General features: G+C 37.1%; 45 protein-coding genes and 1 pseudogene (1 of these 46 cut by a window edge). 43 read left to right on the top strand and 3 right to left on the bottom strand.

What is annotated here, in order from left to right:
- The first annotated feature begins 59 nt into the window (after nt 1-59).
- The 3 genes from DXB83_RS07060 to DXB83_RS07050 all read left to right on the top strand — a co-directional run bounded on the left by DXB83_RS07060 (nt 60) and on the right by DXB83_RS07050 (nt 5674).
- Nucleotides 60-263, top strand: coding sequence for a plantaricin C family lantibiotic (locus tag DXB83_RS07060; protein WP_055056069.1), 204 nt, complete (start codon nt 60-62; stop codon nt 261-263).
- Between the two features lie 100 nt (nt 264-363).
- The gene (locus tag DXB83_RS07055; RefSeq protein WP_117738813.1) at nt 364-3501 is read left to right on the top strand and encodes a type 2 lanthipeptide synthetase LanM family protein; all 3138 of its coding nucleotides are present in this window, start codon (nt 364-366) and stop codon (nt 3499-3501) included.
- 70 nt (nt 3502-3571) lie between these two features.
- Nucleotides 3572-5674, top strand: a complete 2103-nt coding sequence (locus tag DXB83_RS07050) for a peptidase domain-containing ABC transporter (protein ID WP_117689880.1) — start codon at nt 3572-3574, stop codon at nt 5672-5674.
- A 39-nt stretch (nt 5675-5713) separates the two neighbouring features.
- On the opposite strand, the gene DXB83_RS07045 is transcribed toward DXB83_RS07050, so the two are convergent.
- Both DXB83_RS07045 and DXB83_RS07040 read right to left on the bottom strand, forming a co-directional pair.
- Nucleotides 5714-7108 (bottom strand): sensor histidine kinase, encoded by a 1395-nt coding sequence (locus DXB83_RS07045; RefSeq protein ID WP_117689881.1) that lies wholly within the window; start codon nt 7106-7108, stop codon nt 5714-5716.
- Entirely contained in the window at nt 7108-7800 is a 693-nt protein-coding gene (locus tag DXB83_RS07040; RefSeq protein WP_055056065.1) for a response regulator transcription factor, read from the bottom strand. Before DXB83_RS07040 ends, DXB83_RS07045 begins: the two co-directional genes overlap by 1 nt.
- Before the next feature lie 163 nt (nt 7801-7963).
- Between DXB83_RS07040 and DXB83_RS07035 the strand changes: the two genes are divergently transcribed.
- The 36 genes and pseudogenes from DXB83_RS07035 (at nt 7964) to DXB83_RS06855 (ending at nt 41847) form a co-directional block, all read left to right on the top strand.
- The gene (locus DXB83_RS07035) at nt 7964-8887 is read left to right on the top strand and encodes an ABC transporter ATP-binding protein (protein ID WP_055056064.1); all 924 of its coding nucleotides are present in this window, start codon (nt 7964-7966) and stop codon (nt 8885-8887) included.
- Complete coding sequence (locus DXB83_RS07030) at nt 8880-9665, top strand: ABC transporter permease (protein WP_117689883.1); 786 nt, start codon at nt 8880-8882, stop codon at nt 9663-9665. Before DXB83_RS07035 ends, DXB83_RS07030 begins: the two co-directional genes overlap by 8 nt.
- Before the next feature lie 2 nt (nt 9666-9667).
- Nucleotides 9668-10450, top strand: coding sequence for an ABC transporter permease (locus DXB83_RS07025; RefSeq protein WP_117689884.1), 783 nt, complete (start codon nt 9668-9670; stop codon nt 10448-10450).
- 27 nt (nt 10451-10477) lie between these two features.
- Complete coding sequence (locus tag DXB83_RS07020; protein ID WP_117467776.1) at nt 10478-10903, top strand: hypothetical protein; 426 nt, start codon at nt 10478-10480, stop codon at nt 10901-10903.
- A gap of 233 nt (nt 10904-11136) precedes the next feature.
- Nucleotides 11137-11799: a DUF6973 domain-containing protein gene (locus DXB83_RS07015; RefSeq protein ID WP_117689885.1), complete on the top strand. Its 663-nt coding sequence runs from the start codon at nt 11137-11139 to the stop codon at nt 11797-11799.
- A gap of 135 nt (nt 11800-11934) precedes the next feature.
- Nucleotides 11935-12309 carry a helix-turn-helix domain-containing protein gene (locus DXB83_RS07010; RefSeq protein WP_055056059.1) on the top strand — a complete coding sequence of 125 codons (375 nt, stop codon included), beginning with the start codon at nt 11935-11937 and terminating at the stop codon, nt 12307-12309.
- The gene (locus DXB83_RS07005; RefSeq protein WP_026648513.1) at nt 12310-13038 is read left to right on the top strand and encodes a LytR/AlgR family response regulator transcription factor; all 729 of its coding nucleotides are present in this window, start codon (nt 12310-12312) and stop codon (nt 13036-13038) included.
- Nucleotides 13025-14335: a sensor histidine kinase gene (locus DXB83_RS07000; RefSeq protein ID WP_117689886.1), complete on the top strand. Its 1311-nt coding sequence runs from the start codon at nt 13025-13027 to the stop codon at nt 14333-14335. The genes DXB83_RS07005 and DXB83_RS07000 overlap by 14 nt, the downstream gene beginning before the upstream one ends.
- 98 nt (nt 14336-14433) lie before the next feature.
- Nucleotides 14434-14847, top strand: coding sequence for a hypothetical protein (locus tag DXB83_RS06995; protein WP_026648511.1), 414 nt, complete (start codon nt 14434-14436; stop codon nt 14845-14847).
- A gap of 141 nt (nt 14848-14988) precedes the next feature.
- Nucleotides 14989-15138: a cyclic lactone autoinducer peptide gene (locus tag DXB83_RS06990; protein ID WP_081019423.1), complete on the top strand. Its 150-nt coding sequence runs from the start codon at nt 14989-14991 to the stop codon at nt 15136-15138.
- A 4-nt stretch (nt 15139-15142) separates the two neighbouring features.
- Nucleotides 15143-15724 carry an accessory gene regulator ArgB-like protein gene (locus tag DXB83_RS06985; protein ID WP_117689887.1) on the top strand — a complete coding sequence of 194 codons (582 nt, stop codon included), beginning with the start codon at nt 15143-15145 and terminating at the stop codon, nt 15722-15724.
- 223 nt (nt 15725-15947) lie between these two features.
- Nucleotides 15948-16190: a hypothetical protein gene (locus tag DXB83_RS06980; RefSeq protein ID WP_055056056.1), complete on the top strand. Its 243-nt coding sequence runs from the start codon at nt 15948-15950 to the stop codon at nt 16188-16190.
- A 502-nt stretch (nt 16191-16692) separates the two neighbouring features.
- Nucleotides 16693-17388, top strand: coding sequence for a VanR-ABDEGLN family response regulator transcription factor (gene vanR, locus DXB83_RS06975; RefSeq protein WP_055056055.1), 696 nt, complete (start codon nt 16693-16695; stop codon nt 17386-17388).
- Between the two features lie 11 nt (nt 17389-17399).
- Nucleotides 17400-17906 carry a VanZ family protein gene (locus tag DXB83_RS06970; RefSeq protein WP_055056054.1) on the top strand — a complete coding sequence of 169 codons (507 nt, stop codon included), beginning with the start codon at nt 17400-17402 and terminating at the stop codon, nt 17904-17906.
- Nucleotides 17907-17920: 14 nt separating this feature from the next.
- A complete protein-coding gene (locus DXB83_RS06965) occupies nt 17921-18985 on the top strand; it encodes a sensor histidine kinase (protein ID WP_117689888.1) in 1065 nt (354 codons plus the stop codon).
- Between the two features lie 131 nt (nt 18986-19116).
- Nucleotides 19117-20004: an ABC transporter ATP-binding protein gene (locus tag DXB83_RS06960; protein ID WP_055056052.1), complete on the top strand. Its 888-nt coding sequence runs from the start codon at nt 19117-19119 to the stop codon at nt 20002-20004.
- Nucleotide 20005: 1 nt separating this feature from the next.
- Nucleotides 20006-21244 carry an ABC transporter permease subunit gene (locus DXB83_RS06955; protein ID WP_055056051.1) on the top strand — a complete coding sequence of 413 codons (1239 nt, stop codon included), beginning with the start codon at nt 20006-20008 and terminating at the stop codon, nt 21242-21244.
- 143 nt (nt 21245-21387) lie between these two features.
- On the top strand, nt 21388-22941 hold the full coding sequence (locus tag DXB83_RS06950) for a radical SAM protein (protein ID WP_227159163.1): 1554 nt from the start codon (nt 21388-21390) through the stop codon (nt 22939-22941).
- Between the two features lie 63 nt (nt 22942-23004).
- Nucleotides 23005-23205, top strand: coding sequence for an Apre_1838 family putative sactipeptide bacteriocin (locus DXB83_RS06945; protein WP_081019422.1), 201 nt, complete (start codon nt 23005-23007; stop codon nt 23203-23205).
- 64 nt (nt 23206-23269) lie between these two features.
- Complete coding sequence (locus tag DXB83_RS06940; RefSeq protein ID WP_055056049.1) at nt 23270-25045, top strand: ABC transporter ATP-binding protein; 1776 nt, start codon at nt 23270-23272, stop codon at nt 25043-25045.
- A gap of 493 nt (nt 25046-25538) precedes the next feature.
- Nucleotides 25539-25868, top strand: a complete 330-nt coding sequence (locus tag DXB83_RS06935; RefSeq protein ID WP_055056048.1) for a winged helix-turn-helix domain-containing protein — start codon at nt 25539-25541, stop codon at nt 25866-25868.
- Between the two features lie 187 nt (nt 25869-26055).
- Nucleotides 26056-26664, top strand: coding sequence for a hypothetical protein (locus DXB83_RS06930; protein ID WP_117689889.1), 609 nt, complete (start codon nt 26056-26058; stop codon nt 26662-26664).
- Between the two features lie 365 nt (nt 26665-27029).
- The gene (locus DXB83_RS06925; protein WP_026648508.1) at nt 27030-27662 is read left to right on the top strand and encodes a PBECR4 domain-containing protein; all 633 of its coding nucleotides are present in this window, start codon (nt 27030-27032) and stop codon (nt 27660-27662) included.
- A 553-nt stretch (nt 27663-28215) separates the two neighbouring features.
- Complete coding sequence (locus tag DXB83_RS06915; RefSeq protein WP_117689892.1) at nt 28216-28572, top strand: helix-turn-helix domain-containing protein; 357 nt, start codon at nt 28216-28218, stop codon at nt 28570-28572.
- Between the two features lie 26 nt (nt 28573-28598).
- Nucleotides 28599-29054 carry a sporulation initiation factor Spo0A C-terminal domain-containing protein gene (locus tag DXB83_RS06910; RefSeq protein ID WP_117689893.1) on the top strand — a complete coding sequence of 152 codons (456 nt, stop codon included), beginning with the start codon at nt 28599-28601 and terminating at the stop codon, nt 29052-29054.
- A gap of 635 nt (nt 29055-29689) precedes the next feature.
- Complete coding sequence (locus DXB83_RS06905; RefSeq protein WP_158555572.1) at nt 29690-30235, top strand: recombinase family protein; 546 nt, start codon at nt 29690-29692, stop codon at nt 30233-30235.
- Complete coding sequence (locus tag DXB83_RS06900; RefSeq protein ID WP_072448128.1) at nt 30235-30489, top strand: DUF6870 family protein; 255 nt, start codon at nt 30235-30237, stop codon at nt 30487-30489. The genes DXB83_RS06905 and DXB83_RS06900 overlap by 1 nt, the downstream gene beginning before the upstream one ends.
- 150 nt (nt 30490-30639) lie before the next feature.
- Entirely contained in the window at nt 30640-32307 is a 1668-nt protein-coding gene (locus DXB83_RS06895; protein WP_158555571.1) for a recombinase family protein, read from the top strand.
- A complete protein-coding gene (locus DXB83_RS06890; RefSeq protein WP_118697382.1) occupies nt 32300-33991 on the top strand; it encodes a recombinase family protein in 1692 nt (563 codons plus the stop codon). The genes DXB83_RS06895 and DXB83_RS06890 overlap by 8 nt, the downstream gene beginning before the upstream one ends.
- The gene (locus tag DXB83_RS06885) at nt 33981-35555 is read left to right on the top strand and encodes a recombinase family protein (RefSeq protein WP_117689897.1); all 1575 of its coding nucleotides are present in this window, start codon (nt 33981-33983) and stop codon (nt 35553-35555) included. Before DXB83_RS06890 ends, DXB83_RS06885 begins: the two co-directional genes overlap by 11 nt.
- A 134-nt stretch (nt 35556-35689) precedes the next feature.
- Nucleotides 35690-36160: a hypothetical protein gene (locus DXB83_RS06880; protein ID WP_117467675.1), complete on the top strand. Its 471-nt coding sequence runs from the start codon at nt 35690-35692 to the stop codon at nt 36158-36160.
- A 173-nt stretch (nt 36161-36333) separates the two neighbouring features.
- Complete coding sequence (locus DXB83_RS06875) at nt 36334-36900, top strand: hypothetical protein (RefSeq protein ID WP_147399371.1); 567 nt, start codon at nt 36334-36336, stop codon at nt 36898-36900.
- The gene (locus tag DXB83_RS17370; RefSeq protein WP_117689899.1) at nt 36872-37450 is read left to right on the top strand and encodes a DUF4314 domain-containing protein; all 579 of its coding nucleotides are present in this window, start codon (nt 36872-36874) and stop codon (nt 37448-37450) included. The genes DXB83_RS06875 and DXB83_RS17370 overlap by 29 nt, the downstream gene beginning before the upstream one ends.
- Nucleotides 37451-37546: 96 nt before the next feature.
- A complete protein-coding gene (locus DXB83_RS06865; protein WP_055172460.1) occupies nt 37547-38821 on the top strand; it encodes an RES domain-containing protein in 1275 nt (424 codons plus the stop codon).
- 99 nt (nt 38822-38920) lie between these two features.
- Nucleotides 38921-39454: pseudogene (locus DXB83_RS06860) on the top strand (ABC transporter ATP-binding protein); the annotation flags it as partial.
- Between the two features lie 14 nt (nt 39455-39468).
- On the top strand, nt 39469-41847 hold the full coding sequence (locus DXB83_RS06855; RefSeq protein WP_118697381.1) for an ABC transporter permease: 2379 nt from the start codon (nt 39469-39471) through the stop codon (nt 41845-41847).
- A gap of 224 nt (nt 41848-42071) precedes the next feature.
- Here the strand turns inward: DXB83_RS06855 and DXB83_RS06845 are convergent, their stop codons facing one another.
- Nucleotides 42072-43112 (bottom strand): DUF6076 domain-containing protein, encoded by a 1041-nt coding sequence (locus tag DXB83_RS06845; protein WP_008816376.1) that lies wholly within the window; start codon nt 43110-43112, stop codon nt 42072-42074.
- 302 nt (nt 43113-43414) lie between these two features.
- Between DXB83_RS06845 and DXB83_RS06840 the strand changes: the two genes are divergently transcribed.
- The 4 genes from DXB83_RS06840 to mobQ form a co-directional block, all read left to right on the top strand.
- Nucleotides 43415-43639 (top strand): helix-turn-helix domain-containing protein, encoded by a 225-nt coding sequence (locus DXB83_RS06840; protein WP_005362423.1) that lies wholly within the window; start codon nt 43415-43417, stop codon nt 43637-43639.
- Between the two features lie 147 nt (nt 43640-43786).
- Nucleotides 43787-43990: a hypothetical protein gene (locus DXB83_RS06835; protein ID WP_004614949.1), complete on the top strand. Its 204-nt coding sequence runs from the start codon at nt 43787-43789 to the stop codon at nt 43988-43990.
- A 286-nt stretch (nt 43991-44276) separates the two neighbouring features.
- Entirely contained in the window at nt 44277-44594 is a 318-nt protein-coding gene (locus DXB83_RS06830) for a DUF3847 domain-containing protein (RefSeq protein WP_008816380.1), read from the top strand.
- Between the two features lie 2 nt (nt 44595-44596).
- Nucleotides 44597-45432, top strand: the 5' portion of a protein-coding gene (gene mobQ / locus DXB83_RS06825; protein WP_074104019.1) for a MobQ family relaxase. The gene runs 637 nt beyond the window's last position; the window shows 836 of its 1473 coding nt (coding positions 1-836); it begins with the start codon at nt 44597-44599; the stop codon falls past the right edge of the window.

Genomic DNA, 45432 nt, shown 5'->3' with positions numbered 1-45432 from the left:
TAAAGACCTTGGAGAGGGTCTCTAAAAACTACTACTATATAATACGAGGAGAAATAATTATGAGTGAAATGAGAAATCCTATTACAAGAGAAGAAAACTTTAGCAATCCAGCTGGTAACGTTATGATGGAGCTGCAGGAAGCAGATTTAAACAAATTTGTAGCAGGAGCTGGTGAAACCAGAAATTCCGGCGGAGTTTTATGTACAAGTACAGCAGAATGCTATTTTGGTACTTTGCTGAAACCTTGCTGCCCTAAGAAATAAACACAGGTGTTGATAAAGAGGGTAAGCGTTAATTGAAGTTTGTGCAGTACAGATACGAATTGTGAGTTGAAATGGAAAGCAGAATGGGGTGTTTAAGAACATGAATACTGAGAGAGCATCATATTTTACAGAAAGAAGTTATACAACATCAGAAGCAGAAAATAAAAAAGATATATTTGAATATTGGAAAAAGATTTTAGGAGAAGATACATTAAGAGTTGCTGAGAAATGTTATGGTATTGATTTAGTAAAAGTTTTAAATTCTGAAAATTATGTATGTGAAAACAATCACGTGATGTCAGAAATGGAAAAGGTAAAAATAGAATTATTTGAAAAACCAATCAATTATAACTATTCCGGATTCAAAGGAGAAAAATTGGCATTTGATAATTTTTTTATACCTTTAATCAATTACGGAATAGACATATTAAAAAATGGAACAAGTCTTTTTTTGACGGATTCTATTATAGATACATACGCAAATACCTTATTAGAGAGATTAGGGAAGATCAGTCTTGGAATATTAATGTTTGAAATGTATCTTTGTAAGAAGACGGGAAAACTGAATGGAAGAAATTCAGAGGAAGAATACGATTATTATAATAATAATTTTTTAAGTAAGAAATCGTATAAACAGGAGCTTTTCAATATATATCCATGTTTACTACGTTCAGTTACAGAAACCGTAGAAAACTTATCTTCTTATTATGTACTTTTATTAGAAAGACTTAATAAAGATAAAAATGAAATTGCGAATAAATTTTGTGGAGGTTTAGAATTTAAAAATGTAGTTGAAATAAGTTCTAATATCTCGGATTCTCATAAAAAAGGGAATGGGGTAAGTATTCTTAAGTTGGATAATGGCACTAAAATTGTGTATAAACCACGTTCATTAAAAATTGAAAAAGTGTATTTCGATTTTCTGGGAAAGATAAATGCTGGTTGTAAATATGAGATGTATGAACCAAAAATATTAGATTGTCAGGAGTATGGTTGGGAGGAATTTGTATATTATAAAAGTTGTAAAACAGAGGATGAAATCAGACGGTATTTTTATAGATTTGGAATATTGATTTTCGGTAGTTATATTCTTAATACAAATGATTTACATGAAGAAAATGTGATTGCCGCAGGAGAATATCCAATTATTATAGATGCAGAAACTATACTAGATAACCGTAGAAGAGGGAGAACAAATTCTGCAAAGGAGGAAATAAATTATATCCTTCATGAGTCAGTATTATACTCAGGTTTATTGCCACACTATAGGTTTTCAAATTTGGGCCAAGGCGTAGATATGAGTGCAATTAAAGGTAGTGAGGGAAAGGAATATCCTATAGTTATTCCTAAAATAGCGGATTTATGTACTTCAAATATGAGATTTGTATATGAACATCCTACAACTGGAGTAAATCAAAATCTTGTTAAATTAGATGGAGAAAATGTATCAGCATTTCATTATCTAAAAGAAATAAATGCAGGATTTGAAGATGCGTATAAATATGTTTTGGAGAACAAAGAAAAGTTTCTTGAATATGCCGATATGTTTGGTAATTTAAATATTCGCCATTTAGTTCAGGATACCCAAAGATATTCTATGTTATTACACACATCTTTTCATCCGGATTTTATGCAAGATGGAAGAGATAGACAAATGTTTTTGTGTAGTTTATTTAAACAGTATGAAGCTACACAAGGAGATAAAGGTGTTGTGAAATGTGAGATAAAAGACATGTTAAACATGGACATTCCATATTTTTATCTCAATACATCAGGTAAATCTCTTTTCGGATCAGAAGGTGAGAAAATCGAAGACTATTTTGAATATACCAGTTTGGAACACTTAAAGAAAAAGATAGTATTGTTAGATGAAGATGATTTAAAAAGGCAATTAATGTTCATGAATATTATTCTGACAGAGATAAACGAATTTCAGGTTGAGGATAAAAAGATAGAGCTTCAACAAATGAAAATGATTCCGCACAGAGAAAAAAATAAGGCTCATCTGTTAAAAGCTGTTCAGAAATTGGCTGATTCTCTTATAAAAACTGCTGTTTTTAATAAAGATAGAACAGAAGTTAATTGGATTGGTGTTACTCTAATAGGAAATGAAGATGACTGCTCATGGGATATAAGACCACTTGGTACCTATTTATATGAAGGAATGTCTGGGCTAGCAATTTTCTTTAACGCATTGTATACTGTTGATCCCCAAAAGGAGTACCTTATTATATGCAATGCGATTGAAAAGGAATTATTTACATACACAGATGAGATGTGTGAACGAAATGAGGGAATAGAAAATGAAAGCAGTGGCGCCTTTGGTGGAGAAGCGTCTATAATGTACACTTATGAGGTACTGTATAAAATTACAAATAAAGAAAAATATTTGGATTATGCAAAAAAGCACTATAAAATATTAAAGAAAGCGATTACCAGAGATAACAGTTTTGATCTTGTCTATGGTAATGCAGGCGCAGTTATTACATTGATCAATATGTATCAGCTAACCGGAAATAAAGAGTATATCGCTTCGGCAGAAATAGCAGGAGATATAATAGTAAATGCTCAGGAAAAGGAAGGCTCTATTAAAGGCGGATGGAATGGAGATGGAAGAACTTCGCCGTTAGCGGGATTTTCACATGGAGCATCTGGAATAGTTTTAGCACTGGCAAAACTATGGCAGGTGACTCAGAAAGAGGAGTATTTATTATCACTGCTCGATGGCATTAAATTTGAAAATTCTTTATTTGTGAAAGAAAAAGGAAATTGGAAAGACGAAAGGGTATATGCAGGAGAAAAAGCATCTGATGGAGGAAGTTTTACCGTTGCTTGGTGTCATGGCGCTGCAGGCATATTGCTTAGCCGATCTAAAGTAAATGTCATATTGAATGGGCGGTATTCGGATTTGATAGAAAATGATATAAAAGTAGCAGTGAATACAATATTAAAAGAGGGAATTTTAGGAAACAATTGTCTATGTCATGGTAATTTAGGTAATACAGAAATTTTATTTGAATATTTAAAAGACCATTCAGATAAAAAGATAGAAAAATATTATGTAGATATTCGTGATATTATTGCTGAGAATGTATGTAATGGTGTATTTGATTGCGATAATGCGTATCTATATGGATATAAATTGCAAGGATTTATGACAGGACTATGTGGCATGGGATATTCTTTGCTGCGAGATATAAAAAAAGATTTACCTTGTGTAATTGCTCTGGAAGTCTAAAATGATAGTATTGGAAATAATAGAATTTATTATTTCCAATACTAATTTATTATACTAGGGAGGTGTATTTATGCACAAAAAAAGTGTGCCATTGATTCGCCAGATGGGGACAACAGACTGTGGTATAGCAGCATTGACAATGATCTTCCAATATTATAAATATAAGATAGATATTAGTGAATTAAAAGCTACAACAAGTATTGGAAGAAATGGTATGTCTTTAGCAAAAATGAAAGAAATTACGGAAGAACATAATTTTTCATTCAAGGCGTATGGAAACTACGAAACCGAAGAAAATTTGATAAAATGTTTACCGATTATCATGTGTTCAAAAGAAAATCATTATGTTGTAGTTGCGGAGAAAAAATATGGGAAATATATACTTTTAGATCCTTTAAAAGGAAAAGAAAAGGTTGATTATTCATCTATTAAAAAGAATTTTTTAGATGTACTTGTATGTGTTCGACCAACAGAAAAGAATTATAAACGTGAGAAACGTGAGTCTTTTCTTATACCTATAAATAAAAGCAAATTATTTCTGGCAAGTATTCTAACGTTGGTTACACAGGGAATTATATTGATTCCACCGCTCATTATAAAAAAAATAGTCAATGAAATAACGTATGATACATTAGGCTTCAATTTTGTAAAATATGCGTTACTGATATTATCAGTGGCATTAAGTTATTTACTTGCAAATTTAGCTAAAAAAAGGGTAATACTTATTTTACAGAATAATATATACAAAGATACTATATTTTTAATGCTGAATAAAATATTTGATATTGATTTAAGTTATTTTGAAAGCCATTCATCAGGAGATATTGAAAATCGCTTTAATAGTGTCAGTGATATATACGAATTTATATCAACAGCTCTAATTTCAACAGTGATAGATGTGGTTACTGCTGTTTTTTGCGGAATAATGATGATAACACAGTCAATACCATTGTTTGCAGTTATAATAGTAATGACTGTTATACAGATAACAATAGTAATGATTTTAAATCAAAAAGCTAGAATAAAGGTTAAAAATTATATTGCAGATCAGAGTGCATTACAGGCACGAATGGTAGAAACTTTGACTAATATCCAGCAAATAAGGTGCATGAGAATAGAGAATATGCTGAGTGATAGTCTGAAACAGGATTATAAGCATTTAATTAAGAGATTACGTGAGCGTGTACAAATAAGTGATATTATGGAGTCGGTGGTGGGGGCTTTTTCAATAGCTTCTTCATTGATACTTTACGTTATAGGAGGATACTTGGTTTGTGATAATAGGTTGGAATTAGGAACGTTAATAGCCTTTGTCACACTTGCCGGATATTTTACAGGTCCATTTCAAACTCTATCTTTGGTGGTACCTCAAATTAATGTTTTAAAGGAAACAATGATTCGTTTAAAAGAGTTAATGAATTATAAATCTAACCGTAAAAATGGTACTCAGCATATTAATTCATTTGAGTCTATGGAAATGCAGCAAGTAACATTTTCTTACTATGGAAGCACGAAGCCAGATGTAGAGAATGTTAGTATGATGCTAAAAAAGGGGGAGAAGATAGCATTTGTAGGAAGTTCAGGAAGTGGAAAGACTACAATTACAAAATTATTATTGAACGTCTTTTCTCATTATCAAGGACAAATTTTAGTAAACGGGGAAGATATAAAACAAATATGCAAAGAGGATATAGATCGGATATTTGCCATAGTTACTCAGGTTCCAATGGCAATGAATGGAACAATTAGAGAAAACGTGGATATTACAAATACGTTGACAGATGAGGAAATATATCATTATTTAGATTTAGTAGAACTGAAAGATGATATAGAAAAATTCCCATTGGGACTTAATACATTTGTGGGAGAAAATGGACAGAACATTTCAGGAGGACAAAAACAGCGTATTGCTATAGCAAGAGCATTGGCACTGAAACCGGAAGTTATTATTTTTGATGAAGCCACAAGCAACTTAGATCCTCTTACAGAACGAAGAATATGTAATAATTTGAAACAACTACATATTACCCAGATTGTAGTTACACATAGACTGAATGCCATACAAGATGCTGATACAATATACGTAGTTGAAAAAGGAAAAATAATTGAATCCGGAACACATGTGGAACTACTTCAGTTAAAGGGCGCATATTATGATAGTGTAAATAATTAAGAACAGGTGAAAGTCAGATAATGGCTTTCACCTGTTCTTTTAAGAGATCTTTTCTTCATACGGATCAATATGTTCAATAGGTATCTCTAATATGACCTTTAAGCCATGAGGAAGTATATTTTCATATTTGATATTTCCGTTATGGGCGGTTAATATTTGGTAAACCAATTTTAGACCAAATCCATGAACAGACTCCCCATTTGAATTGTACATATTATTAGGAAAAATACCACTATTCATTTTTTCTATTTGTGTAGAAGTCATACCGCCACCATTATCAATGACGGAAATAATACAGGTATCATTTTCTTTTAAAATTTCAACTGTTATTTCACAACCATGAGGATTATGATTAATACAATTTTGAATTAGATTGCTTAGCATTCTTGAAAAAAGTTCCGTATCTCCTTTGATCAATACTGGAATCGTATCAGATGATGAATGAAAGTCAAAAGAATATTTGTTGTCTATTGGTCCATTCATAAAGCCAATGATTACTTGGCGGGCAATTTCCACAGGAGAAAAACTGGTTTTTATTAAAGGCTGCATAGAGTATTCTAGTCTTGAAGTTAAATTTAAATCTGCGATTAGGCTACGGAGTTTTTCGCTTTGTTTACGAATTATACTTGCTTGTAGTTGTACAGGTTGCGAAGCATCTTCATTTTTTTCGATTTCAGAAGCATATCCCAAAATAATAGAAAGAGGTGTCCGGACATCATGCGAAACACCATTAATCCATTCGGCACGCGCCTGTTCTTTTTGTAGAAGATGTTTTCCAGCCTTATTTAGTTCAGCATTTATACTTGAAAGTTCACCTGTTTCTGAAAGGGTAATGGGTTTTCCCTGAGCAATAGAGTCAATACCGTCAATGATTGGCACTATAGATTTTTCTATTTTATGTGTATTACGCCAGAATAATATAAATATCAGTAATATATTAAAACAAATCATTAAAAAGATACCGACTATTAGGCTGTGAATATAATTAATATCTATTGAAAAATTGTATTTTGTTATACTATTAGGTTCGCACCCGATAACCAATAAGCCGGCAGAATGTTCTTGGATAAAAACAGGATATTCTTGTAAGTACCACCGACTAAACTTGGCTATTTGTAAATTTGAATAGGTTCTTGGCAATTCTTCGGGTAAAAATTTTTCCCAAATGACATTTCCTTGTTCGTTTAAAATCATCGCCCAGGCACTTTTATTTTTTAGAATATTTTCTATATAATCAGTAGAAGAAATTGTTCCATCTACATTGAGCGTGATATTTTTGCTAATGGTTTGGACGGGTATATCTGGATCAGTAGAATTATTCCATGCCATGAGTAAAGTCCCACATATTAAAATAATATTTAGTACAAAAAATAAAATCAATATAATAAGGGTGGAAAGAAGATATTTTTTAAAAAAACGCTTGGCAAGCTTCATTATTTTACTCCTTTCACTAGCAATTTATATCCTAGCCCCTTAACTGTTAGCAGTGAAACAGGAGAAGAAGGATTTTTTTCGATTTTTTCTCGAAGATGCCGAATGTGTGTCATGAGGGTAGTTTCATACCCTTGCCACATTTCACCACAAGCAGTTTGGCAAAGAGTTCCTATTGTTACAATGTGATTGGCATTATCTACAAGTTTTAATAATATATTGTATTCTTTAGCAGTCAAAGGAATAATTTTATTTTCACGATGTATTTCTGCCTTATCAATATCTATAAAAGAATTTTCTAATTCTATAATTCGTTTCTCTGTAGGATAACTTCTTTTTAAAATAGCTTGAACACGTAACAATAGTTCTTTAGGCAAAAATGGTTTGATTAAATAATCATCTGCTCCCAATTCAAAACCAGAAAAACGATCTTCGGCTGCATCTTTGGCGGTCAGCATAAGAACCGGAAGTTTACTGAGGGCTCTGATTTCTTGCAATACCTCAAATCCGTCCATACCAGGTAACATAACATCAAGAATAACCATGTCAGGTAGAGTTTCTCTTATTATTTGTAAAGCCATTTCTCCAGATGTTGCGGTCATTATTTTTGTATAGCCTGCTCTTTCAAATATTGTTTTAATAAGGGTGAGTAGTTCTTGTTCATCATCAACGATAAGTATAAATTTATCATACATATATTTTTATCTCCTAAAATTTTATAGTTTAAATTATTATACATCTTGTGGAAAAAGAAGTATAGAGAAAGAGGAAAATCTCAAGGTTACCTCAAGGTTACTTCAAGGAAATCTCAATGTAGTTGGTATATAATTACAGTATAAAAAAAGGAGGTATAAAAAAATGAGTGAATATATTATTCAAACCAATAATTTAACAAAACAGTATGGAGAGCAAAAGAGTGTTTCTGCAATGAACTTGCATGTGAAAAAAGGAAGAATTTATGGACTGTTGGGACGTAATGGAGCAGGAAAAACGACTACAATGAAAATGCTGTTAGGATTAACAAAACCGACATCGGGAAACATAAAAATATTTGGGAAAAGTATGGAAACCAATAGTAAAGATATTTTACCGCATATAGGTAGTTTAATAGAATCACCAGGATTTTATCCTAATTTGACTGGGACTGAAAATCTTCGTATTTTTGCGGAGCTTAGAGGATTAAATAAAAGTAAGTGTGTAAGAGATGCTTTGGAAGTTGTCGGTTTGCCCTATCGTGATAAAAAGTTATTTGCGGAATATTCACTTGGGATGAAACAACGACTGGCCATTGCATTGGCAGTTATGCACAATCCCAATTTGCTGATATTAGATGAGCCTATTAATGGTTTGGATCCTATAGGTATTGCAGAGGTACGTTCGTTTATTAGAGAGTTATGTGATGTTCAGGGAAAAACTATTTTGATTTCTAGTCACATATTATCAGAGATAGAATTACTGGCAGATGATATAGGGATTATTGATAAGGGAATTTTACTTGAAGAAGAAAGTATGAAAGAATTGGCGAAAAAAAATAGTCGCTATGTCAATTTTATGGTATCGGATAGCCAGCGCGCAGCGGAAATTTTAAGAAAAGAATTTGAATGTGATGATTTTCAAATATGTGATAAAAATAGACTTCAATTATATAATACAACAATCCCTAGATCAGAAATTACTTATGTTTTTGTAAAGCAAGGATTGGAAATTACAGAAGTTCATTTATGCGAAGAAACATTGGAAGATTATTTTAAAAGGGTGACCGGAGGTGAAGGAATTGCTTAAATTAGTTAAGGTTGAATTTCAAAAACTGAAAAGAAAAAAGTTTATTCTTTTAGTAACTTTAGCTGCATTTATGTTTCCGCTTCCATTGGCTTATTTAATGACAACACCAGCTATGATGGAGCAATATATTGATAAAGCGGACGCATTTGACGGACTATTTAATATGGTATTGGGGTATGGAATCCAATTTTTATTACCCTGTATTATCGGAGTAGTAGCTGCTATGTTGTTTTTTATTGAACGTGATAATGATACATTTAAAAATATTAAAACAATCCCACTATCCAGTACGCAAGTAGTTACAGCAAAAATTATAGTGCTATTTATTATAGGCGTTGTATTTTGCATAGCATCAACGGTAGCAACAGTTCTGGTTGGTATGTTTACGTTAGATGTATACGGTTTAGGATACAAAATATTTCTGGCGGTTGAAACAGGAATATTTATTACCGCAGGAACATTACCATTGATTGTTATAGTGGTATTTTTTAGTCGTACTTATGTTTTCTCTGTTTTATTATGTATTTTTTATAGCGTTTTAAATATGAGTGCAACAGCACTTTTCGATGCATTACCAAAGACAATATTATGGTTACTTCCTACGCCGCTTACAACATTTTGGAGTGCTGGAGATATGAAAAGACATGGAATTAATATGAACCTTGTACAAATGAATGGATTAATTCCTTCAACTTTTCAAGTAATATTAATTCTTGGGATTATGGCAGGAATTTCAATACTATTAATTGACTGTTTGTACAAGAAAAGGGGGGAATAAAATTGAGGACTATTGTAAAAACAGAATTATTGAAATTAAAACGTTATCATATTATATGGGCGGGGATAGCTCTTATGCTACTCTCTGTTCTATTGACACTTTTTACTTCTATGGCTAATGATGGATCTGTATGGGATTTTCGATACTTAATAGAGCAGGTAATCAAAAATAATATGTCAATGATTTTCCCAATGTGCATAGCTTTGATTGCTGGATATATTATATCGCGGGAAGAAAAAGACGATGTTTTGAAGAATATTATTACCATTCCAATTTCATTTAAAAAGTTGTTGGTAGGAAAACTTATTGTATGTGCAATGTTATCAATATTATTTGGGCTTATTTGTACGATATTTACGTTAATTGCAGAGTGTATAGTTGGTTTTCCTGGATTTACAGTAAATTTGGTAATCCAAGGGCTAGTACAAATAACATTGGAAAATTTACTTTTGTATCTAGCGGTATTACCAATTATTGTTATAACAAGCAGACTATCAGGCGGCTTTATGATAGGTGTCATTGTTGCTTTTGTGTATGGATATGGAGGTATGTTTGCAGCAGGAAATATGACATTGGCTAATATATATCCTATTACTGCAAGTCTGGGATTAATTGGGTATAGAAGTTATGATACATCCGTACAATGGAGTTTTCCATTGTGTTTATGTAGCTTGATAATTATTGTCGCTATTTCTGTAATTTTAGTCGCAACAATGAAAGAAAAGGAGAACAAAAAAACTCGTACAAAAACAAAAAAAGTCAAACCAAAGAAAGGGTGGTTATAAGTGAAAAAAAGTTGTTTCTTTATTCTAATGTTTTGCTTGTTATTGTCTGGGTGTTCAAAAGAGGAGGTGTTGGAAAAATATAATGCAGTAGTCGAAAAGGTGGGAGAAGTACAATTAACCAATGATATAAACCTGCAAGGGAAAAGAGATTATGGGGAAGATTATTATACGGGGACATATCAAGCAGAGTACAAAAAATTTTCTGATACAGAATATCTTTTTGGAGGAACAACAATAGAAAGAGCGGCAGGGAAGCAGGTTGAATTGTTTTGTAACCTAGAAATAACAAAAGGAGAAGCTGAAATATTCATTATTTCTGGTAGCAATGAACCTAAAACTTTAATAAAAACAACAGGTACTTATGAAAATACAATAACATTACCAGATGGCAGTAATTATATCGGGATTGTAGGTAATGATTTTTCAGGAACAGTAAAAATAGAAGTGAAATAAAGATAGAAAATGCTAAAAATGGGTAAATTTGGAAGATACAGGTTTGGTTGCATTTTACTGTGGTAAAAAGTATATGAAGAGTGGAATGGCGGTTGTTTAATACTGCCATTCTTTTTTTTGAAAATGCCTCTATGGGAATTATTACACAGGGAATCGAAAAAATTACATGTAGATGGGATAGTACATTAAATATGGTAAAATATAATCATAATATGAGATCGGAGGTATATTCTATGAAGAAACTATTTAAAGTATTCAGCCTAATGCTGGTGGTGATAATGGCTTTTCCATTCTCTGTTATGGCAAGCGAAAATGACCAGCAAAGAAGTGATTTGATTGGTGCAGAAGAAAGGGATTTTGAAAAATTGATTGCAGAAATCCAGAACATTAAGGCTACTCACCCAGATTATTCAGAAGAAATGCTCATGTCTTTTTTGGAAGCCAATCATCAAGATGTGGAAAGGGGGATTATAGATATTTGGAATGCGCTTACAGATTCAGAAAAGAAACTATGTATTCGTTATCCTTTTGATGCCCTAAAGGTAAATAAAGCAAAAAATATTGCTACTTCGCAGACAGAGGCAAAATTTGGGACAAATGGTTTAGGAAATAGAAGTGATGCTTTTCGTCATGGAATTTGGAATGCTGAAATGACTGTTTTAATAGGAAAAGAAAGAGCAGAGTTATTTGCAACTGCTCATGAAGACAAAGATGTTACAGGAACAGAATCAGACGGATATCCAAAAACAGCACATAGAGATATGGACTTACATAACAATGAAGTGGGAAGAGAAATAGGAGAAAAAAATAAAGAAGCTTCTGAAAGTGAAATGGCGGATATTATTTATCAGGAAATATATTCCGCAACAACATCATTTATATGGCTACATGAATAAGATTTGAGCAGTGCGATTGCACTGCTCGTCTTCGTATTTTGCATATTTTGCGTAATTGATTACTTCTATTATTTGTATCGCTATGAATGAAATAGGGTAGCATGATAGTACAACATGATTAAGAGGTAGGCAATTATGGAAAGTCGTATTAAACAATTACGTGAGAAAAGAGGGTTAATACAGGAAATCCTTGCAGTAGAATTAGGGATAACACAGCAAATGTTGAGTAAGTACGAAAGAGATGTTACGTTAATAAAAGTAGATATTCTGAAAAAGATTGCTGCTTACTTCAATGTAACAACAGATTATTTGCTGGGAGTTTCAGATGTAAAAAGAGATTTGAATGGGCAGATGAAAATGAACGAAGTACTAGACGAATATTACGATTTAGTGGAAGTGTATAAAGAGTTAGATCCATGTGATCAGGAGATGATTTGGTCAATTATACAAATAGTAAAAAAAACGAGTGAGAAGAAAAAATCAGCAAACATGCAGAAGAGAGTGGAGTGAATGTTAAATATAGCAATTTGTGATGATGATATTCAAATAACTGGAAAAATCGAAAGACTTCTCCAGGATATAGCTAAAAGAAATTTTGTTGATACTGAAATAGAAGTATTCTGGAATGGAAAGAGTTTAGCAGATGCTATCGCAGCAGGTGAGAGGTATGATGTTATTTATCTGGATATAGAAATGGATAAAGAAGATGGTATTTCGGCAGCTAGAAGAATTAGAACATACGATAAAAATGTGCGAATTATTTATGTTACGAGCCATGAAAGTTATATGAGGGAATCCTTTGAGGTAAGACCGTTTCAGTTTCTTGTAAAACCTGTAACAGATAAAATAATGGAAAAGTGCTTTAAGTCGGTATATGAAGACATTAATAGTGAAGATTTTTATTTTCGCTATAGTTATCAACGTATGAATCATAAAGTACCAATCAAGGATATTTTATATTTTGAAAGCAACAAACGAAAAATATTTATTGTAACGGAACAAGAAATCCTTGAACTGTACGGAAAACTTAATGAGATTGAAGAAACCCTTAAAACATGTAAAATTTCTTTTTTGCGAGTTCATCAGTCTTTTCTGGTGAATTATAAACATATATCCGGACAATCTTATGATTCTGTAGTAATGGATAATGGACAAAAAATTTCAATCAGTGAAGACCGGAGAAAGATAATTAGTGAACAATATTGTTCTATGGAGGATACGTTTTATGTGGACGAATAGGGTATTAATGTGTGGGATAGATATATTGCTTTGCCTTTGGGCAGTATATTTATTCTTTTTTTATTTCGATATATTTTTTGCTCGTAAGAGAAAAAGGTATTTGTCGGTGATCGGTATAACGCTGTTCGTGATTTGGCAATTTGGAATAACAACGATTATTAGTTTTCCTGCCTACATCAATATTGCTGTGACGATTATGTTTACGTTTTTGGCAGTTATGATGACTTATGAAGGTAGATGGTGGAACAAAGGTGTATTTGTAATTACCTTTAATGCGATTTGGATGTTGATGGAAACCCTGTGCAACTATATTTTGCTAACATACTGCCCTCAATATGCTGCAGTTCGCCAAGTAGGCTCTTTCGTTTCAAAAATATTTTTTAATGCAGTAATTCTTGCATTAAAGAAAGTGTTCACAGATGATGATATTAAGGAATTGCCGGTCAGATACAGTATTTTACTTGTGTTGATCCCAACAGGAAGCATTTATATCATGAACAATATATTTATGCTTGGATTTGCAAATAATAATGGACGTACTCGTATAAACTCTACATTTACTGTACTTATTTTACTTGGTATGAACATATTGATATTTTATGTCTATATGAAGTTGGCTGATGATTTGCGGTTAAGGAGAATGGCAGCAGTATATGAACAGCAACTGGAATTATGCGAACGTCATCAGCAAGAAAGAGAACTTTCAATGTTGCAGTTGCGGGATATAAAACACAATATGAAGAATAATCTTATTTCCATTCTTGCTTATGCAGAAAATAAAGAATATGAAAAAATGACAGGTTTTATTGAAGAAATTATGGGAGAGGGCGGTATGGTGATTGCCTCAATATCGAATAGTGGGAATATTGTGATTGATTCACTTATTGGATATTGGTATGTAACTGCCCAAAACAAAAGAATAATTTTTAAAACGGATATTTGTATTCCGATGATAATGCCTTTTAAAGGAGCTGATCTGAGTCTGATATTGGGAAATTTACTGGAAAATGCAGTGGAAGCAGCAGAGAAGGTTGAAGAAAATAGATATATAAATGTCAAAATGAAATTTGATAAAAATAATCTATTATTGTTCGTAGACAATAGTTATAAAGGGAAGCTGTTAAAAACAAGAGATAACCGCTTGAAATCTACAAAGTCAGATGCAGAAAATCATGGAGTAGGTTTAGCCTCTGTGTATCGGGCAGTAGCAAAATATCATGGATCAGTGGTAATAGAGGATTCAGAACCAGGAAAATTTAAAATTCGGATAGTCTTATATAGTAATGTGCAGGAATAATTACATGAACACTCGAAATAATTACATAAAAAATAATGAGAAAGGAAAGAATGGTAAAATGGAAAGATAAATTTGGTATGCGGTATGGGGACTGATATATGGATAGCGTGAAAATATTGCTGTTTAGTGATGATGAGAAACTGTATAACAGTACTGAAAGGATTATTGGGAAAAAACACCAATTAAAATGGTGTACTTATCAACAGTTGGAAAACAATAGATATCCAACGGCAGATGTTGTGATTTTCCATTTTACTAAAGAGATAATAGAGAGGGAAAGGGCATTTGCGGCTATTATAAAAATAAAAGGGAGTTTGGGGCATTTAACGCCTATTCTTGCTATTAGCGAAGGGGGATCAATACAGGATATTTTTTCTATACTGAAAGCAGGAGCTTACGATTATATAGAAACAATAGATAACACACGAAAATATAAGAAAAAGATAGAGAACCTGATTTTATGGAATTGGTATATAAAAAAACATACATCAGCAAAAAAGAGGCAATGTTGAGAAAGAACCGGAGAAACATTGCTTCTTTTTTGCTGCCTTTTTGGGAAAAATTACATCAATACTCGGTTTTTTTACAAGAGAACCGAATGGGAGATTTTTTGTAGTAATGTATTGGTAAACAAATGAAAGGAGATTTTAATTATGAAATCTAAAAATTTAAAAAATCAGCCAGCAAAAGTATTAGCAAATTTATCTCTGAAACTTGGTAAAATGTCAGCGGACAGTGCTTGCTGTTATATTTATCATCAGCCAAAGATGCCAGAAGCATTGAAAAAAATGAAGAAACTTTAATTTCATGGGAAGATTATCGGAAAAAATAACAAGATACGTTATTGATGCCGGTGCAGTTTCAGAGGAATTGTATGCAGTATATCAATATGGATTTCAGATTGGATTAGAGATGTTAATTTGCCTATTCGTCTGTATGAGTATAGCGATATACTTGCATACAATCCCAGAATTCCTTGTGTCTACAGGTGTTTTTATGTTTTTAAGAACCTATGCTGGTGGTGTACATCTGAATAGCTTTAAGGCTTGTTTTATATGCTCTGTTACTGTTCAAGTTATGATTTTGCAAATTAATAACAAATATCCATTAGAGCTGTTTGTGGCTTGGGGGATTATTTTGGTCAGTTCCATTTGTATATGGAAACTTTCTCCTGTAGAAAACATTAACCATGAGTTGAAAAAAGAAGAAAAGGAACATTGCCGAAAAGTAACAGGTAAAATACTAGGAGCTATTTTCATTGCTGCTGGCTGTTGTACAGCTTTAGGTATGAAAAAATATTTATCCTTGATTGCGTTGACAGCGTTGACCGTTTTTATATCACAATGTATCGGCATCATAAAGTATAAAGTTGAAAAAGAGAAAAATTAGCGGGAATGATAAAATATTATTGTTTCCGCGTTTTTTATTTAAAATGGTAAAACTGTACAGAAATATAGAAAAGACTGTTGTGGGAGGAAAAGATGCAGAATATTTTTTCGGAATACAAAGATACCATAATTGTTGTTGACCTCATGAATCATCAAACAACTGATTTACTTGCCTGTCTCTGAATTAACCTGTATACTGCCATCAGCATACAAAAGGAAAGCGTGTGAAGAAACAGTTAGTCATCCGTCAACGCATCGATATGCACTGTACAGGATGTAAGCAAGAGATATTTACAACCAAGGCATTGGATGAGATCCATAAGGCATCTGCAGGAATCCCACGGATGATCAACCGTGTCTGTGAAAAAGCTTTGATGTATGCGTTTCAAAATCAGAAACGATTGATCGATGATTATATGATCAAGTTCGTTGTGGAACACGAGATGCTTAGGATGGTAACTTCATAAAGCAGGTACCGCCTGGAAACAGGCGGTATTGCCTAACTGACTGGTGACAGAAAGTTAACCAAACGAGCGTCAACTGATGTGAGCAATCTTGTGACATCTCATGAAATCACTAACACATAATATTGAGAAAAGAAAGGGAAAACTTTAGCTTGCTTTTATACCTTTTAGCTTAAAAATCAATTTTAGAAGGATGCCGCGGCTGACAGTCAGCATAAAATTGCTTTGAAAGATAATGGACATGGGATAACAAGATAGAGAAAAAATTATAGAGGAAATTAAGATAGATGTTGACTTGTACAAAAAACATCTGGTAAGTAATAGAGCTTTATATAACGATATCAAGAATTCTTAATAGGATTATAATTAAATAGCACGAAAAGGCAGAAGTGTTTGTATATATAAAAGTTCTTATGAAAATCTTAATAGTTTTTAATGAAAATCATAATGAATAAATAAAGGAAATTTGTTATAATTCAAATTATGGAAAGAGGGTGATGATGGTATGTGCGAAAAAATATTAGTTATAGATGATGAGAAGGATATAGCAAATTTACTGGAAGTTTATTTGCAAAATGAAAATTACATTGTTTATAAATATTACTGTGCTAAAGATGCAATACCTTGTATTGAAAAGGGCGATATAGATCTTGCTATTCTTGATATTATGCTCCCGGATATAAATGGTTTTTCCTTATGTCAGCGTATTCGTGAAAAATATACTTACCCCATTATTATGCTAACTGCCAAAATTGAGGAAACAGATAAAATTACTGGACTTACATTAGGTGCCGATGATTATGTGACAAAGCCATTTCGTCCTTTGGAAGTGGTTGCCAGAGTAAAAGCCCAGCTACGACGCTACAAAAAATATTCATCCGTTACAAGTGAAGAAGGAATAAAGCCAGAACTTTCATACAATAAATTACGATTGAACGTGCAGACACATGAATGTCTATTGGATGGTGAGAATGTGTCGCTGACTCCGACCGAGTTTTCAATTCTTAATGTTTTGTTGGAAAATGCCGGGACGGTTGTAAGCATTGAATATTTATTTCATGCAGTATGGAAAGAGGAATATTATTCAAAAAATAGCAGCACTATCACAGTGCATATCCGACATTTGCGTGAAAAATTAAAAGATACTTCTGATACCCCGAAATATATCAAAACAATTTGGGGAGTAGGTTATAAAATCTGAAAGGAGAACCCATGAAAAGAAAGCGAAAATTTGGGGTGTCAGTTCTTTTTTTGATTTATCTGGCACTTTTGGTTTGGATAATATTATTTAAGCTGCAATTCAATATCAATGATTTAGACACTGTAAGAAAGATAAATATTATTCCATTTTATTACGATAAAGAGATTGGAGTAGATTTTCACATAAAAGAAGTTCTTGAAAATTTATTGATTTTTGTCCCAATGGGCATATATCTGCAAATGCTTTTGTTTAAGAGCAAATCCTATTTGAAATTATTGATAATTGCTGGAATAAGTCTATTGCTGGAAATTACACAGTATATACTTGCTATTGGTAGTTCTGATATTACCGACCTGATTACTAACACAGCAGGCGGTCTTTTGGGTATTGCTTTATATTCTATTGTGGCTCGATTGCTAAAAAGTCGAGAAAAAGCAGATAAATTATTTTTGGTTATTGCTGTAATTGTGAGCACCTTCATAATCGGTCTGTTGGCACTTCTTTTATTTTTAAATTGATTGGAGGCGTGCTTATGAAAAAAAAGCAACTTACTACGGAAAAGCGGCTTGGAGTACAATTATATTTAGTACTATTTTTATATACTGTAACTGGTATAGGACTGGAAATTTTGGCACAATTCATTTTTCCGAAATTCGATAGCAAAATTTTATCATGGCTATACTGGCGTATAGATATGATTTTTATTTTCTATCTAATCATTGGTTTTGTATGTATATTTAATTACTTCTGGAAAAAACCATGGGGATATTTGGATGAAGTTATTTCCGCAACACAGACAGTTTATGAGCAGAATGATCATCCTGTAGCATTGTCTGATCCCCTTAAAGAATTAGAGGAACAACTTAACCAGATTAAACGGTCTGTGTTGTTAAGCAAACAGGTAGCAAAAGAAGCTGAGGATAGGAAAAATGAAATTGTTATGTATCTGGCCCACGATATACGCACTCCCCTAACAACAGTGATTGGATATTTAAGTTTACTCCACGAAGCACCGGATATGCCTGAAAAACAGAAAGAAAAATATGTTCAAATTGCATTAAGTAAGGCTGAACGACTTGAAAAGCTTATCAATGAATTGTTTGAAATTACAAAATATAATGCACACACTGTCTCGTTAAAGAAAGAAAAGGTAGACTTACAGTGTTTGTTGGCACAGGTAGTTGATGAAATATATCCCTCTTTATCTGCAAAAGGCAATTCGGCTGCTTTTACGGTTGATGATGATTTAGTTGTATATGCTGATCCGGAAAAGCTGGCAAGGGTTTTTAGTAATCTTTTGAAAAATGCAGCGGCATACAGCTATCCTAATACAGAGATTATTATAACTGCAAAGCGTTGTGGTAATAGCGTTCAAATAAACTTTGAAAATCATGGACGGACTATTGAACCTGAACAAATTTCTGGCATATTTGAAAAATTCAATCGCTTGGATGAAGCCCGCCTTTCTGATACAGGCGGTGCAGGATTAGGACTGTCGATTGCAGAGGAAATTATACGATTACATGGTGGAACCATTACTGCGTTTAGCGAAAATGAGATGGTGTCTTTTGTGATTATGCTTCCCATTTCTGATTAGGCATTTAGAAGTAAAATCTTAGGAATTTCTTAGGAGATTTTGTTCCATATCTTTGAGATTAAACTGTTTTTGTTCGGTACAATAGTTACTGAACAAGGACAGTTTTTTGTTTAAGAGAAAGGAGTACACCTATGGAATTAAAGATTGAACACATCAGCAAACAGTTCAAAGATAAAACTGCAGTCGATGATGTCAGCCTTACATTAACAACTGGCGTATGGGGATTATTGGGGGCAAATGGGGCTGGAAAAACCACTCTCATGCGAATACTTGCAGACATTATGACACCTAGTAGTGGTCGTATATCTTTGGATGGGAAAGACATTCATAAAATGGGAGCAGATTATCGCAATATCTTTGGCTTTTTGCCACAAGATTTTGGCTATTCCCGCGATTTTACGGTCAAAGACTATCTGGAATATGTTGCTGCACTAAAGGATGTGCCGCTCAGAGAAACCACAAAGAAAATCAACTATCTGTTGGATATTCTTACCCTTTCTGATGTGAAGCGAAAAAAAATTGCACAACTATCTGGTGGTATGAAACGTCGTGTAGGAATTGCACAGGCCATGCTGAATGACCCTAAAATTCTTGTTATGGATGAGCCAACAGCAGGACTTGACCCTGGAGAAAGAGTACGGTTTAGAAACTTCATTTCGGAATTTTCCCATGACCGTATTGTGTTGATTTCTACGCATATTGTTTCTGATATTGAATATATTGCAACTCGTAATGCGATTATGAAAGCTGGAAAGATTATTGATGTGGGAACAACAAGCGATTTGGTAAAACAGATTGAGGGGAAAGTATGGAGCTGTGCGATTCCTGCTCATAAGATGATGGACTATGAAATGCGTCTGAGGATTATCAATCAGCGAGGCGAGGACAATAATCAAATATCTATTCGTTATCTTGCAGAGCACTCCGAAGTAGAGGGTTCCATTCTTGCGGAGCCGCGTTTGGAAGATTTGTATTTATGGTTGTTTCCACAAGAAGATGTCGAAAGGGAGGAAAAATAATATGCGTTTATTTTGTTTAGAAGTAAAGCGTGTCCTGAAATCACGACGCACACTTATCTTAATTGCTGTGGCTCTGGTTATGTCTGTTGTTATGGCATATCTGCCGATTGCTTTTGAGTCCATAAATCGTCCAAACCCAGATGGAACAAAAACAGAACTTGATGGTATGGAGGCAATCGAATTTAAGCGTGATTTATATTCTGCTATAAATGGCGAAGTTACTCCAGAAAAAGTGAGTGAGGCTTTGAGAATTTATCAAAGTTTGATAAACGAATATGGTCCTATGGAAAGTGACACATTTCCGCTTTCTGTCAGTATTAAACAGATTGTACCTATTCGTCCATTGCTTAAAGCGTTGCCAGAACTATATGCTGATCCGTTAACTGGAATAGGACCTGATCTTATGGATATTGATCCAGAAGATGTTGCACAAAATTATTATCAGAAATGTGAAACTCATCTGGCAGATGTTATGAGGAATGAGCAACGCAATCATCCGGCCGCACAACAACAAGCCTTAGAACAATATAAAAAAGTCGATATGCCATTTCAACTTTATGCAGGATATTCCAAAGACGCGTTTGACTATGTTGAGCTTTATATTATGATTTTGGCAATTTTATGTGTTTCCATTATCACGCCTATTTTTTCTGGTGAATATCAATCAGGCGCGGATAGTATTTTGCGTTGTGCAAAGCATGGTCGTACCAGATTAGCTATTACAAAGATATTGGCTTCCAGTATGATTGTGATGGTTGTGTATACTATGTGTATTACACTGCACTTAGCAATTTCAGATATCACATTTGGAACAAATTGTTTACAATCTTCTGTTCAAATGTTGTTTTCTATTATTAACTTGCCAAACTGGGACTTAGCACAGATGCAGATTGTTATTTCGTTAGTAGGGTTGATATCTGTTTTAGCTTGTGTTTACTGTACTTTTTTTTTATCAGCAAAATGCAAAGATACATTGACGGTATTGTTGATTGCTATTGGCATAGTCCTTATTCCGACTTTTGCTTACACAGCATTAGGGGTAAATTGGATTTCAGCTATTTTTCCATCTGCGGGACTTGGTATGCAAAATAATTTTCTGTATCAACTTATCAATTTTAATTACCTACATATTGGGGGAATGAGTTTTTGGACACCGTATACTATATTAATTTCCGCATTGATTGAGATTCCTGTTTTCTTATTTCTTACAGTTCGAACTTATTGTAGGCACCAGATGTAAATATAAGGAAAAAGGGCTATATTCATAAAGTATAGAGGATTTATTACATCAAGTATCGAAATTGTTACATCAAAATATATTTTGGGGGATTTATTGATATAATCGGTTCATAATAAAAAATCCAAATGAAAGGAGTGTTTAGAGTGAAAGAGCAGAAAAAAATATCTTTAGAATCGCTGGTATCTGAAATCGAAAAAAATGGAAGAATTGGGCGCTTGGGTAAAGTTTTTAAGACAGAAAAAAATTATTATTTTTATGATACAGGAACTGGAAAAGTTGCCAAATTAAATTCGAACGTTTACATTGTACTGAAAAGTTTATTGGAGGGAATGCCAGTCGAAGATATTAAAAATCTTCAATTAAGTAAAAGTGAGTTTGAGGATGCAATTTCAGAAATTAAGTCGGCAATGGAAAATGAACATATTTTACAAGCTCCACCATTAAAAACGCTGACAGGTGATGCAGTAACAGAGTTAGATGATATTCTTGAAAATAAGGTTGAGAATGTTACTCTTGAAGTTACTGAAAAATGTAATTTACGTTGCAAATATTGTATTTATCATCCTTCTCATCCAGAATACAGGGCGTTCGGACATGAAAACATGAAATGGGATGTTGCAAAAAAAGCTATTGATTTTTTAAAAGAGCATTCCCAAAATGCAGAAAATAGGCACATTGGATTTTATGGTGGAGAACCTTTACTAAATTTTGAACTTATTGAAAGAGCAGTTGAATATGCTAAAAAATTATTTGGCGAGGATATGTCCTTTGCAATCACTACAAATGCAACATTGGTAAATGATAAGATCGCAGAGTATTTTGCCAAAAATAATTTCAATATTATTATTAGCTTGGATGGTCCTCAGGAAATGCACGATGCAAATCGGCTTATGGTTAATGGGACAGGTAGCTTTGAAAAAACAGTTATGGGAGCAAAAAAACTATTTGAAGCATTCCATAAGGAAGGAAAGAGTTCTAAGATTGGATTTAATATGGTTGTATCGGGACCAGGTTATCTTGAACAGTATACAAAAATTCAGGAGTTTATCGAAAAAAGTGAATGGATTCCCAAAGACGTTATGATTTTGACTGCAACGGTAGATCATGGACCGTCAGAGAGTGATTACTTTTTACCGCAAGGAAAAGAAGATAGATGGTTTATGGAAGAGTTTTATGAACCTTTAATGAAATGGGAAGAAGTGTATAAATCAAATCCAGATAATACAGAAAAAACTTTGTTTACGGATGGTTATATGGATAAGGGAATGATGATTATACACAAACGCTTGTTGACAGAAACACCTATTCAACAGTATGGAATGAATGGATGCTGCGTGCCGGGACAAAGAAGGATTTATGTCACTACAAAAGGTGAATTTTTACATTGTGAAAAAGTAGGAAATATACCTTGTTTAGGCAATGTGAATGAGGGATTTGATAAAGAAAAAATTAAGAAACTTTATGTTGAAGACTTTATAGAAGAAGCAAAAGAGTATTGTAAAGAATGTTGGGCAGTTAATTTATGTACATTATGTTATGTTAATTGCTACGATGCTAATGGATTACATCTTTCATATCGACATAATTCATGTCGAAACGAAAGAAAGTATTTGGAAGACAATTTAAGACGATATCATGCATTAATGGAGGCAAATCCAAGCGAATTGGAACAATATAATGAAATGGAAATTCATTAACAAAGGTAAATACGTTTATATTTACATAGATGTATTTAAATTACAAAGAAAGGAGGAATCGTTATGAAGTTTGTAAATCCAATTGGAAGAACACCTGGATCAGGAGTGCAGCCGAGAGCATGCATGTGTACTGATGGATATGCAGGTTACAGAGGCAATGATGATGGTTGTGTTCATTGTGGCTGTGGCTGTGGTGGCGAAGGAGAGTATCGTACAGGTAACAGAGTAAATGCTGTTGCTACATTCCGTTCTAGTACTCTCTAAGAGGTAGTAAAAACGAAGGCGTAGTACTATATGTGCTACGCCTTCACTATATAGGAGAAAAATCATGCTAAAAAAAATAAAAAGGAATATTTTTTTGATTTATTATACGATAAGATTAATTTGTAAAATATGTAAAGCAAAATTTATTCTGGCATTTATTTTGTCTATAATAAATGGAATTCTTCCTGTTTCGTCCTTATTGGTAATGCAACAGTTGTTAAATGAAATACAAAACAAGACACAATCATATCAATATGTGGTGTATCTTTTGATTTTATATTTCGGGCTAATTATCTCGGAATCGCTTTTACAGAATTTAGCAAGCTATAATTTAAACAATTTAAACAATCATTTAGTTTATGGAATAAATTACATTCTTATGAAAAAATGTGGGGATTTATCATTGGAAATGTTAGAGAGAACAGAAACATATGATATGATAAATCGTTTAGAACAAGAAATTGGAAATAAACCATATCAGACCATGCAAGGGGTATTAGGCTTAGCATCTAATTTAGTTTCGTTATTTTCAGCCGCAATGATACTACTTTCATGGAATCCAATTCTTGTGATTATAATGATTGCTGTGTCAATATTAATGTTTATAGGACAAATTTATGTTGGTAATAAAGAATTTCTAATGAGATATGAGCGCAGTGGAAAAGAAAGAAAAGCGTGGTATTATACATATTTACTTACACATGATACAGCATTTAAAGAGGTAAAAGCATATGGATTAAAAAAATATTTGCTGGATAAATATTGTAGCTTAGTCAAAACTTTCATAAAACAAGCCAATGAAATTGAAAAAACCAGAGCTGTTTTAAATATGATTATTTCGTTTATACAAGATATAGTTTGTATAATTATAATGATTATTGCAATATATTTGGCTTACGTAGGGAAAAAAATGATAGGAACCACTATGTCATATTTAAATGCTGTGTCCATGATGCAAAATGCTACAAATAGCATTGCCTCTAATGTTTATTCTATTTATAACGCAAATTTATATATACAATTACTAAAAGATTTTTTAGAAATAAAAGAAGGGGAGAATGCGTTAGGTGGTACAAAAGTAGATAATATAAAGACAATTGAACTAAGAAACGTATCTTTCGATTATCCTCAATGTAAAATGGCACTATCTACCATTAATTTAAAAATTAAATCAAACGAACAGATTGCAATTGTAGGAAAAAATGGATCTGGGAAAAGCACTTTATTTAAAATTTTATGTGGGTTATATAAACCTACTAGTGGGAAGCTATTTGTTAATAATCTTGATTTGGAGAATATTGATGTAAAGAGTTACAGGAATTGTATATCTGTTCTTTTTCAAGATTTTTTAAAGTATGAAGGTACATTGGAAGAGAACGTTTATATAGGAGATATTAGTACAGAAGTCGATGAAAATAAAATTAAAAATTCATTGTGCAAAGCAAACGTTGATTTTTTAAAAACCGAAAGAGGATACGAACTAAAAAGAGGATTAGGAAATTGGTTTGATGAAGGAGGTCAATTATCAGGTGGTCAATGGCAGAAAATAGCGTTAGCAAGAACCTATTATAAAAATGCAGATTTATATTTGTTGGATGAGCCTAGTTCCGCATTAGATGTAACAGCAGAAACCAAAATTTTTAAGAGTTTTTTTGAGGTGAGTAAAAATAAGATAGCAATATATATAACCCATAGAGTAAAAATTGCACAGGATGCTAATAAAATAATTGTATTAGATGGGGGTAAAATAGTAGGTATAGGAACACATGCAGAGTTATTGAAAAATTGTAGTGTATATCAAGATTTATATAATCAAGAGAACCTAAAAAATAAAGGGTAATGCATGATGCCTACTCTCCTTTTGGAAATAGAGAGAAATGCTGCTGTTCTAACATTTCCCAACAATTATTTATAGGATGAATATTCGGTGGATATGCACAACTTTAAAATTAGGCGCTTGCATAAAACGGAACATATCTAATCTGAAAAGTAAGAAGCATATTCATATTATTGTGAACTTCTGTGAAAATTAACGCTCGATTGAAACAACTGAGTGTTTTCAATGTTTCCATCGGATTTAAAGTAAAATTCTGAGAGTTAATTAACTCTACGAGGAATTTATAAAATTCACTGTAAACGGCTGAAATAAACTATTTTTAGAAAATGAGAGTTAATTTTTCAGGAAGTTCACAATTATAGAAAAGATGGCAGAGATAGAAATTATGTAAAAAGTAAAAATAACTAAAAAAGTGCCGGATGTTGGATATTTCGTTCGGTATTTCTTTCTGGAATGGGAACAGTTAGAAATTTATAAATCAAGAGGAGGCATACAGATGAAGTATGTTTTTCCAGAATATAAAGAGAATGTAGTTTTGGGCGATGGAAAACTGCAGTTAAATCCAATGTCCTATCAGGTTATTTACGAAGGAAAGGAAATAGATTTAACGCCCAGGGAATTTGAAGTTCTGTATCTTTTAGCCCAAAGGCCAAATTGGGTTATTCCAAAGAAGAATATCTATTGTTCGGTCTGGGAGAGTAATTATTATGATGATCAGATTCCGTACAAAACAGTGGAACACGTAGTATGGAAGATACGAAAAAAGATGGGGCATGATATTATAGAAACATTGATCAATGTAGGGTATAGACTAAAAAAGATGTAAAGGCAGGATAGTGTGAGTAAAAGTTTTTATATTCTGATTGAATTTTTGGGAGATACGCCATATAATATTGGCAACTATAAGAAAGCGCGTACATACGTCATTTGACTAAATATCACGTTGTAACTAGAAATTGAGATAAACTCTTACAGAGCTTTTGTGGACTATCCAAAGAAAAAGGAGGCTGACTATGAACGTATATGAAGAAATAGATCAGGAAACAATGATGTTGCTTTTAGATTCCTTGTGTAAACGGACAGTGGAGGGAAAACAGATATGGGAAAATATGGAGTATAATCCTATTTCCTTTTTACAGAAAGATATTTATGAAAAAGAAGGTACCTGTATATCACAAATGTTTGAAGCAACGACAGTGTTCAATAACATTGAATATAAATTAGAGCTTTCAGAGTCAATCGAACTTCCGTCTGGCAAGGGAGATATTTTTGGAACAATTTCTTATGAAACAGAAGACGGAAAAGAGAATACGTATGATTTCTCTTTGTCTTTTGATGTAGAGAAATATGATGATGCGAATGCGGAAGAATTGCAGGGGATTTTTGGGAGCTCAATCATTGTACAGTTTACAGATGCAATAGTGGGAATATTTGAAAATTCAGATGCGGTAGCTGAGGGATTTGCTTATGCAAGATACTATCATCAAACAGGAATTGATTCGGAATGGGAAACCAATCCTCTTGTGAAACTTGGTGAGAAACTGATGCAAGAGCACGCAATGCTGGATTTTCATAAAATAGTATTGGATACAGCTTCTAGGGAGCGTTTATTGAAACGGTAAGTAACGGGTTATAATAAGATACAACCAATCAATTTTTTGTGGAAACTATTGATATTTCTTAGGGTATCGCATATAATATAATTAAGCCAAAAGGTTTCGTGTAGCGGCACGTAAAAGCTGTACTGTGCCCGGGCAGGGTAATTACTGGGACTATTTGATACTCGGAAGGGTATTACGCCCACACCAGGGAGATACGGTGAGTCCGCGCCGGGGACTCAATGATACCGGCGACATTTTAGACATTCGGAAGGATGTCGCGGCTGACAGCCAGCATAAAACCGCTTTTTAAGATTATGGGCACTGGATAACAAAAAAGTTGTCCAGTGCTGTTTTTTTATACTATAGTGATGATTGGGAAAAGATAGATGGGAAAACAACAGGATAGAGAGAAAATTGTACAGGAGATTAAAGTAGCTGCTGATCTGTATAGGAAGCATTTAGTAGGTAAAAGATTTCTATATGTATTTGAAGGCAGATATATTGAGGTGCTTTATAAAGCTGCCAATTTTAGGCACTTGACAGGTGTGGCCACGAACCTTTCAGCAAAAAAGTTTTATAGTTATGCAGCAAAAAAAATGCTTCAGGCTTCGCAGATATTTTTTACACCGCAGCACCCTTTTTCATTGTGTAAGCGTAAGATTAAGCATATCGGACAGATTGCAATGCTGGCTGGCTCAGAAGGATTTATGCTGGAAGAGATTGTCACAGACACGAGAACTTATAAGTTTGGCACAACAGATCTTAATTTTACTCTATGCTTAAATAAAGAGTATGATGATAAGGGGCAGCAAAAGGGCGATTGCTTTGTAGTAGAATCGCTGCGAGATGAAGATTGCTTTTCTAAAAGTAGAACAGCATATACAGTAACTCATATTTTTTCAGCGCCGAATGATGCGAAAAAATATACAAATTTACTGTTTTTAGATGAAAATGCAACGGTAGACGGTCTTCCAGATGAAATTAAAAACATGCTGGATCAAACTTTACTACATAAATAAAAATGGAGAGTACAGGTCTTGGCGTATAGAAAATACTGCAGGATCTTCTTACGAAAGAATTTTTTAAGATATGAGAGAAAAGAGGTGCTTTCTATATGGCTACATCAAGTATCCTTACAGAGCTTGTGATTGAAGACCCCAAAAAGGCAGAAGCATTTATTAATGCACTGGAACTGTCCAGTCAAGATCCAGTATGCAGCCCGTCTGCCCCGTTCATTCCCATATTAGATAGTGTGGAAGAGATACGGAGGTTCCTGGAAAGAAAAAAAAAGTAAGCCTATGTATTGGCAAATATCTTAGATGAATAGAAGCTATTGGAGAGGAGTCGATATGTGACGTTCTCTCCTTTTTTATGCCTAATTGAAGAGATAATGCAGTGCTTTTTCGTAAATGGTGCAAAAATCGTTTTCAACTCGTTCAGATATAATAAATCTCTAAAACCAAAAAAGGAAAGAAATGGTAATGAAACTGGGAAATCTTGCCTCCATAGTCCATTACCAGGGAAAGGATTTGTAATTATAATAGAGCCTGTAATCAACGAGGAGATAAAAGAATGCAGAATGAACTTTATATTGTAGCAGATGCCATAAAAGCCTTGCGGGAATCCAGGGGACTGACTCAGGAGCAGCTTGCAGAGAAAGCAGATATTTCCGTATCACATCTGGCGAAGATTGAAACACATGCCAGACTTATGGGAATGAAAACTTATATCCGGCTGTTGGAAGCTATGGATATTCCCATAAAAGAACACTTTATACACATGGGTACAGCGAAAAAAGATATGATGTTGAAGGAAAAAATCTGGTATCTGGTACAGGATTGTGATGAAAGAGAAACTAGCCTTTTGATCTATTCCATAGAGGGAATTAAGAAAGGGCTAAAGAAATATCAGCAAGACAGCAGGAAGTGAGAATACAGATAGGGAGGAAAAGGGAAATGTTATCAAGAGAAAAGGTGGAAGCAGTATTATTTAAAATGGGAATGCCTGCCAATGTAAAAGGATTTGGCTATATTGTAGACAGTGTTTTGCTTCTGGAAGAAGACAGCAAGATTAAAACGACATATCTGTATTTTAAGGTGGCCCAGCAACATGGCACGACAGGGCAGCGGGTAGAACGGGCAATCCGCCATGCGTTTGATATTGTCCGAAGCTGCAGAGGTGATTATGATGTGGTGAACCATTATATCGGTTTTATCAACTGTGCCAATTCCCCTTCCTTATCCATGCTCACAATGAAGATACGGGAGGAAGCACTGGAAGTACCGGAACCAAAACCGGAAAAGAAAGAAGAGAACGTGATTACGGGAATTACCGAAGACCGGCTTTTGGAGTTGATGCGGCAGGCATGTACGGAATTTTGGGCAGATATGATTATCCGGTTAAAAAAATAAAGAGAAATGCAGACCGAAAACAGTCTGCCAAAACACATCAGGGTTATGGTGTCTTTTGGCAGGCTGATGTTTTCAGCCGGGAAGAACCTTGAAAACTGAATATCAGTATGGTGATATTTTTTTAAAACAAACGTGTCATTTCTGACGCTAATCTATAGAAATATCTTAAAGGACACAAAACATTTCGGCACATTCTATTTTGTATGATGCAGGGTCATGAGCTGTGCGAAGATACACTTGTCCGCAGTGGCAGCAGGTAAGGCAGAAAAGAAGCGGATCAAACAAGGAATCGTAGAAGATGAAGGGAAAGTGTGAGCAGCGCCCGGACATAGGCTGTGGGTGGCAGGCAGTCTGAAAGCCGAATGATAATGATACCTTTGCATAAAACACTGCAACCAGGGTAGCGTCTGGGACATGCTGCAGCGGGAAAGGGTGCTGCAGGGTGTCAGGCGGCCAGCCGGGCCGGTCCTACATGCTCCCGTTCACACCGGGGTGAGAAAATAAAAAACATGCTGGCAGGGAAAGCCCTGCCAGTATGGTGTGTAAAATGGGTTCATTTTAGGGCTATGGGGAAACGCCGGTTTCTTTATAGCCCTGGAATGAAAACAGGAGCCAAAGAAAGAGGAGGCAGAGCAATGAATAGAGAGATGTTACAAAAACTGTTTTCAGAAGATAAAGAGATCTTTCAGGGAGGAATGTTATTCCCTGCATGGATCTGCAAAGGAAAAAAAGAGATAGAAAATAGGAACAGTCCCCAGCGGGCGGCAGTGTATCTGGATATTCCCATTCCATGTGCCGGGCTTTTGTATTATGAAAAAGAAAAAAGCCTGCATTACTGTGAACAGCAGACATACCATGTGGTTACTTTACTGGAAGGTGTAGGGTGTGGTAATTCCATAGAAAAAGAAAACTGGCAGAGGCTGGCAGTGCTTGCAGGAAAAGGCATGATTGATGTGATTGTGGTATCCGGGCTTAGCAGGTTATCCTATTGTCCGGAAGAAATTTTACAGACTATGGAACTGCTCCAGTCTTTTCAGGTGCAGATAGACTGTATCGGTTATGGGATTTTAGATTATGCCAGACTGAAACAGTATTTAATGCACACCTGGGAGAAACAGGAACAATTTGAGCAGGACTTAGATGCGTATCTGTGCAGTTGCTGTACCAGGGAAGGGATATAATGCTCTCGCGGGAAGAACTGCTGAAGATGCGGGAAATGACGTTTGAGGACATTGACCCGAAAGAGATACAAGATGTAGAGAAACTGAAGATTGATGTAAAAAAGAGCAAACCGGAGAAGGTCCGGGAAATCCTGGAGTCCGGAAAGAACCCTTATTTTCTGAAATATAAGGGGATCACCATAAAGATTGGGTTTGCTTCTACCAACCGTACCATAGAGGAAGCCATGCAAAGCCTTGTGCAGATGAAATGGTAAAGCCACGACAGGGATAGGGAAGAAAGCGGATTGTTGGCAGATTACAGGGTGGACAAACCTTCTGGACTATGGTAGGATGATGGCAAGGACCCAGTAGCCTCTATCATTTAGGGAATCGGCTGACGAATCTAAATGATAGGAGCGAATACAATGAAAAATCAAATACTTAAAAAAATCTATCGTGCGGTTGTTTACCTGCGCCTTTCTGACGAAGATGGTGATAACAGGGAAAGCGACAGCATATCAAACCAGAGGATACTAATCCATAGCTTTTTAAAGAGCCACCCTGAAATTCAGGTGGTAAAAGAATGTGTAGATGATGGATATACCGGCACAAACTTTAACCGCCCCGGTTTTCAGGAAATGCTGCGTATGCTGGAAGAGGGGGAAGCAGACTGTATTATTGTCAAAGACCTTTCCCGTTATGGAAGGGACTTTTCCGGTGTTTTACAGTATGTGGAACGTATCCTGCCGAAAATGGGTGTGCGCCTGATCCTTGTCAATGACAATTATGACAGCCTCACGCCAAATCGTGATTTCCTTACCCTGAGATTTAAAAGTTTAATCAATGACCTTTACCCTGCGGATACTTCCAAAAGTGTGCGTTCCCATTTGTATGTCAAAATGACAGCCGGGCAGTGTGTAGCGCCTTTTGCTTTTTATGGTTATCTGAAATCCGAAGAGGATAAACATAAGCTGGTCATGGACGAAGTGGCAGCTTCTGTTGTACGGGATATTTACCACATGAAAATGCAGGGCTACAGCCTGACGGATATATCCGAAGAATTAAACCGGCGTGGGATCTTGACGCCTCTTCGGTATAAGCAGGTATATTTAAAACAGAAATTAAAGACAGGGTTCCGTCTGACGGAAAAACCGGTCTGGATGCCAACTATGGTGCGTCGTATCCTTCTTGATGAACGCTACACCGGAGTGCTGATACAGGGAAAAACCACAACGCCAAACCATAAAGTAAAGGTTGTGATCCACAAAGAGGAAGCTGAGTGGATACGGTATGAAAATGCTTTTGAGCCGGTTATCAATAGACACCAATATGAAGTGGTGGGCAACCTGATGAAAATGGATACCATGAGAGGTGCAAAGGGGCTAGCGCTTCTTTCAGGCCTGGTAAAATGTGGGGACTGTAAAGAAAGCATGGTACTGAAAAGCCCAGATAAAGTCCACCACTATTATGTATGTTCGACGTCCCTTTATGAAAAGCAGTGCAGTTCCCATAGTATCAGTGAGAAAAAACTGGTAGGGGCTGTGACAGAAGCAATCCTGCATTATATTTCTGTTCTGGTGGAGTTGAAGGAGATACTGGCGTATGTAAAAACTGCCTCAATCCCAAGACAGCGGCTTTTGGAAGAAGACAAAAAACTGGAGATGCTGGAAAAGGAGAGCCAGAGAATTTTAAACATTAAAGTAAAACTGTATGACAGTTTTGCAGAAGAAATCCTGGACCGGACAGAATTTGAAACCTTCAAAGCAAAGTATGACCAGTCTTTAGAGGAAATCCGGCAGGCAATGGAGTGCCAGCAAAGGGAAATCCGAAACTTGCAGGAAACCCTTGAAAAACAGCAGGAGTGGCTGGAATATTTTCTGGAATACCGGGACCGGACGGAAGTGGACCGCTTAATGCTGGTAAATCTGGTCAAACGGATTGAGGTATATGAGCAGAAGCGCATTATCATTCATTTTTGGTTTGAAGATGAATTTGAAAAGGTATTGGGACTGCTGGAAACAGTAAACAGGACAAAGCCGGATCAGCGTGTGGAAGCCTTCCTGAAAGGAAAGGGGGCGGAAGCAAGTGCCTAAGGTAAGCAAAAGAGGACAGAAAAGACAAAACAGTAAGCCGGAAGTTAAGTATCTGAGAACCTATATTTATGTAAGGCTTTCCGAAAAGGACGGAGGGCATGGCAGAAGAGATTCCATTTATATCCAAAAACAGATCTGTGAAGACTACGCAAAGAAACACCCGGAAATGCTGGTGGTAAAAGTCTATGCGGATAATGGTGTGACAGGTACAACGTTCCAAAGGGACGCATTTGAAGAGTTGATGGAAGATGTGGCAAATAAAAAGGTTGACTGCATCATTGTAAAGGATTTTGCCCGGTTTGGAAGGGACGCCTTAGATGCTGTAGATTTGATTGATGTGATTTTCCCAACCTTAAATATCCGGTTTATTTCCGTTATGGACGAATATGACAGCGCAAACCCAGCTTGTGTAGAAAACAGGACCACCAATATTTTGAAACACTTTATGAATGATTATTATGCCAGGGAAGTTTCAGAGAAACTGGTACAGGCGCACCGGCTGTCCAGGGAACGGGGAGAGTTTTGGGGTTCCAGACCTCCTTATGGATACCAAAGAGCAGAGGAAAACAGTAAGAAGCTGGTGCCGGAACCAGAGGAAGCAGAAATAATCCGGCAGATTTTTTACTGGTATGTGTTTGAAGAAATGTCAAGCTATGATATAGCAAGGGAACTGAATGGTAAAAAGGTATTAGGACCGGAGGACAGCTACCAGAAAAGGAAACAGGGAAAGGAGCCGGAAAAAAGGCGGTTATGGAGATCAGACGGTATCAGGAAGATTTTACAGAACCCCTTTTATATAGGTGCTGCTGTTTATGGGAAAACAAAACAGATGCTTGCGCAGAATATTCCCCTTCAGATGATACCAAAAGAGCAGTGGGAAGTGTGTGAAAATGCCTGGGAAGCAGTTGTGGAACGGGCGATTTATGAGAAAGCACAGGAAATTGCAAAGGAACGCTGGAAAGATACGTTGGATAACTGGGCTGCAAACCCAAAAGAAAAACAGGGGGCAGATGGCCCTTTTAAGGGAAGGATTTTCTGCGGGCATTGCGGAAGACGTCTTGGAAGAAGCAGGAGCGGAGGTAATGAGAAACACAAATATATGGTTTATAAATGCCCTTCCTTTTCCCTTACAGATCATACGGAATGTTTCCGGACGGTGAATGAAATTTACATCAATCAGGCAGTCAAGGCAGCACTCCGCTACCAGATCCAGCTTGCTGTAGAAAGTAAGAAAACCTATGGTGCAGAGTTTTATCAAAAGCTGGAGCAGGAGGTAGCAGAAAAAATAAAAAATGCCAGACAGAAGTATGAGAAATATGGAAGAAAACTGGAAACCTTGTTTGAGCATTATGCTACCGGGCTGTTGGACTGCAAGGAATATCAGGAGATTAAATCAATCTATCAGGAAGAACAGCAAGCAGCCAGGCAGAATATGAAGCAGATACAGCTTCGTGGACAGCACCTGTTAGATCAGGTGAAGGCAAGAATGGATTGGACAGAGGAACTTCTAAAGTACCAAAGATTTCAGAAGATAGAGAAAGGAATTGCGGACCGCTTTATTGAAAAGATTACGGTATATTCCAAAGACTATGTGGAAATCGTGTTCTGGTTTGGGGATTTATTTGAAAAGGAGCTGGAAAAAGAACTAGACAATATGGAAGGAGGTCTTCCGTATGCAGTGTGATTTTGTTTTTGCTTATCTGCGTCTTTCCAGAGATGATAAAGAAAAAATGGAGGAAAGCAACAGCATTAAAAATCAAAGGCTTTTAATTCAGCACTTTGTAGAAAACCAGCCGGAGTTTGCAGGGGCAAAGTTTTTCTTCTTTGTAGATGACGGTTACAGCGGTACAACGTTTGACCGCCCGGAATTTAAGCGCATGATGGGGCTGATTACCAGGAGAAAACGAATCTGTATCATTGTCAAAGATTTGAGCCGCCTGGGAAGGGATACCATAGAAACACAAAACTATATCGAAAAAATATTTCCGTTCCTTGGGGTGCGTTTCATTTCAATCAATGATTTTTATGACAGCAGCCAGAAACCTTCCGAAAGAAAGGATACGGAGATTAAATTTAAGAACCTGATCAATGGGATTTATCCCCAGATTTGTTCCAACAATATCAAAAAAGTTATGAGGAAACAGGCTGAAATGGGACAATATCATGGTTCAATCCCAACATACGGATATTGCTTCCATGACGGTGTTCATACAAAACTTCATCTGGATATGGAGGCAGCTTCCGTTGTAAGGGGGATTTTCGACCAAAGGTTGGAAGGAAAGACCTATGCAGACATTGCCAGGGACCTGAATAAAAAAGAAGTTGAAACACCTACCGTATACCTTCAAAGGAAAGGCTGGGCGCCGGAAGCAAAGAAATCTGTGAAATTCTGGGACGGAAATTTAGTAAAGCTGATTTTGTTTAATCCGGTTTATGCAGGACTGACGGTAAGAGGGAAAACAGAAACCAGGGTTCCGTCAAAAAGAGAGTACCGATATATTTCAAGAGAGGATTGGATTTGCGTAAAAGGAGGACACGAAGCGATTGTAACGGAGCAGGAGCTTCAGAAGATCCAGGACATGGTACAGAAGGACAGAAAATATTATGGGCGGACACCGTCTTCTGAGAATATTTTTTCAGGTTTGATCCGTTGCGGACATTGTGGTCGGAAAATGCGGATACGGACAGAATACAAAGAAAAGCCGATTTATTGTAAAAGTGTTACGACAGCCCCCAATGCTTCCTGTTATCCAAAGAAATATAAGCAGAAAGAGTTGGAAGAACTGGTGCTAATTATGATAAGACAGCAGGTAACCCTTGCAGAGGATACCATAAAGCAGTTAAAGAAAGCCAATCAGACTTTGAATATTCCGAAACTCCGATATCGAAAAAAGCAATATGAAAAGAAGCTGGCGCTTCGTAAACAGGAGAAAATGGAACTGTATGAACAATATGCAGAAGAACAGATTTCTTTGAAAGATTACCTGGCACGAAAACAAACCTGTATGGAGAAGACAGCAGTTTATCAGCAAAAGATACAGGAGATAGAAGCAAGAATTTTAAAAGGGGAGGAGAAAAAACAAAAGGAGAAATCAGAGGGACTGCAACTTTTTGTAAAATATAAGGGATTGGAAGAGCTGTCTTATGAAGTTCTGCATGAGCTGATTGAAGTCATAAATTTTTATGATCCGGAACATATTGAAATTGTATGGAAATACAGGGACGAATTTCTGGAAGCAATAGGATAAGAAAGAACCGGGAGAGCTTATTGTCTTGGATTCCAGTAGAGAAGAAGATTTCATAAAAGAGGAGGAAAACGCTACGGTGTCTTCCTCTTCTTTGTATTAGGAGAAAATTTGGCAAAGAAGATGGGGGAAGAGCCATGTATCTTGAAACATATTCTATGGAAGAACTGATGGAACTGATAGAAGAGAAAGGATATTGTTCTGTGGAAGCAGTAGAAATTCTGAAAGAAATGGAACAGGCAAAAAAAGAGTATGATTTTTTACTCCGGGATTGTAAGGAAAAAGCGTGGAAAACAGACCAGGTGGTAGTTGATTATTACAGGTATCTCTTGGAAGAATTGCGGAAAGCGTTGCCCTATGATGCTATGGGAGGTCAGCACACGATTCCGATTCTGGTATTGCAAGAGTTCCGGAAACAGGATATTGTAGAAAAAATCAGGAATTTTATAGGCTGTCAGGCTGGGTTTTCTGATCATGATCTGTTACAGGAAATACAGAAATTTATTACCGTACATCTGGACCCGCAGGGAATTATCCTCTATATGGATGTACTGGGGAATCAGCCAGTGGCAAGGAATGCTTACAAACAGGGAGGACAAATGTGGTAAAAGAAAGAGTATTGGCGGTTCCGGATACAAGCATTTTTATTGCAGAACTGCCGGAAGCGACCAGAAACATCATAAGAAAAGACTTAGAAGAACACGCAAGAGAACATCATTACCGGCTGGAGTGGGATTTGAAAAATAAAGACTATGTAGCAATGAGCCGGAGATTTTGCGATATGGAAGACATTTATATGGATACCCATCTGCATTTTTGTGAGGCAGGGGAGGATATAGAGCCCTATGAAAAAAGCCTGCAGCGGACCATTTCTATCAGGTTATATCAAGACGAAGTAGAAGAACTCTGTAGGAAGTCTGGAAAAGTTGGGCTGTCAATCGGTGAACTGTTTGAAAACTTTGTTGCAGATTTGATTTATGGTACACATACCAATGGTTCTGATGAACGCATGTATATTGAGCAATGGTTTGACCGGTGCTATTTCAGTATTATGCCAGAGGAAACATTTTTATCTTATCTGCTTGAAATGCGGGAGATAGACAGTGTTTTGGAATGCTGGGAAATCTTGCAGGAGTTGAAGGATCTGGAAGAGCCGGATTGTTATGATAAAGAGGAACTGGAGATACAGCAGAACACCTTGGAAGAATATTTTCAGGAATATAGAACCTATACAAGAGAACCGACAGAAGACCAATTGGAAGCTGCTATGGAAAAGGTGCTGGAATGGAATAAAGAAAGAGAGTATTTGTTGGAGGGAAATGTTCCAGAGAAGTCTTTGGGACGGTAGCCGGATTGGAGAAAGGAAGAAAACAGTGATAAGTAATGCGGAAAGAATTGTGTTAAGAAATATGTACCCACCGGGGTGTCGGGTAGAGTTGGAAGATATGGAAGCTGATCCGTATGTAAAACTGAGCCCCGGTGATTTAGGAACTGTACAGTTTGTAGATGATGGCGGACAGATACATGTATCCTGGGATTGTGGATACAGCCTTGCTATGGTGTTTGGTGTAGATCATTGCAAATGTGTTATGAGAGAGGAACGTTTGCAGGAGATATTACAAAGGATACAGGCTATGCCATTTGAGAGCTTGGAAAAAATGGAACGGTATGTTATGGAAAAATTATCAGGGGTTTTTCCTAAAATCAGTTTTCAGAAGAAAGAAGGGCAGGAGGTTTTTGTAGATATGGGAGTTGCCGCATTTATGAAGAAGGGTCTTGGTGTGGCAATTCAATATGAAACTGACAGCCAGCAGCACATCTTTATAAAAAAGATGGAAATGCAGGGACAGGATATTAAAGGAAAATTTGTCTTTCAAATGCAACAGAAACAGCGGTAGATTGAGAACAAGGATAGTAGAAATAAATAAGATTGTGATGATTAGTAATATTTGATAAGATATAAATAAAATTTATAAGAATATCGGGGGAACGATATGAGGTATTGCTGTGAAAAATGTTTTTCTAATAAGTATTTAAAAGAATATATCTTATCGGAGAGGAATGTAGGAAAATGTGATTATTGTAATTCCAATGGAGTAAATATTATTTCTACAGGAGAAATAGGAGCCTATATCCGAGAGTGTTTAAAAAAAGCGTATGAAGATATAGAAAATGGTACAGGGGCGTATTGGGACTCAGAAGAGAAACAATATTGCAATCGGACAGGAAGGAGTGTAGCTCCTTATTCAATCAGAGATATTTTAGTAGAAGAAGAAAATGTTTTAAACGAGGCTGTTATAGATACGACTATATTGGAAGATATATTTTCAGATTCAGGGTTAAGTTTTGAAGAAAAAAAGCAAGGGGAATCAGATGTATTTGAAGATATAGATAATTGTAATTTGGTACTTAAAGATGATTTATATGGCCTTGAGGCAACAAAAATGTATTATACATGGGAATTTTTCAAGTATATTACAAAATACTATAATAGATTCTTTGATATAGATAAGGATTGCCAGAGAAGAGATTATTTAAAAGAATTAGTACCATATATTTTAGAATATGATACTGTTATAAAAGCAGGAACGATTTATTATCGAGCAAGGAAATTGAACGATGAGAAATTACATGATCTGGATTATGCAGGGGTTTACAAAGAAATGGCTCCTGCACCCCCTAAATATGCAACAACAAATAGAATGAGTCCAGCAGGTATTTCATATCTATATGTTGCATCAGATAGAGAAACGGCATATAAAGAATGTCGATATAAAGATGCAACAGTAATGGTTGCTGAATATGTATTAAAAGAAGAATTGACAATTATTGATTTTTCTCAAGTTGCTTTTGTTACTACCAAAAGTATATTCAGCGAAGAATATGATCATGATTTACGTTGGATAAATAATTTTCTTGATGCATTTATTAAAGAGATAACCTCTCCAGTGGATGATAAAAAAGAGGATCATTCCTATGAATATGTAGCAACTCAGGTTATAGCAGAATATATAAGAAGCCTAGGATATGACGGAATATGTTTTAATAGCAGTGTAGGGAGAGGAAAAAGTTATGTATTTTTTTGTGGGCCAAACATGGAGTACAGTTCTGATGGATATGATTATATAGATGAATATTTATGGGATACTTATCCTAAATTGACATATTTTACGGACTGGTTTGATATTCAGAAGCTGGAATACAATTATGTTTTTCAAGATGGGGTTAAATATCGAGTGGAGAAGAAAATTGTTTTAAAAGACGAGTAATTCTGATTAACTCAAACTATTATGAAAGATTGCTGAAATAGGCAGTCTTTCTTTTTGTGTAAATTCAATATTTTTTTTGGATATTACTTGACAGGATAGGGCAAGTCCACCCTGCTTCACATGATGGGCGGGCTGGACACCCCTACTTCCGGCAATGTGATTGTCCGGGACAAAGAGCTGTCGAAAATGAACGACGAACAGCTTACCATCTTCCGCCGCCGCAACATCGGCTTTATCTTCCAGAACTATAACCTTGTTCCTATCCTGAATGTGTATGAGAACATCGTCCTGCCGGTGGAGCTGGACGGGGACACGGTGGATCAGAAGTTTTTGGACGAGATCGTTCACCTGCTGGGGCTGGAAGATAAACTGAAAAATATGCCGAACAATCTTTCCGGCGGCCAGCAGCAGCGTGTGGCTATCGCACGCGCCCTGATTACCAAACCGGCTATTGTGCTGGCCGACGAGCCGACCGGCAACCTTGACAGCAAGACCAGCGCCGAGGTGCTGGGGCTTATCAAGCGCACCAGTGCAGAGTTCCGGCAAACTGTTGTGATGATTACCCACAATGACGACATAGCCCGTCTTGCAGATCGGATTGTCCGCATTGAGGACGGCAAGATTGTGGAGTAAGGAGGTGGCAGGCTATGACATGGCCTTTTGAGAATGATACCAGCGCCATTACAAAGAAGCTGGCAAAGAAAAGTTTGCAAAGCGAGAAGCGCCGGAATCTGATGGTGGTGATTGCCGTTGCGCTGGCGGCATTTCTGATCTGCTTTACGGGAATTGTGTCTACCTCCCTGACACAAATGCAGCGCAATCAGGTTGTCGATACTTATGAGGCGGTCTGGCTGGGCGTAGAGGAAAACGACATTGAAACCCTGAAAGGACTGCCGGAGTTTGAGCGCGTAGGCGGCTACTATATGCTGGGTGAGGAGCTTTCAGAACAGGGCTATCATGCGTCTTATGTGTATTGCGACGCGCAAATGATGGAGATTACCAAGGCGCAGATGGAGTTGTTAGAGGGCCGGGTTCCTGAAAAAGCAAATGAAGTTGTTGTAAGCGAATACTTTCTTTCCACCTATGGAAACAATGCCAAGATCGGGGACACTGTGACCTTAGATACAGAGAGTTTTCATGGTGATTATGTCGTTACCGGCATTATGGACAGCGTAAATGAAAAAGAAGCGAATACCTGCGCTATCATTCTTTCCAACGCTGCCCTGACAGGATGGAAAGGGTTTGACCCGACTGGCTATCGCGCCTATGTCCATTTCAAAAACAGCGACCAGTTGGGCGAAGAACTGATGACCTCTTATTGCAGGGAGATTGCGGAGGAATATCAGCTTCCTATGCCCAAAATGAACAGCAAGTATTTTGCCTATGCTTCTAAATCCTTTGATTTTGCACTGATGGCTGGCGTGATTGCCATTGTTCTGATCGGCGGCTATATTGTGATCCAGAGTATCTTCCGTATCTCCATCAATGACAAAATCAAGAGCTACGGGCAGCTTCGGACGATTGGTGCAACGCCAAAGCAAATCAAGCGGATTGTAAAGCGGGAGGGGCGTAAACTCGGCAGTATCGGGATTTTGATTGGTACAGTGCTGGGTGTATGCGGCGGTTTTCTTTTGTTTCCCAAGGGATTTAATGCTGTTTCCTATGTGGCAACGATTATTTTGACACTCATAAGCAGTTGGATCATGGTATCTGTTTCCATCCGTAAGCCGATAAAAATTGCGGCAGGGATTTCCCCGATTGAAGCCGTCCGTTTTACCCCGGCACAAAAGGACATCCGAAGCCGAAAAAAGAATATCAAGCTCAATCCTGTTTCAATGGGAATTGCGAATTTTAAGCGTGACCGAAAAAAGACCGTTGCTATTGTAGCCTCATTGAGTTTGGGCGGAATTATTCTGCTTGTGGTATCCTCCATTGTTTTGCTGCGTTCTCCAGAGGCGCTTGCAAGACGGTTTTTCCCGGACGGCGACTATAAAATTTATTTGGATTCTGAAATGACAGAAGAAAAGGTTATGGCAGCGGGAAATCCGTTGAATGAAGAATTAAAACAGGAAATCTTATCTATTGATGGTGTTACAGATATAATTCCAAGCAGACAATCTCTCTATGCAACCCTTAAGACGGACATTTACCAAAGCGGTGGTATGTGTGATATGCTGACCGACCAGAATTATGCAACAGTTGAAGCGGCTCTGACAGCAGGAACGATGCCAAAAGATTCCCGTAGTATTGTAATTGACTATAATGTGCTAAAGCAGAATGAGGATATGGGTGTTGGTTCAACAGTTGACTTTTATTTTGGAGAGGGGCAACCGCCTGTTTCCGTCACTGTATCAGGATTGTTTGATTCCAACAAGACGCCTTCCGGGCATGGAAAACTGCCCCTCGATGGAGTACTCTTTTTCGCACCAGAAGCATTGTTCCATGAACTGCACCCGGAAATCGCTTCTTTCGACTATTCATGGAGCATTGTAAACGATCCGAAAAAAACGGACTATGTGGGAGCTGAATTGAAAAATATTGTTGCCAGCCATAGTAATATTGCCTTAGATGAAATCAATACAGTGATTGAATATGAAGAAATGACAAATTCTTTTGCGTTTGGCAGTATGGAGATACTTTCATGGTTGGTATTTCTCTTTGGCGTTATCAACCTTATCAATACGACACTCTCTAACCAGATAGCCCGAAAGCAGGAAAACAGTATTCTGCGTTCTATCGGCCTAACACAAAAACAGCTATGTGAAATGAACATCTGTGAGGGGCTGTGCTATGCGCTCTTTGCAACATTGGCGACGCTGATCGTTGGGCTTCCGGCTTCCATCTTTGCTTGCAGAAAAATGAGTATAGGAGCTTTTGCCGGAAATGTAGTGCCTTACAAATTCCCGGTTTTGGAAATGGGACTGTTCATTCTGGTATTGTTCGGAATGGAACTGATCTTGTCTGTATGGACAATCCGCAGACAGAAAAAGCAATCCCTGATCGAACAAATGCGGGCGATGGAATAACCGTATGGGATCGGCGGGGCGGCGTGTGCTGCCCCGCTTTTTTCGCCATTTCTCAAAAAATTTTTGAAATGTCCGAGCTTTGTAACAATTCAGCCTGTTTTTTTGTCGAAATCAAAGGCACCTCGGACATTTATAGTTCTTCCAAAAGTTTGATGATAATATTACCATTCATGGAAGAAGCAATCTGTTATTGCAATAATGCGAAATTGACGATAGAAAGTTTTTCATATCTCGGTCAGCTCAACAATTACATTACTCTGCTGATACAGCCAGTCCGTAAATTCTTTCGGGCTGGCCGTTCCTGTTTTTACAGCCTTTTTTCTCTGTAAGGCTTCTTTCTTAAAGTCGGAAAAGGAAGCCTGTATTTTTTCCAGACGGTCAGCCGGAAAGCCTGCGGTATTTTTTACCCGGTTTATTTTGTTGCGCCAGTTCTGGCATTCATTTTTATAAAGCAGGTCATAGTTATTTTCTCTTGACCTCTCGTCAAATTCCCGCTTGTTTTGAAGCGCCTGTGCTTTTCGGCACTTGTCGCTGCACAGCTCATACCGCTGGCTCTTTGCCAGAAAATATTTTCCACAGACCTTGCACCGCCGGAAGCAAAGCCCCCAGTCATTCAGCCTGTTCAGATAATAGGTAATCAACGGGTAGAGGGACGCATAGGCAGACACACATTCTTCTGTGCGCCGGTTGTCCGGGAACCAGAGGTCAAGCCGGGTATCTTCTGACGGTGCGCCTTTGAAATAAAGGCTGCCAGCTTGAAATTGTTTCGGTTTTCCTGTCTCCCTGTCAAAGCTCATGGTTTCGTTTTGGAATACCCCGGTCAGTCTGCTCATTTTATCCATGAAGCGGTCACAGGCAGCGTTACGGTCACGGGGTTCTCTGGCAAGCAGATAGCTGTTCCAGATACGGAACGCCACATACATTTTCAGAGGGTCGTTGCTAAGATATTTCTCCCAAAGAAATTCGCTTGCCGCCTGCTCCAGCTCCGGCTGTTTCCATCGGTTGGAGTGGAGAGCTTGCCGCAGCGGAGAAAGCCCGTATAAGTTCCAGTCTCTGTCCGTGTCACGCTCAAAGTTTATCAAAAAAGTTCCCAGTGGGCGTGTCATATCACAAAGCACCTCTGCGTTTTGGCTCCCGTTCAGACGGAAGCGGATCTGCTGTTCTTCCCCAATCAAAATCCGCTCTTTCATTTTCTTCCTGTCCAGCGTCAGGACAAACAAAATCCTCTCAAAACATGGCTCATGCCGTATAAACTGATTCTCCATCCCTATCCCCTGCCTTTGTTTATGGTAATTATATAATTCAGTTATATCCGTTACACTCATGGTATCGCAGAATCATTGTTTTGTCAAGGATAGTACGCTATGATGATTGCGGTTGGTAATTTCGTACCGCACAGTACCTTGACAAGTGAATGACCGTCCAAAAGGGATATGACCGGCAGGAGAAGTGACGCATTCGGCGCACCAATGCAGGGAAACACCGCAGGAATGGGGCAGGAAAACGGCTTTTGGGGAGAACGGCAACAGGAAGCATTTTAACCTATTTGATTTATGGGAGGAACAGAATGAACGATAAAAAGAGATTGAACAGCTACGAGGATTTACCGCTGGTTCTGGATGTGGCGGACATTCAGCGGATTATGGGAATTTCAAGAGCGAGCGCCTATGAGCTGGTACACACACCCGGCTTTCCAGCGTTCCGCAGGGGCAGACTTATCAAGGTCAGCAAAATTGCTTTCTTTGAATGGATGGCAAAAGGCTCCGAAACCGTACCGGGAAGCGACAAATAAGCGTGAGGTATCATTCCCTGACTTGCAATACTGCCGCACTTTCCAAAGGGGCATACAGAGGGAAAAAAACTTAAAAATGATACCGAGACGCTACATCAAAACAGCCTATCTGCGTACATCAGATAGAAACGGAGAAAGGAGCCGGTTATGGCAAGAATGAGTAACAAGCGGCGGTTGGAATGGTCTTTCTTCTTAAATGACCGCAGCCGTATCACTTACAACGAACTGTGCCGGAAATGCCAGCACGAATGTAAACAGAGCTTCCGGGCGGTTGTGGTTGACTGCCCGAAGTATCTTTCCAAGCGTTCCAAGAAAAAGGACAAGACTGCCGGAAACGGCAAAATCCCTTAGGAACTAAGGGCGCACTTCTATACATAGTCTAAAGACCATGTATCGTGCGTCCTGCGGAGCTTACCTCTGCCGCTGATAAAATCAGCAATCCGAGGTCTGCGTTCGCTTCGCTCCGACAAGGTGGCTACACCCCCTTGCGCCGCTAAAGCGGCTATCCCCTGTGTACCCGCCGCAAAGAGAAATCCGCTCTGCGGTTTTCCCTTTTCATCGGGTTTTATAGAAGCACTGACACACGGACTGTCTGCGGATGGTCTTTCTTTATCTTATCAGCAAAGGATGTGAGAACATGGAAAAATCTTTGGAACAGTTGAAGCAGGAATATGAAAAAACCACTGTCCTGCTGGAACAGGAAAAACGGAAAATGCAGCGTTTGAAAAACCGGCAGGCGTATCTGGAAAGCGGTTCCCGGAAACAGAGGACGCACCGGCTGATTACCCGTGGGGCAGCTATTGAGAGCATTGCACCACAGACAAAGGAGCTATCCGAAGCGGAATTTTATTCCCTCATGGAAAGCATTTTGAATCTGCCGCAGGCGGAGCATTTCATCCGGTCTGCCACAGAGAACCACGCCCGTATTTCCGGGCAGGAGAAAGGCGGTGACTAAGGATAGCACTTTATCATTTTTCAATCGCACAGATCAAGCGCAGCGCCGGTCAGAGCGCCATTGCCAGCGCAGCCTATCGAGCCGGGGAGCGTCTTTACAGCAGCTACTATGGAGAAGTCAGCGACTACACCAAAAAGGGCGGCGTGATCGCTTCGGAAATCATGCTGCCGCCCCATGCGCCGGAAATATATCTTGACCGGGCGACCCTCTGGAATGCTGTGGAGAACTGCGAGAAACATCCAAAAGCACAGCTTGCCTATTCCTTTGATATTGCCATGCAGAATGAATTGACGCTGGAAGAAAACATGGAGCTGGCGAGGAAGTTCGTACAGGAGCAGTTTGTGACAAAAGGCATGATTGCCGACCTTGCTTTTCACAGCCCGGAGAAAGAGGACGGCGGCATCCCTAACCCGCATTTTCATGTGATGACAACCATGCGCCCTTTGAACCCGGATGGCACATGGGGACAAAAACAGCGTCGGGAATATCTTCTTGATGAAGATGGAAACCGAATCCGGGATAAAAACGGCGATTATATGTTTAACGCTGTCCATACAACAGACTGGCATGAGCCGGAAACGCTGGAACACTGGCGGGAGCAGTGGGCGGCTGCCGTTAATACAAAATTTGAGGAAAAAGGGCTGGATGTGCGTATCGACCACCGTTCCTATGTGCGGCAGGGGCTTGACCTGATACCTACTGTCCACGAGGGAGCTAATGTCCGGCAGATGGAAGCAAAGGGCATCCGCACCGAGAAAGGGGAACTGAACCGCTGGATTAAAGCCACCAACCGGCTCATGCAGGATGTGAGGAAGAAGATCAAAGCCCTGTTTGTCTG

This window comes from Blautia sp. OM06-15AC (assembly GCF_003481425.1).
GTDB classification, from domain to species: Bacteria; Bacillota; Clostridia; order Lachnospirales; family Lachnospiraceae; genus Fusicatenibacter; species Fusicatenibacter saccharivorans.
This window is presented reverse-complemented; position numbering and strand designations above follow the sequence as displayed.

Bases quoted from the DNA above. Each gene is read 5' to 3' on its own strand.
- DXB83_RS06960 (WP_055056052.1), top strand. From the start codon at position 19,117: ATGGAATTAAAGATTGAACACATCAGCAAACAGTTCAAAGATAAAACT.
- DXB83_RS06965 (WP_117689888.1), top strand. From the start codon at position 17,921: ATGAAAAAAAAGCAACTTACTACGGAAAAGCGGCTTGGAGTACAATTA.
- DXB83_RS07005 (WP_026648513.1), top strand. From the start codon at position 12,310: ATGTTAAATATAGCAATTTGTGATGATGATATTCAAATAACTGGAAAA.
- DXB83_RS06935 (WP_055056048.1), top strand. From the start codon at position 25,539: ATGAAGTATGTTTTTCCAGAATATAAAGAGAATGTAGTTTTGGGCGAT.
- DXB83_RS07050 (WP_117689880.1), top strand. From the start codon at position 3,572: ATGCACAAAAAAAGTGTGCCATTGATTCGCCAGATGGGGACAACAGAC.
- DXB83_RS06905 (WP_158555572.1), top strand. From the start codon at position 29,690: ATGAATAGAGAGATGTTACAAAAACTGTTTTCAGAAGATAAAGAGATC.
- DXB83_RS06830 (WP_008816380.1), top strand. From the start codon at position 44,277: ATGGAAAAATCTTTGGAACAGTTGAAGCAGGAATATGAAAAAACCACT.
- DXB83_RS06915 (WP_117689892.1), top strand. From the start codon at position 28,216: ATGCAGAATGAACTTTATATTGTAGCAGATGCCATAAAAGCCTTGCGG.
- DXB83_RS07040 (WP_055056065.1), bottom strand. From the start codon at position 7,800: ATGTATGATAAATTTATACTTATCGTTGATGATGAACAAGAACTACTC.
- DXB83_RS06900 (WP_072448128.1), top strand. From the start codon at position 30,235: ATGCTCTCGCGGGAAGAACTGCTGAAGATGCGGGAAATGACGTTTGAG.
- DXB83_RS07000 (WP_117689886.1), top strand. From the start codon at position 13,025: ATGTGGACGAATAGGGTATTAATGTGTGGGATAGATATATTGCTTTGC.
- DXB83_RS07045 (WP_117689881.1), bottom strand. From the start codon at position 7,108: ATGAAGCTTGCCAAGCGTTTTTTTAAAAAATATCTTCTTTCCACCCTT.
- DXB83_RS06990 (WP_081019423.1), top strand. From the start codon at position 14,989: ATGAAATCTAAAAATTTAAAAAATCAGCCAGCAAAAGTATTAGCAAAT.
- DXB83_RS07035 (WP_055056064.1), top strand. From the start codon at position 7,964: ATGAGTGAATATATTATTCAAACCAATAATTTAACAAAACAGTATGGA.
- DXB83_RS06970 (WP_055056054.1), top strand. From the start codon at position 17,400: ATGAAAAGAAAGCGAAAATTTGGGGTGTCAGTTCTTTTTTTGATTTAT.
- DXB83_RS06930 (WP_117689889.1), top strand. From the start codon at position 26,056: ATGAACGTATATGAAGAAATAGATCAGGAAACAATGATGTTGCTTTTA.
- DXB83_RS06835 (WP_004614949.1), top strand. From the start codon at position 43,787: ATGGCAAGAATGAGTAACAAGCGGCGGTTGGAATGGTCTTTCTTCTTA.
- DXB83_RS06855 (WP_118697381.1), top strand. From the start codon at position 39,469: ATGACATGGCCTTTTGAGAATGATACCAGCGCCATTACAAAGAAGCTG.
- DXB83_RS06845 (WP_008816376.1), bottom strand. From the start codon at position 43,112: ATGGAGAATCAGTTTATACGGCATGAGCCATGTTTTGAGAGGATTTTG.
- DXB83_RS07055 (WP_117738813.1), top strand. From the start codon at position 364: ATGAATACTGAGAGAGCATCATATTTTACAGAAAGAAGTTATACAACA.
- DXB83_RS06865 (WP_055172460.1), top strand. From the start codon at position 37,547: ATGAGGTATTGCTGTGAAAAATGTTTTTCTAATAAGTATTTAAAAGAA.
- DXB83_RS06945 (WP_081019422.1), top strand. From the start codon at position 23,005: ATGAAGTTTGTAAATCCAATTGGAAGAACACCTGGATCAGGAGTGCAG.
- DXB83_RS07015 (WP_117689885.1), top strand. From the start codon at position 11,137: ATGAAGAAACTATTTAAAGTATTCAGCCTAATGCTGGTGGTGATAATG.
- DXB83_RS06840 (WP_005362423.1), top strand. From the start codon at position 43,415: ATGAACGATAAAAAGAGATTGAACAGCTACGAGGATTTACCGCTGGTT.
- DXB83_RS06995 (WP_026648511.1), top strand. From the start codon at position 14,434: ATGGATAGCGTGAAAATATTGCTGTTTAGTGATGATGAGAAACTGTAT.
- DXB83_RS06880 (WP_117467675.1), top strand. From the start codon at position 35,690: ATGTATCTTGAAACATATTCTATGGAAGAACTGATGGAACTGATAGAA.
- DXB83_RS06940 (WP_055056049.1), top strand. From the start codon at position 23,270: ATGCTAAAAAAAATAAAAAGGAATATTTTTTTGATTTATTATACGATA.
- DXB83_RS06910 (WP_117689893.1), top strand. From the start codon at position 28,599: ATGTTATCAAGAGAAAAGGTGGAAGCAGTATTATTTAAAATGGGAATG.
- DXB83_RS06985 (WP_117689887.1), top strand. From the start codon at position 15,143: ATGGGAAGATTATCGGAAAAAATAACAAGATACGTTATTGATGCCGGT.
- DXB83_RS06925 (WP_026648508.1), top strand. From the start codon at position 27,030: ATGGGAAAACAACAGGATAGAGAGAAAATTGTACAGGAGATTAAAGTA.
- DXB83_RS06875 (WP_147399371.1), top strand. From the start codon at position 36,334: ATGGAAGACATTTATATGGATACCCATCTGCATTTTTGTGAGGCAGGG.
- DXB83_RS07060 (WP_055056069.1), top strand. From the start codon at position 60: ATGAGTGAAATGAGAAATCCTATTACAAGAGAAGAAAACTTTAGCAAT.
- DXB83_RS07010 (WP_055056059.1), top strand. From the start codon at position 11,935: ATGGAAAGTCGTATTAAACAATTACGTGAGAAAAGAGGGTTAATACAG.
- DXB83_RS06895 (WP_158555571.1), top strand. From the start codon at position 30,640: ATGAAAAATCAAATACTTAAAAAAATCTATCGTGCGGTTGTTTACCTG.
- vanR (WP_055056055.1), top strand. From the start codon at position 16,693: ATGTGCGAAAAAATATTAGTTATAGATGATGAGAAGGATATAGCAAAT.
- DXB83_RS06885 (WP_117689897.1), top strand. From the start codon at position 33,981: ATGCAGTGTGATTTTGTTTTTGCTTATCTGCGTCTTTCCAGAGATGAT.
- DXB83_RS06955 (WP_055056051.1), top strand. From the start codon at position 20,006: ATGCGTTTATTTTGTTTAGAAGTAAAGCGTGTCCTGAAATCACGACGC.
- DXB83_RS07020 (WP_117467776.1), top strand. From the start codon at position 10,478: ATGTTTTGCTTGTTATTGTCTGGGTGTTCAAAAGAGGAGGTGTTGGAA.
- DXB83_RS17370 (WP_117689899.1), top strand. From the start codon at position 36,872: ATGTTCCAGAGAAGTCTTTGGGACGGTAGCCGGATTGGAGAAAGGAAG.